General features: G+C 49.9%; 56 protein-coding genes, 1 tRNA gene, 1 pseudogene and 1 other annotated feature (2 of these 59 cut by a window edge). Of the genes and pseudogenes, 17 read left to right on the top strand and 41 right to left on the bottom strand.

The features are described from left to right. Positions 1–257 (bottom strand): annotated as a pseudogene (locus PGL02S_RS21675) (acetyltransferase); it reaches 210 nt to the left of the window's first position. A 126-nt stretch (positions 258–383) separates the two neighbouring features. On the opposite strand from PGL02S_RS21675, the gene PGL02S_RS21680 reads away from it, so the two are divergent. The 3 genes from PGL02S_RS21680 to PGL02S_RS21690 all read left to right on the top strand — a co-directional run bounded on the left by PGL02S_RS21680 (position 384) and on the right by PGL02S_RS21690 (position 3,916). Beyond that, entirely contained in the window at positions 384–812 is a 429-nt protein-coding gene (locus PGL02S_RS21680) for an EamA family transporter (RefSeq protein ID WP_006208775.1), read from the top strand. 133 nt (positions 813–945) lie between these two features. Next, on the top strand, positions 946–1,710 hold the full coding sequence (locus tag PGL02S_RS21685; protein WP_036641376.1) for a class I SAM-dependent methyltransferase: 765 nt from the start codon (positions 946–948) through the stop codon (positions 1,708–1,710). Between the two features lie 57 nt (positions 1,711–1,767). Then, positions 1,768–1,992 (top strand) — a binding site (T-box leader). A gap of 61 nt (positions 1,993–2,053) precedes the next feature. Further along, on the top strand, positions 2,054–3,916 hold the full coding sequence (locus tag PGL02S_RS21690) for an arginine--tRNA ligase (protein ID WP_036641375.1): 1,863 nt from the start codon (positions 2,054–2,056) through the stop codon (positions 3,914–3,916). Positions 3,917–4,014: 98 nt separating this feature from the next. On the opposite strand, the gene PGL02S_RS21695 is transcribed toward PGL02S_RS21690, so the two are convergent. Both PGL02S_RS21695 and PGL02S_RS21700 read right to left on the bottom strand, forming a co-directional pair. Next, the gene (locus PGL02S_RS21695; protein WP_036641373.1) at positions 4,015–4,455 is read right to left on the bottom strand and encodes a hypothetical protein; all 441 of its coding nucleotides are present in this window, start codon (positions 4,453–4,455) and stop codon (positions 4,015–4,017) included. Between the two features lie 181 nt (positions 4,456–4,636). Beyond that, positions 4,637–4,710: transfer RNA gene (locus PGL02S_RS21700), tRNA-Arg, on the bottom strand. A 159-nt stretch (positions 4,711–4,869) separates the two neighbouring features. On the opposite strand from PGL02S_RS21700, the gene PGL02S_RS21705 reads away from it, so the two are divergent. Further along, on the top strand, positions 4,870–5,166 hold the full coding sequence (locus PGL02S_RS21705) for a DUF4870 domain-containing protein (protein WP_036641371.1): 297 nt from the start codon (positions 4,870–4,872) through the stop codon (positions 5,164–5,166). 95 nt (positions 5,167–5,261) lie between these two features. Here the strand turns inward: PGL02S_RS21705 and PGL02S_RS21710 are convergent, their stop codons facing one another. Beyond that, on the bottom strand, positions 5,262–5,627 hold the full coding sequence (locus PGL02S_RS21710; RefSeq protein WP_006208768.1) for a hypothetical protein: 366 nt from the start codon (positions 5,625–5,627) through the stop codon (positions 5,262–5,264). Between the two features lie 54 nt (positions 5,628–5,681). Next, complete coding sequence (locus tag PGL02S_RS21715; RefSeq protein WP_036641367.1) at positions 5,682–5,996, bottom strand: hypothetical protein; 315 nt, start codon at positions 5,994–5,996, stop codon at positions 5,682–5,684. A 162-nt stretch (positions 5,997–6,158) separates the two neighbouring features. On the opposite strand from PGL02S_RS21715, the gene asnB reads away from it, so the two are divergent. Next, entirely contained in the window at positions 6,159–8,003 is a 1,845-nt protein-coding gene (gene asnB / locus PGL02S_RS21720) for an asparagine synthase (glutamine-hydrolyzing) (protein WP_036641365.1), read from the top strand. 81 nt (positions 8,004–8,084) lie between these two features. Here the strand turns inward: asnB and PGL02S_RS21725 are convergent, their stop codons facing one another. The 3 genes from PGL02S_RS21725 to PGL02S_RS21735 all read right to left on the bottom strand — a co-directional run bounded on the left by PGL02S_RS21725 (position 8,085) and on the right by PGL02S_RS21735 (position 10,647). Next, on the bottom strand, positions 8,085–8,711 hold the full coding sequence (locus PGL02S_RS21725; protein ID WP_036641363.1) for an XTP/dITP diphosphatase: 627 nt from the start codon (positions 8,709–8,711) through the stop codon (positions 8,085–8,087). A gap of 3 nt (positions 8,712–8,714) precedes the next feature. Then, positions 8,715–9,473: a ribonuclease PH gene (gene rph, locus PGL02S_RS21730; RefSeq protein ID WP_036641360.1), complete on the bottom strand. Its 759-nt coding sequence runs from the start codon at positions 9,471–9,473 to the stop codon at positions 8,715–8,717. A gap of 115 nt (positions 9,474–9,588) precedes the next feature. Then, a complete protein-coding gene (locus tag PGL02S_RS21735; protein ID WP_006208762.1) occupies positions 9,589–10,647 on the bottom strand; it encodes a GerMN domain-containing protein in 1,059 nt (352 codons plus the stop codon). A gap of 168 nt (positions 10,648–10,815) precedes the next feature. On the opposite strand from PGL02S_RS21735, the gene PGL02S_RS21740 reads away from it, so the two are divergent. Next, the gene (locus PGL02S_RS21740) at positions 10,816–11,379 is read left to right on the top strand and encodes a phosphatidylglycerophosphatase A family protein (RefSeq protein WP_036641358.1); all 564 of its coding nucleotides are present in this window, start codon (positions 10,816–10,818) and stop codon (positions 11,377–11,379) included. A gap of 360 nt (positions 11,380–11,739) precedes the next feature. On the opposite strand, the gene PGL02S_RS21745 is transcribed toward PGL02S_RS21740, so the two are convergent. The 4 genes from PGL02S_RS21745 to PGL02S_RS21760 form a co-directional block, all read right to left on the bottom strand. Continuing rightward, the gene (locus PGL02S_RS21745) at positions 11,740–14,184 is read right to left on the bottom strand and encodes a glycogen/starch/alpha-glucan phosphorylase (RefSeq protein WP_036641357.1); all 2,445 of its coding nucleotides are present in this window, start codon (positions 14,182–14,184) and stop codon (positions 11,740–11,742) included. Positions 14,185–14,223: 39 nt separating this feature from the next. After that, positions 14,224–15,327, bottom strand: coding sequence for a glucose-1-phosphate adenylyltransferase subunit GlgD (gene glgD, locus PGL02S_RS21750; RefSeq protein ID WP_006208758.1), 1,104 nt, complete (start codon positions 15,325–15,327; stop codon positions 14,224–14,226). Between the two features lie 13 nt (positions 15,328–15,340). Continuing rightward, a complete protein-coding gene (locus PGL02S_RS21755) occupies positions 15,341–16,522 on the bottom strand; it encodes a glucose-1-phosphate adenylyltransferase (protein ID WP_006208757.1) in 1,182 nt (393 codons plus the stop codon). Between the two features lie 448 nt (positions 16,523–16,970). Next, positions 16,971–17,981 (bottom strand): MBL fold metallo-hydrolase, encoded by a 1,011-nt coding sequence (locus tag PGL02S_RS21760; RefSeq protein WP_036641429.1) that lies wholly within the window; start codon positions 17,979–17,981, stop codon positions 16,971–16,973. Between the two features lie 391 nt (positions 17,982–18,372). On the opposite strand from PGL02S_RS21760, the gene PGL02S_RS21765 reads away from it, so the two are divergent. Beyond that, positions 18,373–18,870: a stalk domain-containing protein gene (locus PGL02S_RS21765; RefSeq protein WP_036641355.1), complete on the top strand. Its 498-nt coding sequence runs from the start codon at positions 18,373–18,375 to the stop codon at positions 18,868–18,870. Between the two features lie 247 nt (positions 18,871–19,117). Here the strand turns inward: PGL02S_RS21765 and PGL02S_RS21770 are convergent, their stop codons facing one another. The 3 genes from PGL02S_RS21770 to PGL02S_RS21780 all read right to left on the bottom strand — a co-directional run bounded on the left by PGL02S_RS21770 (position 19,118) and on the right by PGL02S_RS21780 (position 24,247). After that, positions 19,118–19,870: a hypothetical protein gene (locus tag PGL02S_RS21770; protein ID WP_036641354.1), complete on the bottom strand. Its 753-nt coding sequence runs from the start codon at positions 19,868–19,870 to the stop codon at positions 19,118–19,120. A gap of 872 nt (positions 19,871–20,742) precedes the next feature. After that, a complete protein-coding gene (locus tag PGL02S_RS21775) occupies positions 20,743–22,485 on the bottom strand; it encodes a response regulator transcription factor (RefSeq protein WP_164762888.1) in 1,743 nt (580 codons plus the stop codon). Next, positions 22,418–24,247: a cache domain-containing sensor histidine kinase gene (locus PGL02S_RS21780; RefSeq protein ID WP_036641349.1), complete on the bottom strand. Its 1,830-nt coding sequence runs from the start codon at positions 24,245–24,247 to the stop codon at positions 22,418–22,420. The genes PGL02S_RS21775 and PGL02S_RS21780 overlap by 68 nt, the downstream gene beginning before the upstream one ends. Positions 24,248–24,454: 207 nt before the next feature. Between PGL02S_RS21780 and PGL02S_RS21785 the strand changes: the two genes are divergently transcribed. The 4 genes from PGL02S_RS21785 (at position 24,455) to PGL02S_RS21800 (ending at position 28,716) form a co-directional block, all read left to right on the top strand. Beyond that, positions 24,455–25,810 (top strand): ABC transporter substrate-binding protein, encoded by a 1,356-nt coding sequence (locus tag PGL02S_RS21785; protein WP_051449245.1) that lies wholly within the window; start codon positions 24,455–24,457, stop codon positions 25,808–25,810. 182 nt (positions 25,811–25,992) lie between these two features. After that, positions 25,993–26,394, top strand: coding sequence for a ClpX C4-type zinc finger protein (locus PGL02S_RS21790; RefSeq protein WP_036641348.1), 402 nt, complete (start codon positions 25,993–25,995; stop codon positions 26,392–26,394). A gap of 516 nt (positions 26,395–26,910) precedes the next feature. Beyond that, positions 26,911–27,807 (top strand): carbohydrate ABC transporter permease, encoded by an 897-nt coding sequence (locus PGL02S_RS21795; RefSeq protein WP_255308660.1) that lies wholly within the window; start codon positions 26,911–26,913, stop codon positions 27,805–27,807. A 15-nt stretch (positions 27,808–27,822) separates the two neighbouring features. After that, positions 27,823–28,716 (top strand): carbohydrate ABC transporter permease, encoded by an 894-nt coding sequence (locus PGL02S_RS21800; RefSeq protein ID WP_006208744.1) that lies wholly within the window; start codon positions 27,823–27,825, stop codon positions 28,714–28,716. A 168-nt stretch (positions 28,717–28,884) separates the two neighbouring features. Here the strand turns inward: PGL02S_RS21800 and PGL02S_RS21805 are convergent, their stop codons facing one another. The 3 genes from PGL02S_RS21805 to PGL02S_RS28340 all read right to left on the bottom strand — a co-directional run bounded on the left by PGL02S_RS21805 (position 28,885) and on the right by PGL02S_RS28340 (position 31,552). Further along, a complete protein-coding gene (locus PGL02S_RS21805; protein WP_036641345.1) occupies positions 28,885–30,609 on the bottom strand; it encodes a proline--tRNA ligase in 1,725 nt (574 codons plus the stop codon). Between the two features lie 370 nt (positions 30,610–30,979). Beyond that, positions 30,980–31,285, bottom strand: a complete 306-nt coding sequence (locus tag PGL02S_RS21810) for an ArsR/SmtB family transcription factor (protein WP_006208742.1) — start codon at positions 31,283–31,285, stop codon at positions 30,980–30,982. 63 nt (positions 31,286–31,348) lie between these two features. Continuing rightward, positions 31,349–31,552, bottom strand: coding sequence for a hypothetical protein (locus tag PGL02S_RS28340; protein ID WP_051449244.1), 204 nt, complete (start codon positions 31,550–31,552; stop codon positions 31,349–31,351). A gap of 212 nt (positions 31,553–31,764) precedes the next feature. Here PGL02S_RS28340 and PGL02S_RS21820 point away from each other — a divergent pair, with 212 nt between their 5' ends. From PGL02S_RS21820 to PGL02S_RS21830, 3 genes are read left to right on the top strand one after another with little or no spacing between them, the layout of a single operon-like run. Continuing rightward, a complete protein-coding gene (locus tag PGL02S_RS21820) occupies positions 31,765–32,016 on the top strand; it encodes a FeoA family protein (RefSeq protein WP_006208741.1) in 252 nt (83 codons plus the stop codon). Further along, positions 32,013–32,759, top strand: a complete 747-nt coding sequence (locus PGL02S_RS21825; RefSeq protein ID WP_006208740.1) for a FeoB small GTPase domain-containing protein — start codon at positions 32,013–32,015, stop codon at positions 32,757–32,759. The genes PGL02S_RS21820 and PGL02S_RS21825 overlap by 4 nt, the downstream gene beginning before the upstream one ends. Beyond that, a complete protein-coding gene (locus PGL02S_RS21830; protein WP_006208739.1) occupies positions 32,710–34,095 on the top strand; it encodes a nucleoside recognition domain-containing protein in 1,386 nt (461 codons plus the stop codon). Before PGL02S_RS21825 ends, PGL02S_RS21830 begins: the two co-directional genes overlap by 50 nt. Before the next feature lie 115 nt (positions 34,096–34,210). On the opposite strand, the gene PGL02S_RS21835 is transcribed toward PGL02S_RS21830, so the two are convergent. The 7 genes from PGL02S_RS21835 to PGL02S_RS21865 all read right to left on the bottom strand — a co-directional run bounded on the left by PGL02S_RS21835 (position 34,211) and on the right by PGL02S_RS21865 (position 40,979). Further along, entirely contained in the window at positions 34,211–35,095 is an 885-nt protein-coding gene (locus tag PGL02S_RS21835; protein ID WP_006208738.1) for a carbohydrate ABC transporter permease, read from the bottom strand. 13 nt (positions 35,096–35,108) lie between these two features. Further along, positions 35,109–35,990, bottom strand: a complete 882-nt coding sequence (locus PGL02S_RS21840; protein ID WP_006208737.1) for a carbohydrate ABC transporter permease — start codon at positions 35,988–35,990, stop codon at positions 35,109–35,111. A 93-nt stretch (positions 35,991–36,083) separates the two neighbouring features. Continuing rightward, entirely contained in the window at positions 36,084–37,403 is a 1,320-nt protein-coding gene (locus PGL02S_RS21845; protein ID WP_036641343.1) for an extracellular solute-binding protein, read from the bottom strand. A gap of 115 nt (positions 37,404–37,518) precedes the next feature. Beyond that, positions 37,519–38,304 (bottom strand): response regulator transcription factor, encoded by a 786-nt coding sequence (locus tag PGL02S_RS21850; RefSeq protein ID WP_006208735.1) that lies wholly within the window; start codon positions 38,302–38,304, stop codon positions 37,519–37,521. Beyond that, positions 38,282–40,072, bottom strand: a complete 1,791-nt coding sequence (locus PGL02S_RS21855; RefSeq protein ID WP_036641342.1) for a sensor histidine kinase — start codon at positions 40,070–40,072, stop codon at positions 38,282–38,284. The genes PGL02S_RS21850 and PGL02S_RS21855 overlap by 23 nt, the downstream gene beginning before the upstream one ends. A gap of 182 nt (positions 40,073–40,254) precedes the next feature. After that, a complete protein-coding gene (locus PGL02S_RS21860) occupies positions 40,255–40,533 on the bottom strand; it encodes a hypothetical protein (protein WP_036641340.1) in 279 nt (92 codons plus the stop codon). 221 nt (positions 40,534–40,754) lie between these two features. Then, on the bottom strand, positions 40,755–40,979 hold the full coding sequence (locus PGL02S_RS21865) for a helix-turn-helix domain-containing protein (RefSeq protein WP_006208732.1): 225 nt from the start codon (positions 40,977–40,979) through the stop codon (positions 40,755–40,757). A gap of 290 nt (positions 40,980–41,269) precedes the next feature. Here PGL02S_RS21865 and PGL02S_RS21870 point away from each other — a divergent pair, with 290 nt between their 5' ends. From PGL02S_RS21870 to nagA, 3 genes are read left to right on the top strand one after another with little or no spacing between them, the layout of a single operon-like run. Beyond that, positions 41,270–42,145, top strand: coding sequence for a MurR/RpiR family transcriptional regulator (locus PGL02S_RS21870; protein ID WP_006208731.1), 876 nt, complete (start codon positions 41,270–41,272; stop codon positions 42,143–42,145). 3 nt (positions 42,146–42,148) lie between these two features. Continuing rightward, entirely contained in the window at positions 42,149–42,877 is a 729-nt protein-coding gene (gene nagB / locus PGL02S_RS21875; protein WP_036641339.1) for a glucosamine-6-phosphate deaminase, read from the top strand. Further along, entirely contained in the window at positions 42,874–44,061 is a 1,188-nt protein-coding gene (gene nagA, locus PGL02S_RS21880) for an N-acetylglucosamine-6-phosphate deacetylase (protein WP_036641338.1), read from the top strand. Before nagB ends, nagA begins: the two co-directional genes overlap by 4 nt. An 88-nt stretch (positions 44,062–44,149) precedes the next feature. On the opposite strand, the gene PGL02S_RS21885 is transcribed toward nagA, so the two are convergent. The 16 genes from PGL02S_RS21885 to PGL02S_RS21960 all read right to left on the bottom strand — a co-directional run. After that, the gene (locus PGL02S_RS21885; RefSeq protein WP_006208728.1) at positions 44,150–45,247 is read right to left on the bottom strand and encodes a YhcN/YlaJ family sporulation lipoprotein; all 1,098 of its coding nucleotides are present in this window, start codon (positions 45,245–45,247) and stop codon (positions 44,150–44,152) included. 174 nt (positions 45,248–45,421) lie between these two features. Then, on the bottom strand, positions 45,422–46,381 hold the full coding sequence (locus tag PGL02S_RS21890; RefSeq protein ID WP_036641337.1) for an NAD-dependent epimerase/dehydratase family protein: 960 nt from the start codon (positions 46,379–46,381) through the stop codon (positions 45,422–45,424). Then, positions 46,363–47,190 carry a dTDP-4-dehydrorhamnose reductase family protein gene (locus PGL02S_RS21895; RefSeq protein ID WP_036641336.1) on the bottom strand — a complete coding sequence of 276 codons (828 nt, stop codon included), beginning with the start codon at positions 47,188–47,190 and terminating at the stop codon, positions 46,363–46,365. Before PGL02S_RS21895 ends, PGL02S_RS21890 begins: the two co-directional genes overlap by 19 nt. Next, positions 47,187–48,173: a polysaccharide biosynthesis protein gene (locus tag PGL02S_RS21900; protein WP_036641335.1), complete on the bottom strand. Its 987-nt coding sequence runs from the start codon at positions 48,171–48,173 to the stop codon at positions 47,187–47,189. The genes PGL02S_RS21895 and PGL02S_RS21900 overlap by 4 nt, the downstream gene beginning before the upstream one ends. Then, positions 48,163–49,257, bottom strand: a complete 1,095-nt coding sequence (gene wecB / locus PGL02S_RS21905) for a non-hydrolyzing UDP-N-acetylglucosamine 2-epimerase (protein ID WP_036641334.1) — start codon at positions 49,255–49,257, stop codon at positions 48,163–48,165. The genes PGL02S_RS21900 and wecB overlap by 11 nt, the downstream gene beginning before the upstream one ends. A 149-nt stretch (positions 49,258–49,406) precedes the next feature. Next, positions 49,407–50,819 (bottom strand): glycosyltransferase family 4 protein, encoded by a 1,413-nt coding sequence (locus PGL02S_RS21910; RefSeq protein ID WP_244892245.1) that lies wholly within the window; start codon positions 50,817–50,819, stop codon positions 49,407–49,409. A 134-nt stretch (positions 50,820–50,953) separates the two neighbouring features. Further along, entirely contained in the window at positions 50,954–52,078 is a 1,125-nt protein-coding gene (locus PGL02S_RS21915; RefSeq protein WP_006208723.1) for a CgeB family protein, read from the bottom strand. A 38-nt stretch (positions 52,079–52,116) separates the two neighbouring features. Then, positions 52,117–53,214, bottom strand: a complete 1,098-nt coding sequence (locus PGL02S_RS21920) for a CgeB family protein (RefSeq protein WP_036641333.1) — start codon at positions 53,212–53,214, stop codon at positions 52,117–52,119. A gap of 204 nt (positions 53,215–53,418) precedes the next feature. Then, positions 53,419–53,727, bottom strand: a complete 309-nt coding sequence (locus PGL02S_RS21925) for a hypothetical protein (protein WP_006208721.1) — start codon at positions 53,725–53,727, stop codon at positions 53,419–53,421. A gap of 3 nt (positions 53,728–53,730) precedes the next feature. Beyond that, positions 53,731–54,045: a hypothetical protein gene (locus PGL02S_RS21930; RefSeq protein ID WP_006208720.1), complete on the bottom strand. Its 315-nt coding sequence runs from the start codon at positions 54,043–54,045 to the stop codon at positions 53,731–53,733. After that, on the bottom strand, positions 54,045–54,371 hold the full coding sequence (locus tag PGL02S_RS21935) for a hypothetical protein (protein ID WP_231888029.1): 327 nt from the start codon (positions 54,369–54,371) through the stop codon (positions 54,045–54,047). Before PGL02S_RS21935 ends, PGL02S_RS21930 begins: the two co-directional genes overlap by 1 nt. A gap of 17 nt (positions 54,372–54,388) precedes the next feature. Next, entirely contained in the window at positions 54,389–54,679 is a 291-nt protein-coding gene (locus tag PGL02S_RS21940; protein WP_036641331.1) for a hypothetical protein, read from the bottom strand. A gap of 71 nt (positions 54,680–54,750) precedes the next feature. Beyond that, complete coding sequence (locus PGL02S_RS21945) at positions 54,751–55,464, bottom strand: glycosyltransferase (RefSeq protein WP_036641330.1); 714 nt, start codon at positions 55,462–55,464, stop codon at positions 54,751–54,753. Further along, positions 55,461–56,192 (bottom strand): sugar phosphate nucleotidyltransferase, encoded by a 732-nt coding sequence (locus PGL02S_RS21950; protein ID WP_006208716.1) that lies wholly within the window; start codon positions 56,190–56,192, stop codon positions 55,461–55,463. The genes PGL02S_RS21945 and PGL02S_RS21950 overlap by 4 nt, the downstream gene beginning before the upstream one ends. Continuing rightward, a complete protein-coding gene (locus PGL02S_RS21955; protein ID WP_006208715.1) occupies positions 56,189–56,950 on the bottom strand; it encodes a glycosyltransferase family 2 protein in 762 nt (253 codons plus the stop codon). Before PGL02S_RS21955 ends, PGL02S_RS21950 begins: the two co-directional genes overlap by 4 nt. Continuing rightward, positions 56,947–57,671 carry the 3' portion of a glycosyltransferase family 2 protein gene (locus PGL02S_RS21960; protein ID WP_036641328.1) on the bottom strand. Its footprint extends 211 nt past the window's final position, so 725 of the gene's 936 nt are visible here — the last part of the coding sequence; the start codon falls outside the window, past its right edge; the stop codon is at positions 56,947–56,949. The genes PGL02S_RS21955 and PGL02S_RS21960 overlap by 4 nt, the downstream gene beginning before the upstream one ends.

Genomic DNA, 57,671 nt, shown 5'->3' on the forward strand with positions numbered 1-57,671 from the left:
CGCCCATGATGCTGTGGATCCACAAACAACATTTCGATTTTCGAGCCGTCCAGGCCCATAAATCCAACGGGCTTGAAATCCTTGTTCAAGCACACCCATAACTCCACAGCTCGAAGTGCTCCATTTTTCACCATTTTATAATAAAAACGGAGATCCTCCTCTGTCAGGAAATCATGCGTGCTGCACACAGCGCGATGCCACAGCTCCACTAATTGATCATGATATTCTTCTTTATAAGCAACAATATGACCCGTCATCCGAAATTCAACCCCATCTCAGGAAAATCACTAGGAAAATGTAATGATATTGTACAAATCACTCCATACTATTATATATAAATCCTTAATAGTATTCAGGTCTTTATCGTTCAGGAGGGATATAGGATGCCATTATGGCTTATGTACGCACTGCTGTCGGCGGCCACCGCTGCACTTGTCGCTATTTTCGGCAAAATCGGGCTGCAAAATATCGATGCCAATTCAGCCACTGCCATTCGATCTGTCATCATGGCACTGTTCCTGCTGGGCGTGGTGGCCGTTCAGGGCAAATTTTCCGAGCTCGGGGAAATCCTCGTGCAGAAGAAAGCCTTAAGCTTCATTGTGCTAAGCGGAATTGCAGGAGCCATGTCCTGGCTGTTTTATTTTTTGGCACTGAAATACGGTAAGGTATCGCAGGTCGGGCCCATCGATAAATTAAGCGTGGTCATCGCCGTGATTCTTGCCTTTTTGTTTCTTGGAGAGAAAATATCCTGGATTAACGTGATCGGCGTCGCACTCATTGCTGTTGGTGCCCTGCTCGTTGCCGTAAAATAAAGCCGCTGATCAGCGGTTTATCTCATGATCCACTCATAGTTACAACCTATTGAATCTATCGCATTTATATATTTCTAATTATAAACAAAACCTGTCACAATGAGGTTATTCATAAAAAAGGGGGAGTCTTACGATGTCGGAGCAAATATGGAAGCCTCGGGATTACGATCGGCAGTTGTCGTTTGTTTCAGCTTATGGAAAAGGTTTGGCAGAGCTTCTGGCGCCTCGAGCCGGCGAGCGGATTCTCGACCTTGGGTGCGGGACCGGTGATTTGGCTTATGAAATATCAACGGCCGGTGCATACGTGACCGGTATGGACTCAGCCGTGGAGATGATTGGGCAGGCCCAAGCTAAGTATAAAAGCCTTGCATTCCGCGTTGGAAATGGCGAAAACTTCACGGTCGAAGCACCTTATGATGCTGTCTTCTCCAATGCGGCGCTGCACTGGATGAAGAATGCTGCAGGTGCAGTCCGCTCTGTGCATGGCGCACTAAGGAGCGGCGGCCGATTCGTCGCCGAATTTGGAGGAAAAGGCAATATTGAAACGATCTATGAAGCCCTAAGAACTGTATTCGCCGACCATTATGGAATCGATGCGGACACACGAAATCCGTGGTATTTTCCTAGTGTGGCAGAATATGCGACTCTGCTGGAAGCCCAAGGGTTCCAGGTCCGTATGGCACATCATTATGACCGTCCTACCAAGCTGTCTGAGGGCAAGGAGGGGGTTCGGTATTGGCTCCTGCATTTTGGCGATCATTTCTTTACCGGATTTACAGCTGAAGAAAGGGAGCATGCAATTGCCCGCATCAGCCAAATAAGCTACGACACGCTCTGGCATGAGGATGCCTACTACGCAGATTATAAGCGCTTGCGTATCATTGCGGAGAAGCTTTAACAATTTTATGGTTGATTTTCTAAATAGATTGGTTATAATATGAAAAACTTGAAAATGTGATTTTCGTTGATTGGGAGAGTAACTGCTTCAGACTTTAGTCCAAGCGAGCCGGGAGGGTGGAAACCGGTACAAAGTCGGCCGTGAAACGGACCCAGGAGATGGTCTTCCGAATTGAAGGATTGTAGGGAGCCCCGGCTTACACCGTTATTGTATGAAGGTGGTTGAACCCTTGCCGGTTTAACAACAAGAGTGGTACCGCGAGCACAAGTCCTCGTCTCTTTATTGAGATGAGGGCTTTTTTTATTTTTCCGAGGTATTCTTATTTTTCAAAGGGGGATTTACCGTGTTAAGTCAATTAATGATTACCAGTGTTCAACAAGCAGCAATCCAGGTGTGTGACTCTTTCGGCATCAAGCTGCCGGAATCCATCCCAATCCGGGTCGAGCAGCCCTCCAGCATAGAGCACGGGGATTATGCAACCAACATCGCAATGCAGCTTGCCAAGCTGCTTCGTAAGGCTCCCCTGCACATTGCCGAGTTAATTAAAACAGAGCTTGAGCAGGATGTTCCCTTCAAACAACTGGTCTCTTCCACGGAGGTCGTGGCTCCAGGTTTTATCAATCTGCACATCGACTGGGAAGCGTGGGCCAACCACCCATTTGAACTGCCACCGGCGACCCATGAAAAGATTGTTATCGAGCACACCTCCATCAATCCAAACAAATCTGCGCATATCGGTCATTTACGGAATTCCTGTATCGGGGATACGCTGGTCCGGCTGATGAGAAAGCTTGGCTATGAGGTGGAGGCGCATAATTATATCGACGATCTTGGCAATCAGCTGGCGGATACGGTTGTTGGAATGCTCCATACCCCGCTGTCCAAGGAACATGCCAGATTCGGTGATTACTGCTGGGATGTGTATTCGAGCACGAATAAAGCATACGAAAGAGAACCTGCACTGGTTCAACATCGGACGGAAGTTCTCCACGCATTGGAGGAGGGACATCAGAATCTTTCCTGGATCGGATTGCTCGTAGCTGAAAGAATCGTTAAAGAGCATCTTGAAGAAATGAAGCAGTTTGGCATTGGATACGACCTTCTGGTATGGGAGAGCAGCATTGTCAGAGAGGGATTTTGGGATTCCGCCTTCGAATTGTTGAAGAACACCTCACTGTTCCATCAGGAAACCGAGGGTAAGCTGGCAGGCTGCTGGGTGCTCAAACAATTAGGGGGAGATAAGGCAAACGATCCCGATTCCGAGCACAGCATGGACAAAGTGCTGGTACGCTCTAATGGCATTTTGACTTACACCGCCAAAGATATTGCTTATCATTTGTGGAAATACGGACTGCTCTCCAATGATTTTGTATATACAAAATTCACCGAAGATGTTTGGACCACGAGCACTCAGGGTGAACAGCAGGCATATGGCAAAGCCGATATGGTTATCAATGTCATTGATTACAGGCAGCAGTACCCACAGCTGATGGTGAAACAGGCACTGGAAGGCTTGGGATTCAACGAAGAAGCCCTGAACCTTCGACATGTCAGTTACGGCGTGGTTTCACTCAGTCCTTCGGCAGCAGCGGATCTTGGAATCGACACTTCCGACGGAAAGGCGTCCTATGCCATGTCCGGACGTCAAGGGATCGGGATCAAAATTACCGAGCTTATCCAGCAAGTAGCCAATGTCATCGAAGAGACCCGTTCGGATAAAAACGGATTGTCCAGCCATGCGATAGCAGCAGCCTCCATCCGTTACTATCTGCTTCGCTTTGCACTGCAAACCGAGGTTGTGTTCGATCTGAAACAGGCCACGGAAATTTCGGGAAATACGGGAGTCTACCTGCTCTATTCCTACGCGCGTGCACTTAGTGTTCTCAATAAAGCGCAGGATGCCGGTGTCTTGCCCTCTATGCCTGCTCACTTCCCTGACATGAAAAAAGCAGAGCATGCGCTGCTGAGGCATATCAGCACCTGGCATGATACCCTTTATGCTGCCGGACGAGAGCTATCCCCAAGCGCCATCTGTAACTTCGCGTATGAGCTGTGCTCCTTGTTCAACAATTTTTATTCGGCATGTCCGATTCTGAAAGCCGAGGCAGACGTACAGCGTTTCCGGATATGGCTCACTTCGCTGTTTAAGGATACCCTTGGCGAAGCTTTGGAAGTGTTGGGATTGCCAACGCCGAGCCGGATGTAAAGGAAACTCTGTGGGATGTTCCTGAATGCAGCTGTAGTTTCTTTAAAAAAGCCGCCCATTCTTTTTCAACAAGAATAAGAATGGGCGGCTTTTTTCCTTTATTGCAGCCCTCTGACGGTCAGTCTGACCTGAACTCCATCCGTTGCTGGCTCTTCCTGAAGAGTCCAGTTGACAGCCAGTGCCTCCTTCAAGCGAGCCAACTGCTCCTTCTTGAGCTTTAACCCCTCAATGATTCCCTCACCCACACGGAAGTCGGATTCCGAGCTGAGGTGAAAGGTTTCCTCCAGCCATATTTTCAGACCGTTTCGGGTATTAAACGTAATTTTGTAGCCCTCGATAACGGCTTTTTCCAAATCTTCCCCATGCTCTCCCGAATAGGCGAACAGTTCCCCGTAATGAAAATGACCATTCTGAGCAATCTGAAATCTCTCATTCTCTCCCGAGCGTACTGCCTCCAGCAACTCGGAGGAGGTGAGTCCCGATTTTCTGGCGTGCTCCAATAAGATGGCGGTATTCTGTGATATTTTAGTAAGCTGCATGCTTGATGCCTCCTCAATATATATACGAAAATATTTTTTCTTCTATTATAAGATGAAATGATTATGAAGTCAGGTCTTCTCAAAACATAAACTAATCGTGTCATGGATATCTTTCATTTGCAAGAAAGGCGGCCCTTGATTGGACGCAAAAACACCGCCATAAATGGCGGTGCCTCTTTTACGTCCCAGAAGGGATTCGAACCCCTGACCGACGGCTTAGAAGGCCGTTGCTCTATCCAGCTGAGCTACTGGGACATATATGTATGAAATGCTTTAAAACAGTAACGAAGTATATTATATCGCATATTCGGCATTTTTTAAAGAACTTTTTTTTGAATACCCTCATTACAGAATCAGGAACGCGCTTACTGGGTAATATGTATATCATCAGAATGACTTTAGGAGTGTGATACCATGAGACAGCTTCTGTCCTCTTTATCGTATTTCAGCATCTTTTTTGCGCCGTTTCTTCTCCCCCTCATCGTGTGGATTCTGTCTCCGGACGCCTACGTTGCCAAGCACGCCCGCCGTGCATTATTCTCGCACGTATTCCCGGTTATCGCAGCGATACCCATGATCTATATGGCCGTAACCTCGGGGTCCTTCGGCTCCATTATCGGGTATCTCATCCTGTTCGGGATCATCTACTTCGGAGCATTTGTATATAACATCATCATGGGCATTCAAGTATTGCGGGAAACGGCTTACTAAACACATCAGATGATTGAAGGGCCATGCAGCTATCATGCTGCATGGCCCTTCTTGTCTAGGCTTCCAAAGAACTTTGCCAATCTTTTTCCTAACCCCTAAAAATACTGAGGTCCTTCGCTGAGCCGCTGATTCAACTGCTCGTACAATTGACCGGTCGAGAGGAGCTGCTGTTTAAAGGTATCCCTATCCTCCTCGGCCGTGGAATGAACACTATTCTCGAACGCTTCGTCCGTAGCATCCACAAAAGCATCATGCATGCTGTTATCAAACCAGTCGAGCTCCATGCTGGCGTTGCTCCGGACGATTCTCACCAGTTCGTAGCCTCCCAGCGGAGACGATGGTGTCAGGTAAGCCAGCAATGCGCTTTCTCCCTCCGCTTCAGGATATACCTCCACCTCGGCGCATGGCGCACCGTTAACTTCGGTAATCCGTCGAATTTTTGCGTCTCTAATTGCGTACATCATGCATTCTCCTTCATGGGATGTGCAGGCTTCTGCACAATCCTTTTTTTATTTTCACGTGATATCGGAGAGCAATCGCAGCTCCTCCATCTGCTGACGCGTTGCCGGCGTACCCAACTGATATATCGTCCGGTACACATTATCCAGGGAAGATTGAAACAGGGCATTGGAGCTTTGTTGCGGCGTATCCGGCCAAGGAAACATGTATCCAAGGGCTTCTTCTTCCTTCTCCTGCATCATATCCAGCTCAATCCGGACTTGATCAGCCTCTTCCGGCGTAGCTTCGATCTCCCATTCATAAGGGCTTGCCCCCTGCTGAGTCAACACAGAACGGCTTTGCACGGAGACGTAATAGGTTGACTTATCCATGGACGCTTCTCTCCTTTGCTTTGAAATTCGTCCTCTTTCTTAGTTTTCGTAAAAGGACAGACATTTTATGCCTTCCTTCGGCATATATCTGTATCACTTTGGCGACGTAGGATTAAAAAGTTGGGACAGCGTATGACAAAGACAAAGAGAGGATGAACCGTCATGTGCGGAATAACCGGTTTTATACAATGGAGCGGCGATTTGACGCAGGATTCGCAGCTGCTGGTAAAAATGACAGAAAGTTTGGCTCACCGCGGACCTGACGGATCCGGCACCTGGATTTCCAACCCGTGCGCATTTGGACACCGAAGACTCAGCGTGATCGACCCCGAAAATGGAGCTCAGCCGATGATCATTCATCAGGAAGAGGAAGTCTACGCCATTGTATACAACGGGGAATTATATAATGCTGCTGAGCTTAAAGACGAATTGATACGACGCGGACATCGTTTCAATACCAAGTGTGATACGGAAGTGTTGTTAGTCTCCTATATCGAATGGGGCCCCGAGTGTTTGGAACGCCTCAATGGAATATTTGCCTTTGCCATTTGGGATAGTGCGCAGGAACAAGTGTTTCTGGCACGGGACCGGGTGGGAGTAAAACCCTTGTTCTACAGCTACATCGACGGAACCTTGGTTTTCGGCTCTGAACCCAAAGCACTGCTGCAGCATCCGAAGGTGGAGCCCGTGGTCGGTGCTGAAGGACTTGCCGAAGTGTTCATTATCGGTCCTGCACGGACCCCGGGGCATGGCGTCTATAAAGACATCTCCGAACTCCGCCCTGGCATGGCGATGATATTTAACCGGGAAGGGTTGCGCAAATACACCTATTGGAAGCTGGAAAGCAAACCGCATGAGGATGATGTAGACCAAACGGCAAGCTACTTGCGCGATCTCCTCCGGGATACGGTAGAGCGTCAGCTGGTATCTGACGTGCCGGTCTGCTCCCTTTTATCCGGGGGGCTTGATTCCAGTGCGCTTTCTTCCCTTGCCGTCGATTACTATAAGCGGACGGGCCAAGGACAAGTGCATACCTACTCTGTCGATTATGTGGACAACAACAAGCACTTTCAGTCCCATTCCTTCCAGCCTGGCGCAGATGCGCCATGGATTCAACGGATGCACGATGAGCTTGGGACGAACCATCACTGGATTGAATTCGATACTCCCGAATTGGTTGAGGCGCTGGATACCTCCACGCAAAAGCGCGACCTGCCCGGCATGGCCGACGTTGATGCATCGCTGCTCCTCTTCTGCCGAGAGATCAAAAAAGGCGCCACCGTTGCCATATCGGGCGAAGCTGCCGATGAAATATTTGGCGGATATCCTTGGTTTCACCGGGAAGACATGCTGAACTCCGGCACATTCCCATGGTCGGTCGCTCCGGACATGAGAGCCGGACTTCTGTCTGCCGAAATCCGGGACTGGATCAGACCCCTGGAATACCTGGGAGACCGCTATTCGGATGCGGTAGCTGAAGTCCCTAAGCTGGACGGCGAGACTGGCCAGCAAGCCAAAATGCGGGTTATGTCCTACCTCAACATCACCCGCTTTATGCCAACCCTGCTGGATCGCAAGGACCGGATGAGTATGGGCGTCGGACTGGAGGTCCGTGTGCCTTATACCGATCATCGTCTGATCGATTATGTGTGGAACATCCCATGGAGCATCAAAACAGCAGGCGACCGTGAAAAAGGCATTCTGCGCAAGGCGCTGGAGGGCGTGCTCCCGGATGATGTCCTGTACCGCAAAAAAAGTCCATATCCCAAAACCCACAATCCGAACTACCTGACCGCCGTCAAAGCGCAGGTACTGTCCATACTGGATGATGGCACATCTCCGCTGCTTCCGCTCATTGATACTGCGCGGATACGGGAGCTGGCCTCTTCGCCGGACGCGTCCTCCAATCTCCCTTGGTTCGGTCAATTGATGTCCGGCCCGCAGCTGTTTGCCTACTTGGCCCAGGTTCATTTCTGGCTTAAAGAATATAACGTATCCATACGTTAAACCTTATTCTACTGAAAAAACAAAGAAACCATACCCGCTCACGCCGGTATGGTTTCTTTTTTGCAATCATCTCGATTCAGCTCAACCCTGCAGATACGCAACCAGCTTGCGAAGGGCTTCTCCGCGGTGACTGATTAACTGCTTCTCCTCCAGGGAAAGCTCTGCCATCGTTTTCTCATGGCTTGGCAAGTAGAACAGCGGGTCGTACCCGAAACCGCCGCTTCCGGATGGATCGGAAGTGATCCACCCTTCGACATGCCCTTCCGCCTCCAGCTTTTCTCCTGAAACCGGATCGTACAGCACCAGCACGCAGACGAATCGGGCCGGGCTTAACAAGGGCTGCTCGGTGTCCTCACCCAGTCTTAATTGCTCCAGCTCGCCGATCAGCTTCTCGTTATTATCCTCATCCGCGCCATGCTCACCTGCATACCTTGCGGAATATACACCCGGAGCGCCGTCCAGCGCATCCACGCATAATCCGGAATCATCTGCAAGCACAGGCAATCCCAGTGCATCACCGACCGCTTTGGCTTTCTTGAATGCATTGGCTGCGAAGGTAACTCCATCTTCAACGACATCAGGCAATTCAGGGTAATCGTACATACTCTTGACTTCCACGCCAAGCGCAGCAAAAGCATGTGCAAATTCCTTCACTTTCCCCTGATTGCGGGTAGCTACAATGAGAGTATCCCCAAGTGTCAGCGTCATATCTTAGACTCCAGTTCCCGCATTCACGGAACCGATTTTGGCTGCAATGGGTCCGAGTGCTTCCTGTTGACGCTCGATCAGCTCGCGGATTCCTTTTTCCCCAAGCTCCAGAATCTGATCCAGCTCCTCGCGCGAGAATGGGCTTTCTTCGCCGGTTCCTTGAACCTCAACGAATTTACCCCCTCCGGTCATAACCAGATTCATATCCACCTTCGCTTTGGAATCCTCTTCATAGTTCAGGTCCAGCAGCGCCTGTCCTCCAGCGATACCCACACTAATCGATGCCAAGTAATCCGTGATCGGAAATACTGCGAGTTTATGTTGTTCTGCAATTTTATTTACCGCTATGGCCAGGGCTACAAATGCTCCTGTTATGGAGGTGGTCCGCGTTCCGCCATCCGCCTGGATCACATCGCAGTCCAGCGTAATTGTCCGCTCGCCAAGAGCATGCAGATTCACAACAGACCTGAGCGCTCTGCCGATCAGCCGCTGAATTTCCATCGTCCGGCCAGTGAGTTTACCGCGATTGGCTTCCCGCTGATTCCGAGATTGTGTTGCGCGCGGCAGCATTGAATATTCAGCCGTCACCCAGCCCTTTCCTTGTCCTTTCAGAAACGGGGGAACTTTCTCATCCACGGTTGCCGTAATCAGCACCTTGGTGTCTCCCATTTCGATGTACACGGAGCCTTCCGCATATTTATTCACATGGGTCGATAAATTCATCGGTCGAAGCTCATCGCTCTTACGTCCGTTAGATCTCATGTTTTCTGCCTCCTACTTCTTATCGCAATCCTGATTAGCATTCCCTATTCTACCAAAGTGCAGGCACAAAAGCACCTTTTTGGGGTGCATCTTGTCAAACAAAGCGATAAAATCGTCAGATCGAAATTTCGTTAATAAATTCCGGACGGCTTACTGGCTCACTGTAGTTGCGGCTGTCCGTTCCAACCACCTCAGCCAGATCGTTCATCCGGATTTTCACCTTCGCATTTTCCGAATTTTCGGAAACCGTAAGCACGACAGCCTGCAGCAGCTCGGTCGGAACCTGCTCTCCCTGTTCAAACATGCTGTCCTGGAGCGATACGGTTACGGCGCCGTCCTCCCCTGTTTCAATGGATGCAACGGTTGTGTCATCCGGAATGACTTCAACGAGTCCATCACCATACTGCGGTCCACGAATCAGCTCATTCAAGGCGGCCTGGACCGCATCTTGTCCGGTCGGAACAAGTCTTGTTACCGGTACATAGTACTGGATCCCGTCTGGCGTTAATGAGGAGAAATAAACGGTAACCGGTGAGGAAGCGGAGTATAACGCATCATCTGCCTTCTGCAAATTAATGCCCATCGCACGAGACAGCGGACGATCCAGCGGCGTGTGATTCACCGGCATCTCCGTCAGCTTGACTCCATCCACCCATACCTGCATCTGCTCAATGCCTTCATGTCCTGTCAGCGTCCACGTCAACGCCTCCAAAATTCTTCGTTCATCTGCCGCTTTATATTCCGTAAACGATTTATTGAATTCAACAACAGCTAGTTTGTTCTCCTGATCTACCGTCACATTATTGATTTGGGTACCGGCAGGCAGCACGGCCTGGAAGCCCTGTGGAACAAAGCCCGCGTAGCGCCCTCCATTCACAAGCACTTCAAGGGATTCGGCCACCTCATTGGCACCCTCGACCTTCGGAATCCCCAAGGTTACTGGTGCCAGCATTCCTCTCGTATCGGATAAATAAACCGTGGTTTGTGTGCCAATGTCGCCCTGCGCCGCTGTAGATCCGGCCGTGTTCAGCATCTGCTTCTCCACTTGTGCAGGCGGTGGGTCAATCGCTTCGGATTGTTTACCGGAAAACACACCACAGCCGGACAATACGATCGGAACAGCAAGCAGCCCGGCGGCGGAAAGCCTGCGAAGATTGCGTTTGTTACTTTTCATGTATTGTTCCTCCCTAACATTTTTTTGTACAGGTTGTACTCCTATGTATACGAGCCCTTTCCAAAAAAATAACTCTCAGTTTTGCCCTTTCTGGACAAAGGGGTGCCGGAAAAAGTACAATCGTCGTAAGCATCTTCATCAACCCACAAAAATGAGGTGAGTTCCATCATGGCAGAAAACGATACAAATATCCCTTACAGTCTGAACAGCAAAAAGGTAGCAGAAGCAACACGGAGCCTGCTGCATGAGCGTGGAATCAAATTGGAGGAAATCGCAGAGCTGGTAATGATCCTTCAAAAGAAATACTATCCGAATTTGACGATGGAAGAATGCATCGAAAATGTGGATGCCGTGCTCAGCAAACGCGAGGTGCAAAATGCGGTATTGACCGGAATCCAACTGGATATTTTGGCGGAGGAGGGCAACCTCATCTCTCCGCTTCAGGAAATGCTGGCCAATGATGAAGGGCTATATGGCGTGGATGAGGTTCTGGCATTTTCCATCGTTAACGTGTACGGTAGCATCGGCTTCACCAATTACGGGTATATCGACAAACTCAAGCCCGGCATTCTGGAGCAATTGAATGATAAATCAAGCGGCAGGGTCCATACCTTCCTGGACGATATCGTCGGTGCGGTTGCCGCAGCCGCCAGCAGCCGGATCGCCCATCGCAAGCAAGCGGACCGGGAGATCGAGTTGTACGGCACGACCGATGAACTCCCCAAAGAATAAACCACTTCAAAAAGGAGATTCGCAGCTATCGCGAATCTCCTTTTTTATCCGCCTATCAATTGGACTCCTCCACCTTGACCTAATCGAAGGATCCCGGTAATTTCAAAGAATCATAGACGATAGCGCGCTTACCGAAATCTAAGCTTCTCCAGGCTTGGAGATGAGTTCCTTCTATAATAAAGAGGCTCATCTTCGGCTATGAAAAATCGGGCTGTCCAATTGCATAAAACGGTAAATCTATCTAGTCATTTTTGCAAGCCTCAATCATATCCTATGATGAAGAACAATCCAATAGAGCACTTATGGTTACCCCGCCAATCTCTATGACGGGGTTCTTTTTTTTGTCAGAAAAATAGTAGACTACCTGTTCATACTGACCTTTACGGAAGCAATGTCCCAGATGTCGGATGCATAGCGGTGAATGGTATTGTCGCTGGAGAAATGACCCGAATGGGCAATATTGATAATTGACTTCTCAGTCCAGGCCCTGGCATTCAGATAGACGTCATCGATATCCGCCTGGGTGGCAACATAGCTGGCAAAGTCCTCCAATACAAAAAATTCATCATTGTGATCCAGCAGGGACTGCAGGATCTGACCGAATTCCAGCTCGTGACAGCAGAACGGGCCTGAGGATATTAATTGATCCAGAACACGGGCGATTCTCGAATCCTGCGCATACCTCTCTCTGGCTACATACGCCCCGGTCCGGTAATATTCCAGCACATCCGCAAGTTCCAGACCAAACAGGAACATATTATCTCTGCCCAGCAGCTCAAACATCTCCACATTCGCTCCATCCAGCGTACCGATGGTCAATGCGCCATTCATCATAAATTTCATATTACCCGTGCCGGATGCCTCCTTGCCGGCGGTTGATATCTGCTCGCTCACATCGGCAGCGGGAATAATCTTCTCGGCAAGCGAGACCGAATAATTCTCGAGAAACAGCACTTGAAGTTTGTCATTTACCTCCGAATCGTGATTAACGACATCCGCTACGACATTAATTAACTTGATGATGCTTTTGGCTAAATAGTAACCCGGCGCTGCCTTCGCCCCAAAAATGACGGTACGCGGTACACGATCTGCCCCCGGCTGATCCTTAATCTCGTTATAAGCATGGATGACACGCAAAATGTTCAGCAGCTGCCGCTTGTAGCCATGGAGCCGCTTAACATGGACATCAAATATCGAATCAGGATTAATCTGTATCCCTTGTTTATGGGCAATATAGTCCGCAAGCCGTTCTTTATTGCTCCGTTTGATTCGCTGAATTCCTTGCTGAAAGGCAGAATCCGTCTTTAATGACTGAAGCTGTATCAGTTGAACGGGATCCGTGATCCACGAGGTACCGATGCCTTCGCTGATGAGCTGGCTCAATCCCGGATTGCTGTGCATGAGCCAGCGGCGGTGGGTAATCCCGTTGGTCTTGTTGCTGAACCGCTCCGGATACAGCTCATATTGCGGTTTCATCACCTGCGTCTTAAGCAGTTCTGTATGCAGAGCTGCTACGCCGTTCACATGATAGCTTCCCACGATGGCCAGATTGGCCATTCGTATCTGATCGCTCTCCACAATCGCGAGCTGTGAAATACGCTCTTGGTCGCCTGGATAACGATCCAGCAGCATGCTGCAGAAACGTTTGTTGATCTCTTCAATGATCATGTAAACGCGAGGCAGCAGCTCTCTGACCATACCAGCCGGCCATTTTTCCAATGCTTCGCTCAGCAGGGTATGATTGGTATAGGACACGGTCCGGCTCGTAATGTCCCAAGCCTCATCCCAACCCAAACCCTTGTCGTCAACAAGAATCCGCATCAGCTCGGGTATGACCAGTGTAGGGTGTGTATCATTAATATGAATTGCGACATATTCCGGCAGCTCACGATACATCAGCCCCAGCTTGTCAAACGTTCTGAGAATGCTCTGAACCCCTGCCGAACAGAGAAAGTACTGCTGCTTCAGCCGCAGAAGCTTGCCTTCGTAAGCCGAATCATCCGGATACAAAAATTCAGATATGGATTCAACCGACCTGTTATATTCTAAAAATTTATAATAGCTGTTATGTTGATTGGCCGTACGGATTCTGGACAAATCCGTTGCCGACTCGGCGCTCCACAGGCGCAATGTATTCACCTGCCCCTCGCCATAACCGATCACTGGCACATCATAAGGCACGGCCAGAACACGTTCGTAGTCCACCGTGTGAAACACCGTTCGTTCTTCCTGCATACCGATTTCCACATGACCCCAGAAGCGTACTTCCACCGCTTTGTCTGCCCGCCGCTCTTCCCAGACGTTACCCCGCTGGAGCCAATTGTCAGGCAGCTCAACCTGATAACCATCAATAATCTTCTGTTCAAACAATCCATACTTATAACGAATCCCGCATCCATGGCCTGCATAACTCAGTGATGCCAGCGAATCCAGAAAGCATGCTGCAAGACGCCCAAGCCCCCCGTTGCCGAGACCTGCATCCGGCTCCTGCTCCTCAATCTCTTCCAAATTCCAGCCCAGCTCCAGCAGACCGCTCCGGACCATGTCCAGCACGCCGAGATTCAGCAGATTGTTTCCCATCAGCCGCCCGATCAAAAATTCCAGCGAGAAGTAATATACTTGTTTCTGCGCTGTATCCCGGTAGGTCCGATTGGCTGCCGCCCATTGCCGTCCGACATACTCCCGGATCATGCCCCCGAGTATTTTATAAACATCCTCAGGCGCTGCTTCCTCAAGCCCCTTCCCCAAACGACTCACCAATTGCTCCGTAAAGACCTGCTTGAATGTTTCCTTGTTGTTAAACAAAAGAAAGTTCCTCCTGACGGACTCGTTTTATTTTTGATATCAGATGGAGATGTCCTTGGCAATTACAAAGGGCTTGCGAAAATCGCCCTGAAGTTTATGATCCCGCGAGATGATCACGTCTTTATCGAGTATGACGTTCTCAAGCCTTACGTTTTCACCAATGACGCATTTTTGCATAATAATCGAGTTGTGAATGCTTGCACCTCTTTTTACCTGTACCCCTCGAAACAGAATGCTGTTCTTGACTTCCCCATCGATCTGACAACCGTTGGCTACCAGCGCATTGCTTACATCGGCGGAGTTCAAATATTTTGCCGGAACCTCGTACTTGATTTTGGTGTGAACAGACTGCTTGCGAAACAAGCTGTTGTATGCCGTGGGGTTGAGAAGATTCATGCTGGTGCGGTAATAGCTTTCAAGCGAGTTGATCACCGCATGATATCCGCGATATTCGTACCCTGCAATATTCAGCTTATGACGGTTACGCATGATCGCATCCCGAAAGAAATTGCTGCCGCCATGGGCTATGCAATGATCCGCCATCTCAAGAAACAACGATTTCTCCATCACAAACAATTCCATGTAGACCCCATCGTGCTTGTGTTCGTAATGAATGTCCGTTACGATGCCATCCTCGTTGACATCCAGGTGTGTGCAGGAACGATGCTCATCTCTCGGCTTATCCACTCTTGTGTATACCAGTGTTACATCAGCGCCCTGCTCCAGATGGTATTCATACACCTCGTTCAAATCGACCGTACTGATATGCTGACTGCCGGAATGCACGATATATTTTGCAGCCCCCCGCTCAAAGAAATCCAGATTGTTATAAATATGTCGCAGCTCGCCGGCGGACACATCCGTCTCATCATTCCAATCCGGTGGAAGGATGAATAAGCCGCCCCGCTTACGATGCATATCCCACGGACGACCTTCACCGAGATGATCCATCAAGGATCGGTATTTCCGGCGAACGAAGAGCGCGATATCCTGGATGCCGGCATGCATCATGTTCGACATCACAAAATCAATCAAGCGATACCTGCTCGCAAAAGGCACAGCCGCACCGCAGCGGTAATACGTCAATTCATTCAGCACATCCCGTTCATGCTCCAAATTAATAATCCCCATGAGTTCTCTCATCTGCGATCCCGTCCTAACCTTGATTAATGTGGGACGAAGACGATTGAAGCAGCTTCAGCACGTCTTCATCATTACCGCTTACAAGCACGATCTGGGATGGATCTTCCGGAGGCGGACCGATGGTTGTATGGTCTTCAATGACCATATCCTCGGTCACGATGGCCCGGTGTATGCGAACATGGCTGCCAATACGCACCTTGGGCATGATAACCGAATCGGTGATGACACTGCCTTCCCCTATCTCAACGCCATAAAAGAGGACCGAGTGCTCCACCTCGCCGCATACGGTGCAGCCTTCATTAATCATGCTGTTCCGCACGACCGCGGTTGGCGAAATATACTCTGCCGGCTGATTCGGATTCCGGGTGTAAATCCGCCATAACGGATCGTTTAAGTCCAGCTTGGGCTTCTCGCTGAGCAGATCCATATTGGCCTCCCATAGGCTTTGGATCGTGCCGACATCCTTCCAATACCCGTCGAATGGATAGGCGTACAGCGTTTTCCCGTCATCCAGCATATTCGGCAGAATGTCTTTGCCAAAATCATGGCTCGTTCCCGGAAGCTCCGCATTCTGCAGTAAGTAGGATCGCAGCAGCTTCCAGCGGAACAGATATACGCCCATGGAAGCTGTAGTGCTCTTGGGCTGTGCCGGCTTCTCCTCGAATTCATAAATCCGGTAATTCTCATCCGTATTCACCATGCCGAATCGCTTCGCTTCGTCCAGACTGACTTCAATGACCGAGATGGTGCAATCCGCATCCTTCTCCTTGTGGTAAGCCAGCATGCGGTCGTAATCCATCTTGTAGATGTGGTCTCCTGATAAAATAAGGACGTGCTCGGGATCATACTGATCAATAAACTTGAGGTTACGGAAGATTGCATCTGCCGTCCCGCGGTACCAGGTAGTCCCGTCTTCGCGTTCATGGGGCGGCAGCACGAATACGCCCCCATTCAGCCGGTCCATATCCCAGTCGCTGCCTACACCAATGTAGGAATGCAGCACCAGCGGCTCATACTGCGTGAGCACACCGACGGTGTCAATTCCAGAATGGGAGCAGTTGCTGAGGGGAAAATCAATAATCCGGTATGTACCCCCAAAATAAACAGCCGGCTTCGCCAGTGTCTTTGTCAGACCCTTCAGCCGTTTGCCTTGACCTCCTGCGAGCAGCATGGCAACCACATCTTTTTTCTTCATGGCAGATTCTCCTTTTCAGGGGCTTATGAGATACGAATCCTATAACATGAAAATTGCAGATTGAAACCCAAGTGATGGAGTGGATCATGGTGGTCAATGATTAAGACTAAAGATGATACAAGAGGGAATGCTTGCGCTTATACAGCACAGGTAACATTAAATATATGCGGGTTATTAGAAAACTCTGACTCCGGATAACGAAGGATCCCCCTAAGTTGAAGCGCTTTCCTATTCTAAGAATGTACTCTGCTGCAGTCTTACAGGGGATGTACCTACCAAGCATCCAGACGCAGCGGTTCGGACGCTTTTTCCCGGGGTATCCCATAGCGGATGCTCCACAACGTATCCCTTCTGATCTATTAAACAAAAAACCGCCCTTTCTACGCATGATGGAAGCAAACGTACAAGCAGACGGTTTATTCATGTCTTGATTATATCAGGAATACCGCTATTTCCGCACAGAAAAATAGCACATTCCGTCCTCGTTGTCCACCATCTCGGCTTCCCCGCGATCGGTGAGCTCGGCAAGATGGGCAAGCGCTTCGCACATGGCAAAGCGCAGCTGGTGGATGCCGAGCTTATCGCCGAAGAGGGCGGTGCAGACCTCGAAGGCGGTTAGCCGTCCGGCTGCGCCCAGCATGCCGGCGATTGCCGTCAGGCGCTCCTCGTGATGAACGAGGAGCGCTTCGATCCGTTCACGGACATGCGTGAACGGGTGGCGGTGTCCGGGATACGCAGTCCGGACATGCAGTTCCCGCAGGCGGCGCAGCCCTGCGAGGAAGAGCGCCAGCGGCCCGGCGTCGCTGCCGGGCAGCAGGCTGACGTTGGGCGAGATTTGCGGCAGCACGGCATCGCCGCAGAGCAGAATGCCGCTGTCGGCATGGAAGAACGACAGATGCCCCGGAGCATGGCCGGCGGTTTGGACCGGTATCCATATCCTGTTCCCCATCCGGAAAGGCAGGTCCTCCCCGATGTACGAGACTTGCGGCTGCGGCGTAACTTGGGAGAAGAAGCTGTTCAGATGCTCCGGCAGCTGGTCAAGCCAGGATTCCGGCATGCCATGCAGCCCAAAGAACGACGGAAGCGCGCTGTCCATAGTAGAATCCGGGCCCCACATCAGCATCGCTTCCCGATGGGCACGCTCGGACATCCAGACCTTCGCACCGGTGCGCTCCTGAAACCATCCGGCCAGGCCATAGTGATCCGGATGATGGTGAGTCAGCACAACCGAGACGATGTCGCTGATTCCGATATCGAGCAGCTCCAGCGCAGCCTGCCATTCCTGCTCCGAGGAGTCCGTACGCGGGCCTGGGTCAAGGATGGTGACACCATCATCTCCCCGCAGCACATAACTGTTCACCCAGCGCAAAGGATTAGACAGCGTAATCTTCACCTGACTGAGCTGATGCTCTTCTATATGATTAATCCCGGGGATTTGTCCCTTCTCTTCCTGATTCATCGTAGATGCAACCTCCATCTGCATTGTGGCTTCAAAACCTGACCCTTTCATCATAAGCTTGTAATCGGGATATGTATACAAAAGGCTGAGCTCGTTTGGAGCGGTGTTCAAAGAAGAAGGCACCCCCGTATGGCCCATACCATCTTGGAGATGCCTTTTCTTTAGCGCCTTCCAAGTCCCTCACAGGGACTTGCACACTGCTTTCGCTCCCGCCTTTTATTAGCCTCAATATCATACAACAAACAAAAAACAAGGGAAATCTACTTCTATATATCAAATATCGAACACATGTTCTTTACATATGAGGTATTTAATTACTTTTCTGAAGGTAATTTGTTATTATTTGTCGAATAACTTATTACATCAAATAAAAAAGGGGTAGTTATAAATCATGAAGGATAAGTTAAAAGGGTTAGTGATTGGTATTACAATTGGTTCAATGTTAACAGGAGTCACTGCGTATGCTGCTTCTGGAACAAGCATTAAAGCTGTGATACAAAAGGTTAATTTAATTGTAGATGGCAAAAAACAAACAATAACTAAAGCAATAACATATAACAATACAACATATGTGCCAGTTCGGACTTTGAGTAACGCAGTTAGCAAAGATATATCGCTCAGAGGGGATAATCTTTATGTTGGAAAACAGCCAGCAATTAAAGTAACACAAGATAAAGCTGCTAGTCTCGTCTATTCAAAAATAAAAAAAGATGCTGACAAGTACAAGCTTCATTTCATGGAGGAAGGAACTGAAGGTAGTCGATACTTAATAAGAGCATATGAGAACATGACAACTCACATAGCTACATTTGGTTGGTATTATGTAGATATGTATAGTGGGGTTGTTTATAAGTGGGATTTGGCAACAGATGAATTAATAAAATTATAGGGATCATTTTTTTCGTAAAGCATCCTAAATATCATAAAGCTAAACTTTTCATCCTTTATTGTATTATTTTGTTGCGGTATACGGCTATCTCATTTAGTGAATGGGCACACGTGATTGGAGCTTTAATTTACCATCCCTCAAATAAGAATGGGAATAGAACCCTCGCTTAAAAGCATTGAGTTCTATTCCCTTAATTACTTCAATCATGATTATTAACAGTCACATTTTCAACCAACGATCACCTAACTTAAAATTGAGTCCAAGGTGCCCCCGAAATGTTACTATGAGTCGATGTCGTTGAATAATATCTGTGCTTCGGTGTCGATGCCTTTATTTTAATACCAAAAGTGTCAGTTATAAATCCAACAGCACCTGTTGCAGTCGATTTCCATGTTCCTGATCCATAGTAATACCCACCAGTGATATACCCTGGATTATTGTTAGAAACCTCAGAAATAATCATTACAGGATTCCTATTTACATGAGCATAGGTAACACTCAGTGGTTTAACAGCCACCGAATTATTATGCTCCCAAACCACCGTTAAAGTTAAAGTTGTTGTTTCAATTCCGAAGACATTAAATTTCATCGAATGACTTGCAGATGCCGCAATACCTGATGCAGCGAGCATATTCACATCATTTAGTGAAGTGCCCACACTTTCATTTTCAATGCTTACAGGAACCTCTATTCCATCAACAAAATAATTTTTGTTAATTTCTTTTCCATTTCCCATATCCTTGAATACTTCTTCGTAATTTGCAGTAAACATAAAGGTCACGAAAGCTTTCTGTTGGCTTTCATCTAGATTTTTAAATTGCTCTAATGTCTCTACTGCACCTGTATCTCCTGTACTAATTAAATTTTCCAGATAATCAATATAAGATTCTGGTGTTGAATTTCCCATTGGTTCTGCTGCGGAAGTTGACGATACAAATCCGAGAGATACTATAAACAATAAAGCCGCTAAACTCATTTTACAAATCACTTTCAAAATCATCAGATATTTCCTCCTGGATGCAAAAAATGTATGGAATTGGCGCGCCATTGATATTTATGTTAACATATATTCTAGCAAATGGAAAATATATTTTATATTTATTTACAAAGGTGGTAATAATTATGAAATTTAAATCTGTTATTTGGATCATTGTTGGAATTATTGCTGTTCTAATACTCCTCTATTTTCTTACTAATGGAAGATAAAACACAGTGATTTTGTATATGACCATTAGTTCATAGTTTCATCATAATAATACCCACCATGGTGTTTTAGTGGTTGGTATTATTGTATAGAAAAACATTTATTTCAAAGACCTTTTTATTTCACTTAAAAAAAAGGTGTATACGCCAAATCCAATCATATAGACATCTTGCTCAACATTATAGTTTACACTGTGATTTCTTGTGTACCAAATAACATCATCTCTTTTATTATTCTTATACTCAGTGTGTCTCCAAACTGCAAATAGAAAACTATTCAAGTATGGCACATCTACCCTTATGTTTCTGAGTTCAGCCAGTGCTCGGCTGTTTAGCATAACAGGGACTCTGAGCACTACATTTTTATTGATAAATTGACTCCATGTGCATATAATTCTATTAAAATCAACCTTCAACAACCTCGCTCTCGAATTGAGAACCTAATACATTTATCCTTGATAATACTTTATCAAGTCCTTCAATATACAAGGTTTATTTAAACGCTCCTTTCACGCCCTTCCAAGTCCCTATCCGGGACTTGCACACTGCTTTCGCTCCTTTCGCCCCCCTCCAAGTCCCTATCCGGGACTTGCACATCGCTTTCGCTCCCTTCGGCGCCCCTCCAAGTCCCTATTAGGGACTTGCACACCGCTTCCACTCCACTCCAACTCAATGAACGCTCGACTTATACTGGGAAGGGGTAACGCCGGTCCACTTCTTAAAGGTGGAGCTGAAGTGCCGCTCCTCCTGATAGCCGACCAGGCGAGCGACGGCGTAGATTTTCAAATTCTGCTGGAGCAGCTCCTTGGCTTTCTCAATCCGGTATTGATGCAGGTAATCCAGAAAATTGACGCCGAGCTCCTGCTTGAACAGGGAGCTTAAATAAGTATTGGAGATATAAGCCTCGCGGGCGACCGCCTCCAGTGTAAGGTTGGTATTGTATTTCTCCTTGATCAGCTCCAGTACGGACTGCACCGTACGGTGCAGGGTACGGTTGGAGGAGCAGGCTTCCACAAGATGCTGCATGATTTTTTTTACGATGGTAGCCAGCTCTTCCAATGTCTCTACTTGCGGCAGCTGTTCCATCGAATTCACCAGTTGGTTCTTCCATTCAAACGCTCCGATCCGGTGCTCCTTGGCGATTCTTTGCAGACTGATCATAAACGTTGTCGCCCGCAGGTTCACCTCCTGCTTGCTGTAATGGGATTGTGTCTTAAACATCTCCAGCCATGCGTCCAGTTGATCAAGTGCCTGCTCGAAACTTCCATGCCGCAAATAATCCAGCATCTCCTTTTCACATAGGTCAAATCTCTCATTATCCAGAATGGATGTGGACTCCGTACTATTATCATATCCGCTATCTTCGCCCCTCAGCTTCTCGGAATAGAAGAACACGCCGCCTCTGCCTTGATAGAAACGGGACTCCATCGCCTGAACCGACTCCTGATAGGAATCGTGGGCCTGATTGATCGATGCCTTCCATGAACCTAATGCAATACTGACGGTCATCTTTAAATATTTCTCCAAATTTCCCTGCAGCACCCGGATTTGGGGCCCTAATCTTTCTTGGGACGGAGCCGTGATCAACGATGTGTTGGCCGAGCCTCTTCTGCCCCTCTCCGCCATGCTGGCGACCCACAACAGATCGTTGCCTTCCTGGAACACTTCGATCCGCCCGCCATATACATTGTCCAGTGTTTCCTTCACAATGTTGACTGCCGCGTAGCGAAGAAGAACGACATCCCGTTCATCCAACGGAATTTGAGACGTATCCACGCGAATTAGTCCTACCTGAACACCTGCATTCTGGATATCCATCTGCAGCTCCAGCATGAGTCGGCCCCTGTCCTCCAGCGGAACAGCGGGATACCGTGTCCATTGGGACAGGACCTGACTCTTCATTAATGGAATGTTGCGGTTCCAGGATTGGTCCCTTTCCTTAAGCCTGGATTCGCGCGCTTCCTGGAACTCTGCCGCCTTCTTAGCCTCCAGCACTGTCCTAAGAATCTCTTCCGGGCGGCAAGGCTTCAGTATAAAATCGGAAGCGCCAAGTCGAATGGCTTGTTTGGCATAACTGAATTCATTATATCCGCTAAGAATGATCGGCCTGAACTTAAACCCGCGAGACTGTGCCTGTTCGATCAGTTCCAGTCCATCCATATGGGGCATCCGAATATCCGTCAGCAAAATGTCCGGGCTGCAGCTTTCCATGATTGACAACGCCTCGCTGCCGTTTCCCGCTTCCCCGCAAATGACAATCCCGTGGGATTCCCAATCAATTAACCGCACCATTCCCTCTCTTACCGATATCTCATCTTCCGCTATGAGCAGTTTCATAAACAGATCAATCCCCTTTCCTCTCCAGATGGATGACGGCACAGGTTCCTTTACCTTCCCTGCTATCCAGTTCAAGGTAGGCACCGGATTGGAACAATCTCAGCCGATCCTGAATATTCAAAAGCGCGAACCCGGTTCGCAGCTCATCTTCCTTAGCCTCCAAACTGCGGTTCTCCACCCGCTGCAAGCCGGAAAGCAGCTTATGCAGCTGCGACTCTGTCATCCCGATCCCGTTATCCAGCACCTCCAGCACCACCGAATTGTCAAACCCGTACGCCTTCAGGGTAATAAAACCGTTCCCGTTCAGCGGCTCAATCCCGTGTATGATCGCATTTTCGGCCAGAGGCTGCAGAATAAGCTTGGGTATCATAAAGGAGGAAACCTCCTCGGCAATCTCAATCGAAAAATCAAACCGGTCCATAAAGCGGCGCTTCTGTAAAAATAAATAATTCCGCACCAGCTCCATTTCCTGTTCAATTGTGAAGAAATCCTTGCCGTCGTTCAGACTGAGCCGGAATACCTGGGATAAGGAGTACACCATGTCCGCTATATCCTTCTCGCCCTTTCTCTCGGCCGTCCAGCTGATCGTATTCAGTGTGTTGTATAGAAAATGGGGGGATATTTGCGCTTGCAGCGTTTTCAGTTCCGCTTCCTTCTGCTTCAACTGCGTAGCATACACATCATCGATTAATACCTTGATCCGCTGAACCATCGCATTGTATCCGGTCCCGAGCTCCCCGATCTCATCCTGTCCGGTAAAATGCACCCGCTGCGTAAAATCCCCCGTCTGGAGCTTGCGCATGGAGCGCGAAAGCTTCATCAGCGGCTTCGTAATCATATTGGACAACAACCACGTGATGACAAGACTAATCAAGAAACAAAGAACCGCCACGGCGACCGTCAGCTGTCCGATCCGTCCCAGCTCACTCACCAGCTTCTCCCTTGTATTGACCACAACGACATGCCAGCCCGTACTTGGAGAAATCGTCTGTGTAATCATCCAATCCGGCGATTCCTTCCACAGCCCCAGTCTCTCTTCCGTTGAGAACCTTGTTTGAGCCGCTTTCGTCCCGTTATAGGGTAGCTCTGTGTCATATTTTCCGATCCAGCGCTGATCCGTAGCTGTAATGATGAGCCCGTCTTCGCTAATGACAAACATTTCGGTTGCAAGCGTGGGCTGGCCCAGATACAATCGGCCGATACGGGCTGCGTCCACGCCAATCATAATCAGCCCTGCCGGTTTCAAGTTATAGATGTTGCCGATGACGCGCGACAGAACGATTTTGTGATAATGATCCCCGACAAAAATATCGTCCGACGGCTTCACCAACCCATAGACGGGACTGCCCTTAGCCTTGAGCGCAGCTTCATAATAGGGACCCTCCATAAAATGGGACAATGTCATCGCACTCGTAATTCCCGCCTGATTGGTTGCAAACGGTTCCAAATGTTCGTAGCCGGGTTTGAGCGTGTATAATATCATCGATTGGATGGAATCGCTGGCAACCATCATATTGGAGATGGTTTTGAAAGCTTTTTGCCGTTCCGCAGGTTGATAATCGGATTCCAGCAGTCTCTGTATCTCATCATCCAAAAAGAGGTTGTTGGAGAAAAACAGCATTTCTTTTGCGACACTGTCGATCTGATCGGCTGTTTTTTGAGTGAGCTGATTCTGGGTCTGCTTCATCTTGTCCATCACTTCATTGGACGATATTTCATAAGCGATCCATCCCATAGCAACGATAGTTGCCATCAGAAGCGGAACGAACCAGAACAGCAGCTTAAACCGGATCGGCATGCCGGCATACCACCGCTTGTATCGTGGGGTGTCCTTCATGAATGCAATCACCTGTTTTCAGAAGAATATGTGAAGGATTGAAATTACTGTTATTATAGCGGATTCCTTCTGCAAAAAGTTGCGCTCCATCCCAACACCTGAAAAATGCATACATCCATCTGAAATTTTCGGCATGTTGCACACTTCCTCTGCCCGGTATGATGAATCTTGCAAGCTGAAAAATATCAATAAAGGTGGGTTAACCAAATGAAACCTATGAGATTATGGCTTCTGACCGTTATCATGGCTGTCCTTCTGGCAGGCTGCGGCGGCTCCGGCGGAACCACTGCAACCGACCCGGGATCGAATCCGAAACCGGATGAAGCCGGTACAGATCAAGGCACGAAGACCGAGGAAGCAGTAACATTGAAGATGTTCACAGCTTATGCTGACCGCGCGAACGGCCCGGGAAAAATAGAACAGGAAATCATTGACGCCTACATGCAGGAAAACCCGAATGTCAAAATCGAGGTTGAAGCTTTGCAGGATGAGCCGTACAAAGCCAAAATCAAAGTGTATGCCTCCACGAACCAGCTGCCGGACATTATTCAGGCATGGGGACAACCATCCTTCCTCTCCCCGCTGCTCGACAACGACATGCTGCTCGAATTGAATCCGGCTGACTTTGATGGGAGTCATTTTGTTACCGGTTCGGTTGACGGCTTCAGCAAAGATGGAAAAATGTACGGGATTCCCCGGAATACGGACTATGCCGTTCTCTATTACAACAAGAAGATTTTTGACGATAACGGCTTGAAGGTGCCCACCACGGTGTCGGAGCTGCTGGATGTCGTGAAACAGCTGCGGGCCAAGGACATTAACCCTGTAGCGATTAACGGGATGGAAGGCTGGACGCTGCCGATTATGTTCGATTACTATGCACAGCGTGCAAGCGGCGATTTTACACTCATGGATAAAGCCTTTAACGGCGAAATTTCTTTTACGGATCCCGGCATTATTCAGGGGGCAACAGATATGCTGGCTTTTGCTGAAGCCAAAGGCTTTGCAGATGGCTGGCTGACAGCTGATTACGGCACGGCCAGAAATCTGTTTGGACAAGGACAGGCGGCGATGTTTTTCATGGGGAACTGGGAAGCGAGCTTGGCTACCGATGAGAACTTCTCCGAGGAGTTCCGTCAAAATGTCGGCGCCATCTCCTTCCCTGCATCCGACAAGGGCGCGCAATCGGACATTGCAGCATGGTATGGCGGCGGTTACGCCATCTCCAAGAACACCAAGCATGCGGATGCTGCTATCGCATTCATGAAATACTTCTTCACACCGGATAACTGGCCGAGAAAAGTATGGCAATCGGGCGCAGGCACGCCAGCGCAAAAGTTCGATCCATACTTAACAGGTGAAGAGACCGAGCTGCAGAAGCAGCTGATCGATATTTTCACCAATATGACATCGTCAGCGGGCACGCCGCTGCAGGACATTTCCAGCGATGAATTCAAGCAAAAATCGATGGAAATCCATCAGCAGCTGCTGTCTGGCAAAATCACGCCAGAGCAATTCGCCAAGGATCTGGATGCCGCAGCTGCTAAAGCAAACGGCAAATAATAATAATGAAAAAACAGGAGCGTTCCAGCAAGGTCTATCAGACCGGTGGGTGGGGCGCTCTTTTTTTCGTCTTGAACAAATTTTTATATGAGACGGAGGATTTTTTTACCTTTGTATGGAATAAATATACTTAGATCTGTTTACATTTGTAAACATAATTAATAAAGGAGGGTGAAATAAGCATGGATCAGGAGTTCCGCAAGAAGATGTTTCGGGGAGCCAAGATTGAAGACACCATCCTAGAGCTGGAGAAGCTGAGCCTGTTATGCGAGAGCTACATGGACAAGAGTGAATCCATTGACCGCCAACGGTTCTATGAAGGAATGGCTATCGCCTATACCACTGTCGCTCTAAAGCTGAAAGGAGAGTTTGATTATATTGATCGGGACGTGATCGGTCATCTCTACGAAGCAGCTGCACATAACAAACCCCAGGAACCATCAGCACCTGTTCATACCGGGTCTTGCTCATTCTGCAATCGGAGCAAGGATGAAGTCGGACCATTGGCTCTCGGACCTGGAGTGTCCATCTGTGGGGAATGCCTGGAATTTGGCAAACAAGTCATGGGAGCGCCACAACCCTGATTCTAAAATTCACCTTGTAACTAGAAGGATCAAGCTTTTTGTCCAGTCGGTTGAATGGGCCACAATTCATCCTTGCCAGCATTCGATGTAGATACTTTAAATAGAATCCTCCTTTTGCGATCTAATAGATCGATGAAAAGGGGGATTTTTGCTCTGCCGTTTAGCGCATGAACATCCCCTATTTACAGGTTTATCATCCGGTAGATGATAACCACCCTTTCGTCTTGGTCGCATGAGCCGCGAATGAAGGTTTCGATTCTTCAGATGAAGTACGCTGTTTTTACGAATTCCCGTCCTTGATTTGTTTCGCCGGGGATCTTGACTCCCTCGCCGTCATGCTAGGAATCCGAGGCTAATCCGCGTTGTAATGGTCTGATAAAACAACCTCTGAAAAATGAATACACTCATCGTAAATTTCCGGCATGTTCACTGCCCTCCGCGCTCGGATACGATAGCAGTATCGGATATTGGGGGCTGCGGAAAGCGTTCGGCCCCCCAAGTTTATGAAGAACGGAGATGTTGAACACCATGCACAAAGTACTCAGTGACAAAAAAGCGATCTTTCTGCTCATCGCTCCGGGCTTGATCTTGTTTGTATTCATGATCTGCATCCCGATTTTCATGAGCGCTTATTACGGCTCCACCGATTGGAGCGGCATCGGTCAATACCAATATGTGGGCCTGAGTAATTATAAGGAGATCCTGTTCGAGGATCCTGTATTTTGGAATTCACTCTGGAATGCACTGCTGCTCACGGCTGCCACGCTTGTGATTCAGCATCCGATTGCCATCCTGCTCGCCATCTTCCTTACGCATTGCGGTAAATACGAGAAGATATTCCGGACCATTTTTTTCATCCCGGCCGTCATCTCGATTGTCGTCACCGCCAAGCTGTGGAGTGGCATTTTCCATCCCAATTACGGACTGCTCAACAAATTCCTTGAGGGCATTGGGCTCGGCGTATTGAAGCATGACTGGCTCGGCGATCCGAACACCGCCATCTGGTGCATTATTGTGGTTGTCATGTGGCAAGGGTTTGGATATGCACTGCTGCTGTACTACTCCGGCCTTCAAGGTATTCCCAAGGATTTGGGGGAAGCCGCCAGAATCGATGGTGCAACCCATACACAGCTGTACAGCCGGATTATGATTCCGCTGCTGGCTCCCATGATGCGGGTAGCCATCATCATTGCGGTCACCACCTGCCTTAAACAGATGGAAACCGTATTTCTGATGACGAACGGCGGACCAGCCAACAGCACGCAGTTCTTGGGCAACTATATTTACAAAGTCGCTTTCTCCTCATCCCTTTATGGATACGGGAATGCCATTTCGGTGCTGTTCATCGTGTTCTGCCTGATTCTTACGGTTGTGCTGAATAAAGCTTTAAAAAAAGATGTCGGGGAATTTTAAAAGGAGGGGTTACCGTTGTTTTCAACCATACAGCCATCAGCTCAAAAACCGCAGACTAAACCTGCTTCAAGCCGGATTGTCCGGCGCAGCCCCTGGCCTAGACTAGCACTGTTTGCATTTATGATCGTTGTTGCCTTGATCCAGCTCTTCCCATTAATCTGGCTGGTCGATTACTCGCTGCTGAAGAGCGGGGATTTCTTCGGAAAAAACTTTCTGGTATGGCCCGATCCGCCCCAATGGGCAAACTATAAAAATGCGTTCACCTATGGCCGTGTGCCATTATTCTTCTTTAACAGCCTGCTGGTTACCGTTATCACGGTTGCGGCTTCGGCCGTGCTGGCACTCATGATGGGTTATGCCTTTACCCGGATGAAATGGAAGCTGAGCGGCTTCTTTCTCGGTTTCGTCATGCTTGGTATGATCATTCCGATTCACGCCACGCTGCTGCCGAATTTCATCCTGTTTCACAAGCTGGATATGCTGAACAATCTGTTTACCTTGATTCTTCCTTACACGGCAATTGTCATTCCGATCAGCATGTTCATCATGACCGGGTTTCTGGAGACCATTCCCCGCGCCATTGAAGAATCGGCTGTGATGGATGGCGCCGGTATATTCGGCGTTATCTTTAAGATCATCTTCCCGATCACGAAACCGGCAATCGCCACGATCTGTGTGCTGAATTTTATCAGTACGTGGAATGAGTTCATTATGGCCAACACCTTCCTCACCAGCGAGGACATCAAAACGATCCCCTTCTCCATCATGAAGTTTGCAGGAGAGTACTCCTCCAATTACGGTGCGCAATTTGCCGTTATGACCATCATCGCTCTGCCAACCATTCTGATCTATCTCCTCTTCACCGAGCAGATGACCAAGGGCATTACGGCGGGAGCAGTGAAGGGATAGGTCCTGTCTGGATGAAGCAGCAACCTAGAACCCTCGGAAGGCTGCAAGTCCTCTCACATTAGACCCCCCCCCCTGAAATCAAGAGAGAGACAAACCTGAGGTTTGATCCTTCTGTTTCAGGGGCGTTCTGTTTCATATATAAGTGGGTCTCATTGCGGAATTCATTCCTCAATCCCCTGCCCGGGCAGCTGCCTCGCACGCACGCTGGATGGCTGCCGCGGCCGGGAGATTGACCTTAACTCCGTCTTCGCCCATCCATTCGACCTCGCCGGAAGCCGCGCCGCGTCCAATGATCAGGCGCTGCGGAGCGCCTGCGAGATCGGCATCCTTGAACTTCACCCCGGCACGCTCATCACGGTCATCCAACAGCGGCTCCAGACCCGCCTTGATCAGCTCCTTGTATATATGCTCAGCCAGCTTCATCTGGGCCTCATCCTTAACCGCAACAGGAATAACGTGAACCTGGAACGGAGCTACGGACATCGGCCAGACCAAACGCTCCCCCGAAATCCGCTGCTCGGCGATGGCAGCCATGACGCGGGAAACGCCGATACCATAGCAGCCCATAATAAGCGGTTTCTCCCGTCCATCGGAATCGAGGTACATGCCATTCATAACTTCGCTGTATTTCGTCCCCAGCTTAAAGACATGACCCAGTTCGATCCCGCGATGAAACTGAAGCGGAGCGCCACAGCGCGGACAAGCCTCCCCTTCCTTCACATTCCGGAAGTCGCCGATGTATTCCAGTGAGAAATCATGTCCGGGGCGAACCCCCTTCAAATGAACATCAACCTGATTGGCTCCTGTTATGCCGGCTGTCATAGAGGCGACTTCGTAATCGACGAGTACTTTCAGTGACAGGCCTACCGGTCCCGCAAACCCTACCGGAGCTCCCGTCGCCTGCACCACTTCTTCGGCGCTCGCCAATTCTGCAAGCTCCGCCTTCAAGTAGGACTTCACCTTGGTTTCATTCGCTTCACGGTCACCCCGGATCAGCACGGCATACAGCTGGCCGTCCACTTGATAGATCAGTGTCTTGATCAATTGCTCCGGGCCCACTTGAAGAAAGTCCGTCAGTTCCTGGATGCTCTTCACATTCGGTGTGACTACCCGCTCGATGGCCGAATCGCCGTCGACCTTCACCGAATCCACACTGCCCTGCCTCGCTGGAACGACGGATTCGGCACGTTCCAGATTCGCCGCATAACGGCAGTCTCTGCAGGATACAACGGTATCCTCGCCAATATCTGCAAGCGCTATAAACTCATGGGTCTCTCCTTGTCCGCCGATGGCACCGGCATCCGCTTCCACCGCCCGGAACGTCAGACCGCAGCGCTCAAAGATTCGTTCATACGCTTCATACATGCTCCGGTAGGACACATCCAGGCCCTCCCAGTCCCGGTCGAAGGAATACGCATCTTTCATCAGGAACTCTCTCCCACGCAGGAGGCCAAAACGCGGACGCCGCTCGTCCCGGTACTTGCTCTGAATCTGGTACAGATTGACCGGCAGCTTCCGATAAGAGGAAATTTCTTGACGCACAATCGACGTGATCACTTCTTCGTGGGTCGGTCCGAGCACAAACTCCCGGTCATGACGGTCATGCAGCCTAATAAGCTCCGGACCGTAAACGTCGTACCTGCCGGATTCCTTCCACAGCTCAGCAGGTTGTACTGCCGGCATCAGCATCTCCTGTGCTCCTGCCGCATCCATTTCCTGGCGGATAATCCCCTCTATCTTTCGCAGGACCCGCCATCCGAGCGGCAGATACGAGTAGATCCCTGCCGCCGTCTGACGGATATAGCCGCCACGGAGCATCCATTGATGGCTCAGCGCCTCCGCCTCGGACGGCATATCCCTCATCGTTGTCATCAATAATTGGCTTTGCCGCATGTTCCTCATACTCCTTTTTCATCCATGAAATTACCTGCCGAACGCAAAAAAGCACATCCGCCTCCTAGGGACGAATGTGCTCGTGGTACCACCCTGATTCGATCTTGTCCGACGTATAAACCAATCTTCCAAGAAACTCAATGCGGCGGTAACGGGCCCGGGCCGGCGCCGCTTGTTCACGGCGCAACTACAAGGTAGGAAGAACGCAGTCGGACGGTTGGAAGCCTTTCAGCCAAGGGCTTCTTCTCTGTCACGCCGAGGGTTGCAATTCTCATGTCCTTGATGATCGTTATTCACGGGAAATTCATTTTCCAATACATTACAGCCGGGAAACCGCAATGTCAAGCACAAATAGGCCGGGCCCCTTTATTTAATGGGCTATATGGTCCAGCACTTGCTGCAGTATGCCGATGACATGCTCATCTTCATACGTGTAATAATATGTATTGCCATCCCTGCGGTACTTCACCAGTCTCAAGCTGCGCAAATAGCCGAGCTGATGGGATACCGCCGACTGGCTCATGCCAAGCACCTCGGCGATATGGCCGACAGGACACTCCTCTTGCGACAGCAAGTGGAGAATCCGGATTCGCGTCGGATCCGATATGGCCTTCAGAAGACGTGATGCTTCCATGGCCTGGTCTTCATGCAGCAGCTCATGGTGCTCTTTTTCCATAAATTTATCCCCTCTTCTCCGTGATACCTTAACAATTTCGCGGGCATCCCGCGACACTCCTGCCTAAAGCGCGGAGCCCCGGTGTCTTTGCCAAGGCAAACCTGCGTTATTAAGCCCCTTCGCTATAGAGCCAATCATACTTGCCACACAGCCGGTAGCCCAGATGATCTTCCTTACCTTAAGCTCCGTTACATCCACGAATCGAAAGCCTGCAGCGACGGCTCTCTTTTTCAACACCACTTTACCGTACTTGACCGCTTGTTTCAATTCATAACCAAATATCGGGTCTCCCTGGCACCTCAGCCTGCGACTGACCCATGAGGACCTCCCGGCTGTTAAAACGTAATGTCCAAGCCACCTCTCAATAAATTGGATAAATCCAGTTGACAATACACGCATTCGGTCATACTATAGGCATAAAGTTGCTTCGAGGAAACAATATATGCTCGGCCCAATTTATTAGGGAGAGGTTAAACTTTATGGATGAGACAAAACATCTTCAGCATTTGCAGCAGGCAACGCTCGGAGAGCGCTTCCTGATTGAAAAGGTGGATATCCGTGGAGAGCATAAACGGCGGCTTCTGGACCTCGGATTTGTTCCGGGTTCCGTGATTGAGGTTCTGAAAGCCAGTCCGCTCGGTGATCCCACCTCTTATAGAGTAGCAGGTACCGTCATTGCATTAAGAAAAGAAGAAAGTCAGTTAATCTGGGGTAAGGTGATGTCATCATGAGAACTTATACCGTTGCGCTGGCGGGAAACCCGAACACGGGAAAAAGCACGCTGTTTAATGCCCTGACCGGCCTAAAGCAGCACACCGGCAACTGGTCCGGCAAAACGGTCAGCCTGGCGAGCGGCAATTATGAATACAAGGACACCCGCTTCCGGTTTATCGATCTGCCGGGAACGTACTCCTTGTTCTCCAACTCTGCGGACGAAGAAGTGGCGCGTGATTATATTATTTTCGAGAAACCCGACGTTACGCTGCTGGTCCTGGATTCAACCGCTCTGGAAAGAAGTCTTAATTTAGCGCTTCAAGTGCTGGAAATGACCGATCGGGTCATCGTATGCCTTAACCTGATGGATGAAGCGAAGAAAAAAGGCATCAAAATTGACGCCCGCAAGCTAACGGATCAGCTCGGCGTTCCTGTCATTCCGATATCGGCCCGAAACAACGACGGACTGGACACCTTGTCCGAGCAGCTACTTCTCATGTGTACAGGACAGACTAGGACGACACCCTACCGGATGAAATACAACGAACAATTGGAGTCTCAGATTTCCAGGCTCGAGTCTGAATTAAGGGACATCTTTGGGGATGAATATCCCTCCAGATGGCTTGCGATTCGCTTTCTTGACGGAGATCAGAAGCTGATTGCAACACTCAAGCACAGATTATCGGTTTCGGATAAAGGAGGGATGACACATGGAGCAGCTCAAGCGCTTGGAAGCTCTAACAGCGGCCATTCCTGCTGAGCAGGTAGAGGACGTACGAGAAGACATCGTAGGCGAGTTGTTCAAAAAATCGCGCGAGCTGTGCAGTGACGCCGTGACCGTGACCAACCGGGAGCTTCTGTACCGTTCCGAGCGGCTGGACCGCATCTTTACCTCCAAGCTGTGGGGATTCCCCATTATGCTGGCCATGCTTGGCATTATTTTTTACTTAACGATAGCCGGGGCTAACGTGCCATCTTCCATGCTGGCGAGTTTCTTCGGCTGGATTGAAGGATACCTGACCTTGGCCTTTCAAGCGCTTCATGCTCCGGATTGGCTCCATGGGATCCTGATCCTCGGATTGTTCCGGGGTACCGCCTGGGTCATCAGCGTGATGCTGCCTCCGATGGCCATCTTCTTCCCGGCTTTCGCTCTGCTCGAGAATTATGGCTATTTGCCACGGGTTGCGTTTAACCTGGACCGTCTGTTCAAAAAAACGGGAGCACACGGCAAGCAGTCCCTTACCATGGCGATGGGATTCGGCTGTAATGCTGCAGCCATCATGTCCACCCGGATCATTGAATCGCCGCGGGAGCGGATGCTCGCCATCCTGACAAATAACTTCGTGCCCTGCAATGGACGCTGGCCGACGCTGATCCTGCTGGCCTCCCTGTTCATGGCTGCAGGCTTTTCAGGTGGAGCCCAGACGCTCGTGACCGCTTCCGTTGTCATGGGCATGGTGCTGATCGGTGTCGTTGTCACACTCTCGGTATCATGGGGGTTATCCAAAACCGCTTTGAAAGGCGTTCCTTCCCATTACACGCTGGAGCTGCCTCCATACCGGAAACCTAAAATTCTGAATACCATTCTGCGGTCTACCCTGGATAAAACCATCTATGTCCTGCGCAGAGCCATTATCGTAGCGGCACCCGCAGGTGTGCTGACCTGGATTCTCGCCAATATTCATATTGGCGATTCCAGCATTTTGCTTCATTTTGTTCATTTTCTTGATCCGTTTGCCCAAGCACTCGGACTCGACGGCTTCATTCTTATGGCCTTTATTATCGGACTTCCTGCGAATGAGATCGTGCTGCCGATCCTGCTCATGGGGTATTTGGCTACAGGTTCTCTCACTGAGGTTACCGATATGTTTGCCCTTAAGCAGATCTTTCTGGATCAAGGCTGGACCTGGCTGACCGCACTTAACATGATGCTGTTCTCACTGCTTCACTATCCGTGCGGAACCACGCTCGTCAACATCTGGAAGGAAACCAAAAGCGCCAAGTGGACGTTCCTGTCCTTCGCCATCCCGACCGCAATCGCGATAGGTGTCACGTTCATTGTTGCGCAGGTGGTCCGGGCGCTGGGCTGGGTTTAAGTATAACAAGAGCATGTACAATAATAACAACGAGCCGCGTCAAGAAAATTCTTGGAGCGGCTCGTTGTTATTTTTCTCTATCAGGCATCTTATAAAATCCTATCCTATCCCAACTTTAACCTTTAACCGAACCTGCGGCGATGCCTTCCACGATTCGATCACTGAGGAAGAGGAACATCAGCAGGATTGGCAAGATACTGATCATCAAGGTTGCGCCAATGGCGCCCCAATCGGTGGTGTACTGTCCGATAAAGTTCTGAACGCCCACCGTCAGCGTCTTAAACATGTCCGAGCTAATGAAGGTGTTTACAAATATGAATTCATTCCAGTTGTATATCATATTGATGATGGCTGTCGTTGCCAGAACCGAGCCCGTCATCGGAAGAACAATCCGGAAAAAGACCCGGTGAACCGAGCAGCCGTCCATCACCGCCGCCTCTTCCACTTCCTTCGGCAGCGTATAATAGAACCCCAGCAGAATCATAATCGTAATCGGCATGTTGAAAGCCACGTAGGACAATATCAAAGATATCGGATGGTCCGTCAATCCCACTTTGTTAAAAATGCTGAACAGCGGGATCAAGGTGGAATGCACCGGTATCATCATCGCAACCATAAACAATCCGAGGACAAAGGAACTGCCCTTCCACTTCATTCTTGTAATGGCAAACGTAACGAGGCTTCCCAGGATGACCGTGAGCGCCGTCGCTGCAACGGTAATCCAAACGCTGTTCAGGAAATATACGCTTATATTTCCTGCGCTCCATACCTTCTCGTAATTCTCCCAACGCGGATTCATCGGGAGGGACAGAGGAGGCAGATCGAATACTTCCTGGTTGTTTTTTAATGAGAACAGCAGCAGCCATACGAGCGGAAACAGCTGAAATACGGCTACACCGATCAGCACGACATACAGCAGCATGTAGCCAAGCTTGCGTCCCGCTCCATTTCCGGATCGGGCACGCCCTTCCTGGAGCTGTCCTGTGGCTCCGGATATCATGAAGCATCCCTCCTTATGAATATTGGATCGTTTCTTTTGATGCCGTTAATTTACGAATGACCCACGTTACGATCAGGCAGATGACAAGCAGGAAGAACCCGATGGCGCTGCCGTAACCGAAATCATAAGCGCGGAAAGCCGTGTGATACATATAGGACGCCATCACTTCACTCGAGCCGTTAGGCCCCCCGTCTGTCATGACAAAGATCAGATCAAAGTACTTCAGGGAACCTACCACCGCAAGCACGATCGTAACCTTGATCACTTCCATGATGAGCGGAAGTTTGATTCTGAACGCGATCTGCATGGAGGTTGCTCCATCGATTTTAGCTGCCTCCACAAGCGAAGCCGGAATATTCTTTAATGCCGCATAATAGATCAGAATATAGAAACCCGCATACTGCCACAGAATCGGAATAAACAATGCAAACAATACGAGTGACGGCTCGGCAAGCCATGCCGGCGGATTCGATATCCCGATGGATTCCAGGAAGCTGTTCACAATCCCGTTTGTCGGATGATAGATGCGAAGCCACAGCTGGGCAATTGCAACCGATGACAACAGCATCGGGATCAGATAGATTTTACGGAACAGGTTGGCGCCTTTGATCTTCGAGGCCAGCACCATCGCTACAGCCAGATAGATAATAAGGCTGGCAGCCGAGAATACGGCTAACAGCAAGGAGTGCCATGCGCTGTCCCAAAATTTCCCGTCCGTAAGCAGAGCCTGATAGTTATCGAGTCCGATAAAGGTCATCGCGCCGATTCCGTTCCATTCGTTCAGTCCGTAATAAGCGGTCAGGATGATGGGAATGTAGACAACGGCCATAATGACAAGCAGAGCAGGCAGTACATACAGCGCGATGATTTTTTTGTTGGACATCACTTTATCCAAAGTGTCCGACTCCTTTCTTCTTATCGTCTTGAGGAAAGATTATCCGGCAATAGCTGCCGGATAATCGGGTCCTGTTTCTTGGTTGTCTGAGTCTTATTTGCCTTTGGTAATCGCTGCATCATGCTCTTCGGAGAATTTCTCCGGCGTTACGGCTTTACCGAAGAGTGCCTGGATCATGTTCAGATGCGTTTCAGCGGCATTGGCCTCCATTTGAACGTCTGCGAACAGCGTGATGCTGCTGGCCTGGTTCATTTCATCAAACAGATCAATGTACAGCTGTGGAAGCTCCAGGGTGGATGTATCAACTTTGGTTGCTGGAATGACGCCTGCTCCTGTAACCGATTGTTCGCCCCATTTGGTTACGAAATACTCAACAAACTTCTTGGACTCCTCTTTCACCTTGGAGTTTTCGCCGATGAACAAACCTACGCCCGGTCCACCTACCCAGCTGTTGATATCGCCTTTTCCGCCTTCAACCGTCGGGAACTTGAAGAATCCGACACTGTCGCGGAACTCTTTCGGGATCTCCTCATTTGTTGTAAAGTTCGGCAGTTCCCAAGTGCCCATCATATACATCGCTGCTTTGTTGTTCAGGAATTCGGATTTGGCTTCCTCGTTGGACAAGCCGTTGAATCCTTTGACAAATGCGTTGCTGTCCACCAAAGATTGAACCTCGGCGGCCGCCTTTACAAGCGATTCATCCTTGAAAGAACCGGCACCGCTAATCGCATTGGCAAGCGCTTCTTGCCCGCCGATCCGGTCTGCCAGATACATGTACCACAGGGATCCGGTCCAGCGATCCTTATTCCCGAGTGCAATCGGGGCAATCCCGTTATCCGAGAGCGTTTTCACGATTGTCTTGAATTCCTCGTAGGTTTGTGGAACCTCCAGGTTTAACTGTTCAAAAATCGCTTTGTTGTAATATACGGGAGCGATATTGAATTCTAGTGGAAGCGCATACGTTTTGCTGTCAATGGCATAAGCTTCGGTGGTACCGGCCACAAACTTGCCATTCAGCTGACCCTCAAGCAAATCGTCTACCGGAGCAAACAGATTGCCTTCGACATAAGGCTTCAGGAATCCGGCTGCCCAGGTTACCCCAACGTCCGGAAGCTCGTTCGAAGCAGACAGCACTTTCAATTTGTTTTTATACTGCTCATTATCCAGTACTTCCTGTTTGATCGTAACGTTAGGGTTTTCCTTCTGATATTCTTCGATAATCTGATTCACAATTTTGTTCTGTCCGGCGGATACGCCAGCTGGCCACAAGTGCATGAAGTTCACCGTAACTTTATCGCCTTCGCTGCCACCGTTGCCGGAATCTCCTGTGCTGCTGTTGTTAGATCCACAACCAGCCGCTACCAGAGCGAGACACAATGTCAGAAGCAGAACCGTCCATTTTTTGTTGAACACGTTTACAACCCCTTTTCTAGTATGCTGTTCGCGTAATGAAACCGCTTTAATCAAATTGTATCAGTGAGGGGATGATTCTATAAGGTCATAACGATTGGGACTAATTCCACTATTATTAGATTTCTTCTCCGCTGTCCGATACGCTCTGGCGATATTGGCTCGGGCTTACTTCCTCAAGGTCGCGGAACACTTTCACAAAATATTTTGACGTCTGGTAACCCACCTTCTCCGCAATCTCTGAGACAGGCAGCGCTGTGCCGGCCAGCAGCTCCTTGGCCCTCTGCACTCTGCGGCGCGTCATATATTCACTGAAGGTGAGCCCTGTCTGCTCTTTGAATAACACGCTGAAATAGCTGGAGTTCAGGTGCAGCACCTCGGCCACTTCCTTCAGCGATACCGAATCCTGAAGATGCAGGTCTACATACTTCAGTGCTTCCTGCACCTGGATGCTGTATCCCTTATCCTGCTGTGCTGCCTCCAGCAGTTTCGGATCCACCAGTTTCTCCATTCGCTCAATCCGTTCTAGTTTATCCCCGCGCTCGAGCGCTGACTCTACTGCGGCTACCAGTTTTCGTTTATCCAGCGGCTTCAGGAGATAATCCACCACGCCGTACTGCAGTGCTTTACGGGCATAATCAAATTCCGAATAGCCGGATATCACGATGATGACCGGGGGATGCTCTAATTCATGCAATCTTTCAATAAGCTCAAGTCCTCCAATCTCAGGCATGCGGATATCGGTCACCACCAGGTGAGCCACTTGCTCCTGCAGCCACTGGAGCGCCTCTACACCGCTTGCAGCCGTTGTTATCCGGCAGCGGCCGGATGACCAAGCCTCCAGCGTCTTCCTTACGCCTTCTCTCGTTCTCGGTTCATCATCAACGATCAGTATCGTTTTCATGCTCTTCCCCCTCCCCCTTTATGGCCGGAAAATCATTCGGTATTTCAAATGAGATGGTGGTTCCCTGACCAACCACGCTGTCAATGTGCAGACCGGCTTGCTCGGAAGCGTAGTACAGCCGGATTCGCTGCTCTACATTGGCAAGGCCGACCCCGCTGTTTTTAGAGGATGCCGCATAACCTTTTTCCATCGATGAATAAAGAGTGGCTACCGTTTCCTCATCCATGCCGGGACCGTCATCGGTAATTGAGATGACCGTGTATCCCGGATGATCAGCAGCTTGTGCACGTACGATTACGGTGCCTGGACCCAGTCTTTGCTCCACCCCGTGCAGAATCGCATTCTCCACGATTGGCTGAATCAGCAGCTTTGGAATCGGCACATGACGGCTTGCTTCATCTGCCTCAATTCTCCAGGACAGCCTGTCCAGCATCCGCATTTTCATAATCATCAAATAACGCTCCGCATGGTCAAGCTCATCCCGGATTGACACCCATTCATCCTCGTCTTTTCTGTTGATAACATAACGGAACAATCCAGACATCGCGACCACGATTTGAGCCAGTTCCTCTTCCCCCTGATCATCCAAGGCCCAGTAAAACGCTTCCAAAGTATTGAAAAGAAAGTGCGGATTGATCTGCGCTTGCAGAGCCTTAAGCTCCGTTCGGCTCTGAATAATCTCCTTCTCGTATACAACCTCGATTAATTCGTTCAGCGAGTCAACCATCTGGTTGTACGAATTGTTAAGCTCATTGATCTCCATTGTCTTCGAGGTGACCGGAATCGGTTTAAGGGTTCCCAGCCTTACGCCGCGCATGGCTTTGATCAGATTCAAAATCGGACGGATGATCATGGTGGTCAGGATAAAGCTTAAGAATAGAAACAGCAGCGCACCGACGCCCCCGGATACGATAATCGCGGTCCGCAGTACCGCTATGCCTTCGGTAGTATAATCCACAGGCGTCAGGATGACCAGGTTCCACCCTGTCGCCTCCGACTGCTTCTGTACGGCGATGAAGTCCTCATTGCCAATGGCAACCGTCTCCCCTTCACGATGCAGAACATCCTTCGCGTCCACCGCTGTCGCAAAATCCGATGATATTTCATTTCCCGCCTGATCAAACAGCCCCATCGTTTCACGCGAATCGCCAGCCGTGCCGCCAGTGGAATCAGCAAGCGCAAAATAATCCTTCTCCAGCTTCACAAGCAGGTATCCGCCATGGGCAAAGGAATGGTCAATCAGCCGGATTCTCCGAACAGCCACCACCACGTCCGGGTCCTTCGGATCCTGTCCGAACCAAACCAGCCTCCCCTTTCCCGCATCGGCCGCCAAGATCCAATCGACCCCGACCCGGCTCGTCAGACTGCCTTCATCCAGCGGAAACAGCCGCCGGTAGTCCGTCGTATATAATTCAAGTGAACGAATGCCTGTAGCGTAAGATTCATACTTGCGGACCTCCTGCTGAAGCGATTGCCGTTCTCCGAAGCTGATCGGCTTGCCAGCAGTTTCCTGTGCCAGATAGCGCTGAACCGTTGCGTTGGTAGAAATTTGCGCCGTGAGTGTATCCACCTGCTTGAGCAGCGCATCCAGCTTGCCTGTTGCCTGCACAGCCGTCTGCTGAATATGCTTCTCGGCGCTGTTGCGCAGCAGTACGGATACCTGGTCGTATACAAAAACCCCGACTAATGCCAGCACAATGATCATCACCAGCATAAATCCAAGGAAGATTTGATTCCGCAGTGTATTCAGCCTGCCAAACCTGTTCAAGTTCTCACACTCCCTTTCGACTAGGAACTGTTATTCACTATACACAATCTTGCCGAAGTTAGGGAGTCCTCGTCAACCCGAAGCGGGTTGCATCTACATGTACTTTTTCACTAAAAAAAGAGGCAGCGCGCGGTTTAGGTTTCCCTCGCACTTCCTCTTATGATATAGCTCCATATGATGGGCTATACCGGATATAATTCCTGATGCTGTTCAAGCTCTCTTCTGCATTCGTTACATAAACCTCTTACGGCACCGGCATCATCCGCGCAGAAGGTCAGTTGGCGCTTGTGTCGGCATCGACTGCAGGGCTGAGCGTTATTTTCGCTGCCGATTTTCACGTTTGCTTTTGATTTTAACTGGATGACGTTGCTTCCCCTAACGCTGCTCGACTTACGCTTCATTCCTGTAACGGCGAAGACAACAAGGATGACAACGACCATGATTCCCAATATCCATCCCACGTTTATTCCACCTCCAACATGTGCAGGCTATTTGTACTAAATAGCTAGTCTACCCGATTCATTTTCACATGACATCCGATATGTAGTTACGCACCAAACCCGTTGCCATTTATTAAGAAGCAGCTCCCATCCATTTTAACACAAAAAAGCCTTCTCAATCCCGGTAAGAATCGGGAAGGAAGGCTTTCGCTGTGCTTTCGTTACGTGCAACCGGCATGGTGTCAGATCTTCAACTCACCGAGTTTTATCAACTCAACGACAGCTTGCGAACGGCCCTTAACATTTAGCTTCTGCATGACATTGGAGATGTGGTTACGCACCGTCTTCTCGCTAATAAACAACTGCCCGGCGATATCGCGAGTCGTTTTGTCTTGCACTAGCAATTCAAATACTTCGCGTTCACGGTGGGTTAACAAGAACTTGCTATTATGGTCGGTCCCCTTCAATGGTGTCACCCCTCCTTGCCCGGGTATGTGTGGTCTAACAAGGGTAAGGGATACAGTCAACTCATCTTATGTTGGAGAAGGGGGGAAGGTGCGGAAGGGGCCATCAATTTGGGCGCTGGGTTCATGTTGATGATTTTTATCCTTGATTCCTCCCGAAGGTTCCTTTATGATGTGGGGGAGTAAAAATTATTTTCTTTATTTTTTCCTTTTTTTAAAAATAATTTTCAAATCAGATCCCATCCGTTATGCCCAACAAATAAGCTCACCGGGAACCTTGAAGGAGGCTTTTGATGACACCAATCTTGCATATTATCTCTGTCGAAAAGGAAAGCCTGCCCCGTCAGGAACGACGGCTCGCAGAGTTTATTTTGACAGCTCCATCCGAGATTGTGCATATGGGCATTAAAGATCTTGCAGATCAGTGCGAGGTCAGCGCTGCCACAGTCACCCGCTTTTGCAAGAACTTTCAGTGCAAGGGATATCCTGATTTCAAGCTCAAGCTTGCCGCAGAGATCGCCCATGCCGAGTTGGCTTCACGCACAGGAAGCACCCGTTATCAGGACATCGTTGCAGGCAATCCGCTTGCCGGAATCGTAGAGGCGATTGAATCCAATCACCTGACGTCGATTCGGGATACGACAGAGCTTCTGGATTTGGGGCAGCTGGAGCGCGCAGTGGATGCCCTATGCCGGGCAAAACGCATTGACCTGTATGGTGTGGCAACGTCCTCTATTGTGGCACAGGACTTTTACCAGAAGCTGATCCGGATCGGGAAAAACTGCACCGCTTTTGCAGACTCCCACATGCAGATCACCTCAGCATCCACGCTGACTTCAAGTGATGTTGCCGTGGCCGTTTCATACTCCGGCGAAACGCCGGAAACCATCGATGCGTTGGCGTGTGCCAAAGACACAGGCGCATTTACGATCAGCGTTACTTCCTACCGAAGCAGTGCCATCTCCTCCATGGCGGACATTACACTGTATTCGTCCTCGCTGGAGGAAGGAATGCGCCGAGGTGACATGGCCTCTCGCATTGCCCAGCTTCACATTATAGACATTCTGTTCATGGGTATGGCCAGTCGGGACTTCTCCACGTATGTTCCCCGTCTGGAGCAGTCATATCTTAATGTTCAAAACTATCGCAAAAGCCGAGGAGGACAATAACTAATGAATATTTACACATTCCGCGATGAAGAACAATTCGTGCAAACGGGAGCAAACCTGATCACCAGTTTGCTGCACACCAATCCGCGCGCTACACTGGGACTGGCTACAGGCAGCACACCCGTTGGGCTCTATGCCAAGTTGATTGAGATGCACCGTCAAGGGCTTGTCAGCTTCGCGCAGACCACAACATATAATCTGGACGAATATGTGGGCCTGCCTGAGAATCATCCGGAGAGCTACCGCACCTTCATGAATGAAAAATTCTTCAACCATGTAGATATCCAGATCGAACGGACTCATGTGCCGAATGGCAATGCGGCCAATCCGGAAGAGGAATGCCTGAATTACGATAAAATGCTTGAAGAATTTGGACCTGTTGATCTCCAACTCCTCGGCATTGGACATAACGGACATATCGGTTTTAACGAGCCGGGTGAAAGCCTCAGCGGCGGGACTCATCTGGTAGAGCTTCAAGAGAAAACTCGAAACGCCAATGCTAGATTCTTCCCAACGCTTGCGGATGTTCCGACCCACGCCATCACGTTGGGGGTTGCTACCATCCTCAAAGCCCGCCAAATCCTCCTTCTCGTCCGGGGAGAAGATAAAGCCGAGATTGTACATCGTGCGTTGAAAGGGCCTATCACGACCGAGTGTCCGGCATCACTTCTTCAGTGCCATCCGAACGTTGTTGTGCTGTTGGATCAAGGCGCAGGGAGATTGCTGGTATGAGCAGCGAAGCCAAGAATGCTGTCCAATTGTTGTATGGTCAAGTACTGACGCCCAGGGGCATCCGTACAGACGGTGTGCTGGCCATTCAAGGCGAGAACATCGCATACGCTGGTGATGTTTCCGAGCTCCCTGCAAGCCTTAAACAGGCAGCCGCAGAGGTTATCCATCAGCCCGATGGCTATATCGTACCTGGCTTTATTGACATCCATGTTCACGGCGGTAACGGTGAGGATTTTATGGACGCAACGAAGGATGTTTTGGATCAAATTACATCCTTCCACAGCTCTCAGGGCACCACGGCGATGCTTGCTACCACGATGACTGCGCCTAAAGAAGCAATCGATCGGGTACTGAAGGAAGTAAGCGACTATCGTAATCAGGGCATGTCTTATACCAAACTGGAAGGCGTCCATCTCGAAGGCCCGTTTATCAGCCCAAAATGGCCAGGTGCGCAAAATCCTGAGCATATCGTCCACGCGAATATCAGGTGGCTGGAAGAATGGGTATCTCAATATCCGGGGCTGGTTCGTCAGGTCACCCTTGCACCCGAGCGTGAAGGGGCACTAGAGGCAATCTCGTGGCTGGATCAACACGGAATCGTGGCTGCCCTGGGTCATACGGATGCAACCTATGAGGAAGTAGAAGCCGCTGTCGAGGCCGGCCTTAGTCATGGCGTGCACACGTTTAATGCGATGACAGGGCTTCACCACCGCAAGCCTGGCGTGGTTGGTGCGATGCTTAGCGATGATCGGTTAAGCTGCGAAATCATTGCAGACGGCATCCACGTCCACCCCGCGGCAATTCGGATACTGGCCCGCATGAAGCAGGATGGGAATCTGATTCTCATCACGGATGCCATGTCGGCTACCGGCATGACTGACGGCGAATATACGCTGGGTGATCTGCCCGTTGTTGTTGAGAAGGGCATTGCCACGCTCAAGCATAACAGAGACAGTCTCGCGGGCAGCACATTAACGATGATTAAAGGGTTCCAGCTGCTGGTTCGGGAGGTTGGACTCAGCATTGAGCAGGCCTCCACCATCGGAAGTATGAATCCAGCCAGAAAAATTGGCATCGCCGATCGCACGGGATCGCTTGAAGCCGGCAAACTCGCCGACATCCTCGTTCTTTCCAGCGATCTTGAGCTGCAAGGAGTATGGATTCAAGGACAGCGCAAACATTAAGATATAGCATTCATTATAAATAGCAAAGGAGCCGCCTAGGATAGGATGATTTCAATCCTACAGGGCAGCTCCTTTTTGTATAAAAATTTTACCGGCTGTTTCGATTGCCGCCAAACCAACCGTCGTCCGTATCATTTTTAGTCATGTTGCCGCGTGTATCATTCATACCATCACGAGTTCCTACATTAAGCGGGAACACACGGTTAATCCATGACCCAAAATCACGGGATAGTGTTCCAACCGTATTCTTGGCGTTACCCCCCGTTACAAAACCTTTGGCATGCTGATAAAATCCCTCATCTGTGGAAACATATACTTGACTGATATGTGGAGCGGTTTTACGAATCTTGTTCGTAATTTCATGACGCACATGCTGAGGAACCTCTTCACGAGCGCTCATCATGCCCATGTTGTTTCCGTAAGTTCCATAAGGCACTCCATTGATGCCAGTTCCCATATGAGTATTGTTTACCGTCCCGTCGGTACCGGTAAGACTGTTGGTACGCGTGCCGTACCCCATATAATCATTGGTACGAGTTCCGTTAGTACCCATAAGTCCGTTATTGCGCGTTCCGTTTAACGTATTATAGTTGCTGCCGCCAAAACCGCCATTCGTCGTCGTTCCGTTAACGCCAAAGCCGCGGTTATCGGCGGTTCGGCCAAGACCTGTTGTGTTTTCTACAGCACGAGTGGTATTCTCCACGACACGCTCTGTGCCTCTAGCCATATTGCTCAGAAGCCCAACACTGCCTGTACCCGAAGTGTTAAACGTACGGTTCCTCACATTCGTTTTGTTCATGCCTGTCATTGAACGGCCGTCAGAACGGTTTGCCGTGCTCATACCCGTAACATGTCCATCAATGCTGTTGGTGTTCGCGCCCTCTTTGGGCAGCGAAACATACGCGCTGTGATTGGTTACGAATACATGTGCAGGACCCATGCCACTAATATCCGACACTTTTTGGGACAGCGTCTTGCTGTACTTCAGGTTTGTCAGGTCATGCTGCTGGGTACTGCGAACGTGCTGGTTGTTGTTACGCACGGAGTTCACACCAACACGACCCTTGTCCACGTTGTTTGTACGTGTCGTGTTGCCGTCTGTGGTGTTGCCGCATCCTGCTACCGCAGCCATACTGAGGAGCAATGCTGTGGAGACGGTCAGGTTGAGGGCTTTGGATTTAATCATGATTCATCCTCCATCTCTATAATAGGTGTATTAACATCGTTTAGGATGACCTTGCGCCGGAATCGGTATGCTGAAAGGTTTTAACATGGAAGATTACTGCTTATCATGCCTAATTTTATGTACAAAAAAACACCGATCAGATCATGATCGATCCATCGGCGTTTGATTGTTCTATTATGAAGAGGACGGCTGTGCCTGTATTCTGGCATAATCCATAATATCGGCCAGCGACCGCTCCAGAGGGTACTGTGAATTCCAGCCCAGCGCTTTAAGAAGCTCGGTACCCTGCTGCCCCCCGGTTCCTTTATTTAATGAATCTAATGAGAGGGGAGCGGATTCGGGACCCCAATCCATCGGCACGGCTGCCTGTGTATGCAGGAGCAGTGCCTCAGCGAGCTCACCAAGGGTATGTTCCGTACCGGAACTGATCGGATAGGTCATCCCGGGAGTGCCCTCTTGAAGCAATATGCTGTAAGCTGCTACCGCATCCCGAACGTCCAGGAAATCCCTTGATTCGTAGCGAGAGCTTATACGGAACAACGGAAAATTTCGACCTGTTTCATAACCCGCAATATAGCGGGCAAGCAGCGTACAGAAGCCTGTTGATTCGCCGGGGCCAATCAGATTGGACGGCTCAGCCAGAACGATATGCTGGTTGTACAAACCATGCCAGGCAGCTGCGGACCAGCTGGCAAAGGTTTTACTGAGGCTGTAAGGATGAGGAACGGCAGCCGCACCTTTTGCAGGGTCCACACTTAACCTGGAGCCTACCATAACCAAACGGCTATCGGGGCAGTGCTGCCTCAGCGCTTCAAGAAGGTATATGGTGGCCATCACGTTGCTCTCCATGTAAGAAGCCGGTTGTTTCCAGGACTCTGAAGCTGAATTTTTTCCGGCTAAATGCAAAATATAATCAGGAAGGCTCTCTTGAATCAGAATATCCACCTGTTCACGGTTCTCGAGATGGCACACGGCCGGAATGACGCCTTGTATGGACCCCAGCGCCTGCTTGTTCCGCCCGGCAGCAATAACGGTACATCCCTGCCGGACGAAATAGTCGCAAGCATGCAAGCCGGTAAAACCTGCTGCCCCTGTTATGAGAATTTTTTGATCCTTTAATGATCCTGCTGCCATGCGTACATCTCCTTTAACATTTGAACATAATCCGGGAATGGATATAACGCATCCAGCCGTGTGCTTCGCAGAGTCCGATCCTGAACCATATCGTCGGTTGGCACTACAACAACATCATGTTTTCCCCATATGTCCTTGAACAGCAGCAGCAGATCGTATTTGCTTACCGGATTCGGATGTCCGAGATGTATCAGACCCCCGACGTCCTTATTCATGAAGAACTCGATCGCTTTAGCAAGCTCAAGCGTGGTTACCCCGTTCCACTGCACGGCACGATAACCGGAAACTTGACCTCGCTGCTTCATAAACCAGTTGAACAAACCGATTCCACTCTGCCGGATTTCGGGTCCTATAATGGAGGTGCGAATCGTTAGGTGATCCGGGTCCTGCACTTCGCCCAGTGCTTTCGTTAACGCATAGGAAGTCACGCCATCGGGAAGATCGTCTTCCCGATAACCCCCTTTGTCTCCGAGAAACACGCAATCCGTGCTGATATGAATAAGTCGGGCCGATATGGCGTCCGCTAAATACCGCAGACGATGAGGCAAAAATCCGTTGATATGATATGCATTAATTTTGTCATCATCTGCCCGTTGATTCAAAACACCTACAGCGTTGATGATCATATGCGGCCGAACCGCTTTGATTATATGCTCCACGGCACTCATATCGGTTACATCCAGCACAAGGCCTTGTGAATCATGTCTGTCCCGGGTCGTGTAAAAGACATGATGCTTGCCGAACGACTGAAAGTACTGAACAAGCATATGTCCCGCCATACCGTTGCCCCCGAGAATGAGCATCTTCATGGCAAGAATCCTCCGCGTTGAAGGATTTCGCGTATCTCGGCCTTGGTCATTAATTGATGCTCCGAGCTGAAGCTGTTGAAGGATACTTTGGATAAGCCCTGATACCGCTCCTTCAGATCGGGAATTTCGAGTGTCGGCAATATGACCAGGTATTCATCATCATAAACCACCGTAGTCAAGCTTTCAAAATCACTCATAAGAATTTCATGAATCTTCTCACCCGGCCGAATTCCCGTTTCGACCAGTGTAACGTCGCTTCTGCCAGAAGCATCTATCAGTACTTCTGCCAAGTCCACAATGCGGCAGGTCGGCATCATCATAACAAAAATTTCGCCGCCTACACTTTCAATCGATGCCTTGAACAGCAGGGATATCGCATCCTTCAAGGTCAGGAAAAATCGGGTCATGTTATGGTCCGTGATGCTGATCTGACCCTTCTGCCGGATCTGATTCTTGAATACATGAACGACGCTTCCGTTCGTTCCAAGAACATTTCCACCCCGCACACAGACAAATTTGGTGTGCCTACTCAACAGATTAGCATACACGATCAGTTTCTCGCCAATCGCTTTGGTCATGCCGTAAAAGTTGGATGGATTCGCTGCCTTATCCGTTGAAATATAGATCACTTTTTTCACTTGATTTTCAATAGCAGCCTCAATGACATGCTGTGTGCCGACCACATTGGTTTTCAGAGCTTCATAGGGATGCTCTTCGCACACAGGAACGTGCTTCAGTGCCGCCAGATGGAATACATAATCCACATCCTGACAGGCTGCTGTTAGAGCTTCCTTGTCGCGAATATCTCCGATTCGGAAAGTGAGTCTTGGATCTTCAAACTCACGGTCCATAGCCACCTGCGTAGCCTCGCTTCTGGAATAAACGATGACCTGCTTAGGATTTAGCGGCAGAAGCTGCGTGATCAGTTCATGTCCCCAAGAGCCTGTGCCGCCAGTCACCAAAATCCGTTGATTAGTGAACATTCACTTTCCCTCCAAGCACATATTTTACGACGGTACGCGACACATTGTCCGCTAAATACCCCTCAGGGCACACCCAGTCACGACCCAGCTGCGTCATCAGTTTGACCGCTCCATGGATACGCTCAGCATTCAAACCGGAGACGATGTTGCTTCCGCAGTCCACAGTTTCCGGCCGCTCCGTCGTCCGGCGAACCGTTACCGTAGGAACGTGCATGATGCAGCACTCCTCCTGCACCGTACCGCTGTCCGTGATCGCGCAGAGTGCCTCTTTCTCGAGTCGTACAAAATCAAAAAAGCCGAATGGCTCATGAAATTCAATAAGCGGATGAAGTTGAACATCCTTGGCCCCTTCAAGACGCGAGGCCGTCCGGGGATGCAAACTGCATATGAGTCGCTTTCCGAACGTTTCAGCGACCGCATTTAACCCATTTAATATTTCCGTCAAATTCTCAGGTCGATCCACATTCTCTGAACGGTGTATCGTAATCAGAAAATATTGCTGGGGGGAGAGCGACAGCTTCTCCATAATCCGGCTCTGATTGACCTGGCCTTCGTAATGCTTCATCACTTCATAGATCGGGTTCCCTGTCAGGACAATGCGTTGACTGGGCACTCCCTCTCGAAGCAGATGATTCTTGCTGTAGTTTGTATAGGGCATATTGATGGAGGACACCGCATCTATGACTTTGCGGTTCTTCTCTTCAGGCACATCCAGATCAAAGCAGCGGTTGCCGGCTTCCATATGCACCACCGGGTATCCCAGACGCTCTGCCAGCACAGCACATAACGCACTGTTTGTATCACCCAGCAGCAGAACCGTGTCCGGCTGCTCCTGTTCCAATATTTCCTCCATTCGGCTGAACATAACGGACAACTGGCCTCCCAGCGTGGCCTGGCGGTCCTGAAGCACATAGTCCGGACTGCGGAGCCCCATCTCCGAGAAGAAGACCCCGCTTAAGGTATTGGTGAAATTTTGTCCCGTATGCACAAGCACATGCCGCGTTGCATACTGGTCTAGAAGAGGAATGATCAAGCTTAATCGGATAATTTCGGGCCTCGTACCCAAGATCGTCATGACTTTCATATCGGATTCTCCCTTGCCAACTTAATCACAGATCCGAAGGCGATAACTCCGTAGCACGACCATTCTTCTCGCTTTCGTGAGACAGCAGAACGGAAGCGGACTTTTTGAAGTAAGCCTAGACCGTTCACCGCTCTGCTGTTGACCTCGTCTCATGCCTTTCGTCGCCTTGCGGACGTTCTGCGTAGTCTAAGCCTTGATGCCCGTCGCCTGGTCGCCCTGCCTTCCGGTCTCTTGGTTCGTCTACGAACGAATAACCGACGCGCAACAGCAGCACTTCGTTTCTTCCTGCGGCTATTCTGCTTACGTCGTCTCGCCGGAACAACCCGGCGCTTCACCTGTCTTGCCGTCACCTGAAACCATGCAGGATATTCATTCATCCAGCGTGAAACCATGCCGTTCAATCGCATTCCGTACACCTCTGGACCAAATACAGCCTGGATCTGAAGGCGGTTCTGCATACCCAGAGCCTCGCCCCGATCCGGCTGATCCAGGATGAACCTCACCTTCTCTGCCAGTGAGGCCGGGCTCCCGGGAATCGCGAGCAGATGCGGGGATCCGGCAGCCGTCAGGACCTCCTGAAGTCCTCCTGATGCGTAGGCTACAACCGGCTTCCCGTGCAGCAGCCCCTCCAGAGCCGTTAATCCGAATCCCTCCGGTATCAGACTCGGTACCACCACGACATCAAGGGCACAATATACTTGAGTGATATCGTCTTGAGATCCGGCAAATATGAAACGATGCTGAGCTCCCGCCGAAGCAATGCGATCGCGGCACAATATGTCATAATCCGGATTCAGCGCACTCCCAACGATGAGAAAGGCTGCGTCGGGGTAAGCATCCTTGAGCGAAAGCGCCATGTCTATGAAGTGATGCACCCCTTTGCTCTCGATCAGAAATGAAGAAATCATACCAATTAACGGTTGATTTGCAGTGATGCCGAGACTGCCGCGAAAGGAAGCTCTCGTTGTCGCCCATGCGGCTGGCTGAATATCAGACTCAATCCAGGATGGAGGGAGTACCGTCATTTTGGACTGCCTGACTTCCACCGGGAAACTCTCGGCTACGGATTCGGAAATGCTGACCAGCCAGTTGCTGTACTGATGGATTAACGAAGTGGCCAAATGGGCGTTCCCGTTTTCCGTAATTTTTTCGGTCAATTGCCATACTACGGGAATTCCAAGTCTCTTGCCCGCTGCTGCCGGCATAAAGTGCACACACGTATTTGTCAGAATTACCTGCGGGGCCTCACCTGCAATCCATTTCATCAATCCACGGAAAACCGATGTTGCCATCAGCTTATTGGCTTCGGCCAAAAGATTGGAACCCGGTGTATACACGCTGTGAAACAATGGAATTCTGTGGATTTTGACCGTAATCCCGGATTGTCTCGCCAATATAGTCAGCCGGCCTTCGTTCGGTGCAACCAGAACGCAATCAAAATAAGGAGTCATCTGTCCGCAGAAGAACAGAAGCAGCTTCTCCGCTCCCGTAATGCTGGATGGATTGGATACGTGTGAAAAAATCAACATTTTCGGTTTAAAGGCCATCGGTATTATCCGCATCTACAGTAACCGTGATTGTGGCAGTACCGGATGCGATCCACCTCCTTTTCACCCAGTTGGTACAATATATTAGAAAAACAAAGACACCGTAACGACGCTTGTTCCCCCATCATTGAACTATTTCTGAGCCAGGATCAAGGAAAGATAACCGAGAAGAGCGTATTCAGGCGGTGTGCATAGGTATGCTCCTGATAGGTTCTCTCCAGGGCACGATGTGCGATCTCTTTTCTCAGGTGGTCGTTAGCAAGATAGTACTCTACCTTCTCCAGCAGCTCACCCTGAGACCGGTAGGTGTCAATCTCCACACCTGGTGTATAGAACCGCGCCAGATCTGACCGCTCATCGCAGAGCTGAAGCGTGCCGCAAGCACTAATCTCAAACGTACGCGGATTCGGGGAAGCCGCCGGTATATGTCCGCTGTTCTGATTGATTTCATCGTCATCCACCGCACGGTGCAAATTGATAACAATCTTGGCGCTGTTATATACGTCCGCAGTCTCCGCCGGACCCATCCACTTGTTGATCTCAATCTGGTTGTTAAATCGGCCGTAACCCGGGAATTTCTCCCACCAGTTACCGTTAATAAAGGTCCGGTGTGCCATCAATTGGTCCATAATGGGCTCAAAAAACTGAATTCGCTTCGGATACGCTGTACCAACAAAACCGATATCCCGCTTAGCTGCTCCCGGCATGGCAATCGGACGATAGTGTACGGGAAACGCGGCAAACGGCAAATAGTGAACCTGGGAGCAGCCTAAGTTCTGATAATGGGCCACGCAGTTCAGTTCCAGTGTAAATACATAATCGTAGTGGTGGATCCAGTCTACGGTCATATCCGTATAATACGGATCGTCCGTCATCCAGACGGCCGTCCGAATATCCATGGCCCGAACCGCATCCATCTGTTCCACAGGCAAATACATGCCGTCAAGCACCAGTACAAGATCCGGCCGCGTACGGCTTGCTTCTGCAGCTACGTCCTGCTTGGCATCCGTCAATGAAACCTGGCGTACCATGCCGTGCAGTGTACCAATAATCGCCTCGTCAATCGGCGAGTAAGGAAATCCTTTTCCCGAGCTGACAAACAACACATGGATATCCCTCACAGGCGGCGTATAGACAACCCGGTTAACGATACCCTGTGATTTCCCTCGAAAATACCCCTCATCATATCCGGCGTGCATACCTGCATTCCTGCCTCGTCCATATGCATCGGATACGGCGGACCGACGGGGTCCGGCAGCTAAACTTTTAGGCATCCGCTTCGCTCCTCCCTGATATTTGCTCGGACAACTTGCTAATTCAAACGTTGGGCCTCGATCAATGTCAGAAGTTCAGGCAGTCGGTGAACATACGTATGTCTCGTCATGGTCGTCTGCAGCGCTCGCTGCGCTATACTTCTACGCTGATCCTCCTGAGAAAGATAATAGGAAATCTTATGTTTCAATTCTTGGACAGAACCAAAGGTCTCGATGTCGATCCCAGGCGTGTAATAATGGCTCAGATCCTCCCGGATATCCGTAATTTGCAGTGTTCCGCAAGCATTGATCTCAAATGTCCGCGGATTGATCGAACGGCCCGGTAAATTCAGGCTGTTGCGGTTGTCATCACCGCTCTGGGTTGGCCTGTGCAGGTTGATTACAATTTTGGCGCCGTTGTAGAATTTCACGGTTTCCGCAGGCGGTATGAAACCGCTGTGTATGAAGGGGGAGAGCTCTTTATAGCGGGCAAGCCGCTCCCAGTAGCCTCCGATGATGCGAACCTGCTTTCCCTTCAAGAACGGTGCCAATTCATCAAACAAGGCCGCACGGTTTCGAAACGCATTCCCGATGAAGCAAATGTCCGAACGATAAGCCGGCCCTGCCATCAACGGGGTAAACAGCTCCGGATGAACCCCCAAAGGAAGATAATAAACCTCCCTCACCCCGACACTTTGATATAATGGAACACAGCTCAGCTCATGCGTGAACACAACATCAAAGTGTTGTGCCAGCCCCGGTGTTTCCTCTGTGAAATACGGATCATCCACAAACCAGATGGCCGTTCGGAAGCCTGCTTCGCGGAGCTGAGTCATCGAATGCTGAAAATCATCCGGAAAAACATGCAGACCGTTCATGACCAGAATGATATCCGGTCTCTGCTGCAAGGCTGCTTCCAGCACCTGTTCCGGACGTACGACGATGCATTCCCTGACGATTTTACCAAGTCCGCTGGATACTCCTTCATCAATGGATTCAAAGCCTTGGGGGACATACATGACCTTCACATTGAAATATGGCGGGGGCTCGGTTGGAATACGATCGATCAGCGCACGGCACCCACCCAAACGGTAACCTTCACTGTAACCTTCCCGGTAGCCCTCCTTCTGACCTGTACGCTTCGATAAACTCACCATTTCCACCCTGTCTCTTATGGGATTTACAAAGGTTCATATAACTATATGCCAAGAGGACGAATGCATCATGGACGACTGTCCCTGAGACGGGGAATTTGGCGGATGCCCTTACGTCTAGCCTGGTCATGACAGGATTGGCAAAAAAATAAAAAAGAGCGGTCTCCCACGGATTCAAGCCTTCCGTGAGAGCCGCCCTGCCTGCCGTCATACCGGCGCAGGTGGGATTTGACCGTCTTCGTATCCTTGTGCAAAACCCGATTTAAACCCTTCATCATAGGCCTGATTGTAGCCCTGATTATACGCTTGGGAAGAGGCCGGAAAGAACACGCGTCCGCTTCTTCTTAAACGGTAGCGCCCCCGGATTCCGCGACGTTTACGTAAGCTGGAGCTGACGCCACGACGCCGTCTCACGCCCTTTACGACCTTCAAACGTCTTACAGCTGAGGATATTTTTCTGCTGCCGATAGGACGTGTACGTCTTCGCGTTCGTAAAACCGTTGATTTCACTTTCATCCTTTAACCTCCTGAGTCCTTTGATTCTTCCTGTGCTGCTGTACTAGAGTTGGCTATGCGTCCAACCGCAAGCCATGGGGATGAAGGAGATCCCCATTGGGTCCGGTTCAAGGGAATTCCTGTCAGCATTTCAGTCATGACCGACTGGTAGCCGGTCAATAATCGAATATTCTCTGCAAGCTTTCGCGCGGTCACATCAGAATGAGCAGAAACCTCTGCAATGTTCTGAAGTATGTCTGCCAGCGCCTCCTGACTTCTGGCAATGGATGAGATCATGGCCACTCTTGCTGTATGTTCCCGGTGGGTACGTGTAATCATCAGTCCGATTCTCCAAAATCAAACTCGTCAAAACCTCCGCTGGCAGCCTGATCCTCGGTACCTAAAGCCACTCGCAGATTTCGGCATAGACCTGATCCGATACGCGTCAGTCCCTCGATCTGCTCCACAATCTGCTCATGAATGACCAGCGAATCCTTCAATCCGCCCATTGAGGGCTCTTGGGACAACACCCATTGACGAACCTTCTCCGCTTCGACGGCCTTGCCCTCCAGGATCAGAGAGGTCTCGCGCTGAATGGCGACGGCCGCTTCCAGCATACGCATCAAAGACTCTTCTTTGCTCAACTGCACTCCCGCCTCTGTCATCCGGTAATGATACCGGGTTATTCTTCATCCTGCTCTCTCAGTTCCTTTAATACAATCTCCAAGCTGTCCGCCGCCGTTTGCTGCAGGTCCGCCATCGCATTCAGATAAGACACGATACTGCGATTAACTTGTACCGTATGCCCTCCAGATGATCTTGATCCTTCAGCAAGCTGAAGTTCATAATCAGGAAGAGAATGTATAATTTGAGCCATGCGAACAGCAGCATGGCGCTGAGCTTCCAATATCCGGGCCAGCTGCTGCTGAGAATGTGAAAGATGCGCAATCATATCATCAATTTTGCTTTCCACGTCGGTACTCCCCTTCACTCTTCTATCTGTTCAGCATATGCGGAGAACGGATTCTCCGTGCAAAACACCCGCTATAACTTTCCTCCTGCAAATACGGTGGATGCCTCAATTCTGGACCTCTGCTCCACCGGTATCCGTTCCAGCCATTTGAGCATGCTATTCTCTGCAGAACCGATATCCTCCATCCACAATCCGATCTCTTCCGGAAGTTTACGCCTGAACAGCAAGCAGCTTAATTTCTGTCCGGAAAGCGGGACTTGCTGTGCCGCCTCTTGTGTCGTCGTCAAGCCCCCGGAACTGGCATAGACCATTCGGATAGCAGGCTCGCGCTCAAGCTCCCTTATCAGTACCCCCAGCCAGTTGTCCAGATTCGGAGCATCATAAGCCAATACGGCGATATATTCACCAAGCGATGTGGAGATGGCCCTGTTTATGACAACAGCAAGATTGTCGCCGCTCTTCCCCTTAATATGCCGTATGGCTCCGCTCCGTCCAAGAATATACCGTCTCGTGGCCGGTGTGGCCCCAGCATCTGCAACAAGCACTTCATACAGGTGGGGGGTCATGGTCTCCACATGCTGAATGACTTGAACGGCTGAATCATGATGCGGATGGGCAGGAATTATAATGCTCGTTCCATCAAATACACTGCCTCGATCCTCCTGTCCAAGCCTCAGTCCCAGTGCATAGCCTGCCTGGTAACCGGCTCGGTAACTCTCCCCGGATCCCCCTTCCCGTTTCTCTGTGGTATTGAGCGTGGCTCTCGCTGCACGTCGTCTTTTCATGGCAATGCATCCTTCATGTGTACAGCCGCCTCCTGCAGCGATTCAAAAGTACCGGCATCACACCACCATTGCTGCAGAATGTCATACACCAGTGTCCCAGCAGCTGCGTACAGATTATTGACATCGGTAATCTCCAATTCCCCTCGGTCCGACGGACTGATTCGGCTGATGATTTCAAACACACTATGGTCATACATATATATTCCGGTCACCGCATGACGGCTCCGGGGATTTACGGGTTTCTCCTCAATGAAGAGCAGTTTCCCACTGCCATCCTCCGCAAAAACAGGCACGCCGTACCGATGAGGATTATCCGTAGGGCTGAGCAGCACCATTGCAGTACCAGGCGGCTGCTGTGTATAACACTGGATGAAGGGCTTTAAATCATCCTGAAACAAGTTATCCCCCAGGAGAACAACAAATTTCTCGTCTGGCGGGATGAATCCCTTGGCAAGCTCCAGCGCTTCCGCGATACCCCCCGCTTGTTCCTGCACCCTGTAGGTTAGATTGACACCGAAATTCCGTCCGTTCTCCAAATACTCCGCATACAGACCAACCGATTTGGAGCCGGTAATTAACAAAATGTCATCAATGCCAGCCTGCTGGAGCTTGTGTATTCCATATGCAATCATCGGATACTTTCCTACCGGAAGCAGGTGCTTATTCATATATTTCGTTAGCGGAAGGAGCCGGGTGCCGTTTCCTCCCGCCAATAATACGCCCTTCATGATGCGTCACCTCTCTCCTCGATGAATTGTAATGGGTCCACGTTCCATTTTTCCACAAACCGTTTCCGATTTCGTTCAATCAGGTCCTGGAACCCGCCCGGAAACCGATTCCGGAAGCTCGCGCTGCCCTCATGATGTACCAGAACGTTGCCTGCGACCAATAGCTTGAACCCGCCAAGACGGGCACGATAACAGTAATCATCATCCTCGTAATGACCGGGCGAGAACATTTCATCCAGCAGTCCAACCCGGTTCATGACCGTGCGCTTAAACAGATAACATAGTCCGACAATGCGGTTCACTTCCTGCCAGCGCCCCGGATTCGTCACATTCCAGCGCTCCGCTTCATGGATGTAACCCGTGATGTCCGTATACCCTGCCTCCACCTGCTGAATTCCGCTTGCGTAATTCGTTACAGGTCCAACGATCCCGATCTCCTCCCGGCTGTACAGCGCCTCCAGCAATAACGTCAGCCAGCGAGGCGAGACAAAGACATCGTTGTTCAGCAGCAGTAATTGGTCACCCGAAGCCATCCGAAGACCGCGGTTGCACGCAACGGGAAATCCGGTGTTCTCCGGCAGGGAAATCAGCAGCAGCTTCTCACGAAGACAATATTCGCCGGTGCCGTCCCGGGATCCGTTATCTACCACGATAATCTCGTAGGGTACATCAGTATAAGCACGAATATGATCCACGCAAGTTCGCAGCAGATGCAGTCCATTAAACGTGGGGATAATAATGCTTGTAAGTCCGCTCATAGGCTGTTCCTCCGTAAGGCTAGTTCCGTTCGTGACACCTGTCCCCATTGAAGACGTGCGCCAAGGTCTTTCATCGTTTCTCCAAGCGCTTCAACATGATCGCCAATGATCAGCCTTGCTACCGGATTGTCCTTGCCCCGGTTCGTTTTTCTTCTCCGGTTCATACTGAGAACATCCACCGTCTGCACCGCTTCAATCCGAAGTCCCTGTCTTATAGCCAGGGACTGGGCCATGGGCGGAACCGCAAGGTTCCCATACCCAATGCGCTCCATGGCATGCCTTGTCATGGCGTGCGGCACAGCCGTTAGAGAATTAGCCTCGAGATCATCGCGCCCCATCATTCGATTGAGAAAGGTTTTACAGCGGGTAACCTCATCTTGTCGTTCAAAAGCCGGCAGAAGCGGCATAATATCGTTTAAAGCTACATCCACTCCCCGATCTGCCGCCACCAGATACGAGCTCAGTTTCTCGGCAGATACCGGCATATCCCCGTCCATGAACAGGATGATGTCGCCAGTGCTCATCTTGGCCCCCATGGCACGGGCCACGTCATGCCCCAGACGATCCGGAATATGCGCAACAATGACCCCTTCAAATGAACGTGCTGCAGCGTACGTGTGGTCCTGACTTCCATTCTCGACCACAATGATCTCATGGAATGGAAGTCGCTTCAGCTCCCGCAGCACCATCGGGATCGAGCTTGCCTCATTGCAGGCAGACA

The organism is Paenibacillus glucanolyticus NBRC 15330 (assembly GCF_004000885.1).
Lineage (GTDB): Bacteria > Bacillota > Bacilli > Paenibacillales > Paenibacillaceae > Paenibacillus_AQ > Paenibacillus_AQ glucanolyticus.

What these genes read in the sequence shown, in the direction of transcription:
- PGL02S_RS21680 (WP_006208775.1), top strand. Translation starts at nt 384, where the DNA reads ATGCCATTATGGCTTATGTACGCACTGCTGTCGGCGGCCACCGCTGCA.
- PGL02S_RS21945 (WP_036641330.1), bottom strand. Translation starts at nt 55,464, where the DNA reads ATGAAAAGACGACGTGCAGCGAGAGCCACGCTCAATACCACAGAGAAA.
- PGL02S_RS21765 (WP_036641355.1), top strand. Translation starts at nt 18,373, where the DNA reads ATGAAGGATAAGTTAAAAGGGTTAGTGATTGGTATTACAATTGGTTCA.
- PGL02S_RS21895 (WP_036641336.1), bottom strand. Translation starts at nt 47,190, where the DNA reads ATGAAGATGCTCATTCTCGGGGGCAACGGTATGGCGGGACATATGCTT.
- PGL02S_RS21830 (WP_006208739.1), top strand. Translation starts at nt 32,710, where the DNA reads ATGGAGCAGCTCAAGCGCTTGGAAGCTCTAACAGCGGCCATTCCTGCT.
- PGL02S_RS21930 (WP_006208720.1), bottom strand. Translation starts at nt 54,045, where the DNA reads ATGATTACACGTACCCACCGGGAACATACAGCAAGAGTGGCCATGATC.
- PGL02S_RS21705 (WP_036641371.1), top strand. Translation starts at nt 4,870, where the DNA reads ATGAGACAGCTTCTGTCCTCTTTATCGTATTTCAGCATCTTTTTTGCG.
- PGL02S_RS21885 (WP_006208728.1), bottom strand. Translation starts at nt 45,247, where the DNA reads ATGATTAAATCCAAAGCCCTCAACCTGACCGTCTCCACAGCATTGCTC.
- PGL02S_RS21900 (WP_036641335.1), bottom strand. Translation starts at nt 48,173, where the DNA reads ATGTTCACTAATCAACGGATTTTGGTGACTGGCGGCACAGGCTCTTGG.
- PGL02S_RS21920 (WP_036641333.1), bottom strand. Translation starts at nt 53,214, where the DNA reads ATGGTGAGTTTATCGAAGCGTACAGGTCAGAAGGAGGGCTACCGGGAA.
- PGL02S_RS21935 (WP_231888029.1), bottom strand. Translation starts at nt 54,371, where the DNA reads ATGACAGAGGCGGGAGTGCAGTTGAGCAAAGAAGAGTCTTTGATGCGT.
- PGL02S_RS21685 (WP_036641376.1), top strand. Translation starts at nt 946, where the DNA reads ATGTCGGAGCAAATATGGAAGCCTCGGGATTACGATCGGCAGTTGTCG.
- PGL02S_RS21825 (WP_006208740.1), top strand. Translation starts at nt 32,013, where the DNA reads ATGAGAACTTATACCGTTGCGCTGGCGGGAAACCCGAACACGGGAAAA.
- glgD (WP_006208758.1), bottom strand. Translation starts at nt 15,327, where the DNA reads ATGAGAGAACTCATGGGGATTATTAATTTGGAGCATGAACGGGATGTG.
- PGL02S_RS21710 (WP_006208768.1), bottom strand. Translation starts at nt 5,627, where the DNA reads ATGTACGCAATTAGAGACGCAAAAATTCGACGGATTACCGAAGTTAAC.
- PGL02S_RS21835 (WP_006208738.1), bottom strand. Translation starts at nt 35,095, where the DNA reads ATGATATCCGGAGCCACAGGACAGCTCCAGGAAGGGCGTGCCCGATCC.
- PGL02S_RS21695 (WP_036641373.1), bottom strand. Translation starts at nt 4,455, where the DNA reads ATGCAGCTTACTAAAATATCACAGAATACCGCCATCTTATTGGAGCAC.
- PGL02S_RS21715 (WP_036641367.1), bottom strand. Translation starts at nt 5,996, where the DNA reads ATGGATAAGTCAACCTATTACGTCTCCGTGCAAAGCCGTTCTGTGTTG.
- PGL02S_RS21925 (WP_006208721.1), bottom strand. Translation starts at nt 53,727, where the DNA reads ATGAAAGTGAAATCAACGGTTTTACGAACGCGAAGACGTACACGTCCT.
- PGL02S_RS21820 (WP_006208741.1), top strand. Translation starts at nt 31,765, where the DNA reads ATGGATGAGACAAAACATCTTCAGCATTTGCAGCAGGCAACGCTCGGA.
- PGL02S_RS21785 (WP_051449245.1), top strand. Translation starts at nt 24,455, where the DNA reads ATGAAACCTATGAGATTATGGCTTCTGACCGTTATCATGGCTGTCCTT.
- PGL02S_RS21740 (WP_036641358.1), top strand. Translation starts at nt 10,816, where the DNA reads ATGGCAGAAAACGATACAAATATCCCTTACAGTCTGAACAGCAAAAAG.
- PGL02S_RS21910 (WP_244892245.1), bottom strand. Translation starts at nt 50,819, where the DNA reads ATGCGGATAATACCGATGGCCTTTAAACCGAAAATGTTGATTTTTTCA.
- nagB (WP_036641339.1), top strand. Translation starts at nt 42,149, where the DNA reads ATGAATATTTACACATTCCGCGATGAAGAACAATTCGTGCAAACGGGA.
- nagA (WP_036641338.1), top strand. Translation starts at nt 42,874, where the DNA reads ATGAGCAGCGAAGCCAAGAATGCTGTCCAATTGTTGTATGGTCAAGTA.
- asnB (WP_036641365.1), top strand. Translation starts at nt 6,159, where the DNA reads ATGTGCGGAATAACCGGTTTTATACAATGGAGCGGCGATTTGACGCAG.
- wecB (WP_036641334.1), bottom strand. Translation starts at nt 49,257, where the DNA reads ATGAAAGTCATGACGATCTTGGGTACGAGGCCCGAAATTATCCGATTA.
- PGL02S_RS21915 (WP_006208723.1), bottom strand. Translation starts at nt 52,078, where the DNA reads ATGCCTAAAAGTTTAGCTGCCGGACCCCGTCGGTCCGCCGTATCCGAT.
- PGL02S_RS21810 (WP_006208742.1), bottom strand. Translation starts at nt 31,285, where the DNA reads ATGGAAAAAGAGCACCATGAGCTGCTGCATGAAGACCAGGCCATGGAA.
- PGL02S_RS21780 (WP_036641349.1), bottom strand. Translation starts at nt 24,247, where the DNA reads ATGAAGGACACCCCACGATACAAGCGGTGGTATGCCGGCATGCCGATC.
- PGL02S_RS21870 (WP_006208731.1), top strand. Translation starts at nt 41,270, where the DNA reads ATGACACCAATCTTGCATATTATCTCTGTCGAAAAGGAAAGCCTGCCC.
- PGL02S_RS21755 (WP_006208757.1), bottom strand. Translation starts at nt 16,522, where the DNA reads ATGAAGAAAAAAGATGTGGTTGCCATGCTGCTCGCAGGAGGTCAAGGC.
- PGL02S_RS21955 (WP_006208715.1), bottom strand. Translation starts at nt 56,950, where the DNA reads ATGAGCGGACTTACAAGCATTATTATCCCCACGTTTAATGGACTGCAT.
- PGL02S_RS21725 (WP_036641363.1), bottom strand. Translation starts at nt 8,711, where the DNA reads ATGACGCTGACACTTGGGGATACTCTCATTGTAGCTACCCGCAATCAG.
- PGL02S_RS21890 (WP_036641337.1), bottom strand. Translation starts at nt 46,381, where the DNA reads ATGGCAGCAGGATCATTAAAGGATCAAAAAATTCTCATAACAGGGGCA.
- PGL02S_RS21795 (WP_255308660.1), top strand. Translation starts at nt 26,911, where the DNA reads ATGTTGAACACCATGCACAAAGTACTCAGTGACAAAAAAGCGATCTTT.
- PGL02S_RS21735 (WP_006208762.1), bottom strand. Translation starts at nt 10,647, where the DNA reads ATGAAAAGTAACAAACGCAATCTTCGCAGGCTTTCCGCCGCCGGGCTG.
- rph (WP_036641360.1), bottom strand. Translation starts at nt 9,473, where the DNA reads ATGAGATCTAACGGACGTAAGAGCGATGAGCTTCGACCGATGAATTTA.
- PGL02S_RS21850 (WP_006208735.1), bottom strand. Translation starts at nt 38,304, where the DNA reads ATGAAAACGATACTGATCGTTGATGATGAACCGAGAACGAGAGAAGGC.
- PGL02S_RS21790 (WP_036641348.1), top strand. Translation starts at nt 25,993, where the DNA reads ATGGATCAGGAGTTCCGCAAGAAGATGTTTCGGGGAGCCAAGATTGAA.
- PGL02S_RS21760 (WP_036641429.1), bottom strand. Translation starts at nt 17,981, where the DNA reads ATGAATCAGGAAGAGAAGGGACAAATCCCCGGGATTAATCATATAGAA.
- PGL02S_RS21805 (WP_036641345.1), bottom strand. Translation starts at nt 30,609, where the DNA reads ATGCGGCAAAGCCAATTATTGATGACAACGATGAGGGATATGCCGTCC.
- PGL02S_RS21950 (WP_006208716.1), bottom strand. Translation starts at nt 56,192, where the DNA reads ATGAAGGGCGTATTATTGGCGGGAGGAAACGGCACCCGGCTCCTTCCG.
- PGL02S_RS21770 (WP_036641354.1), bottom strand. Translation starts at nt 19,870, where the DNA reads ATGATTTTGAAAGTGATTTGTAAAATGAGTTTAGCGGCTTTATTGTTT.